Genomic DNA, 43698 nt, shown 5'->3' with positions numbered 1-43698 from the left:
GAGCAGCGGGCGCGGGTGGTGACCGAGGAGACGGAGTTCCTGTCGCCGCAGTCCGCCTTCGAGGTGGTGGAGCGGGTCAAGGACGTGTGGGGGCAGCTGACGGTGGGGCCGTTGCGCCAGGTGTTGGCGCGCACGGCCGCGCAGGTGGATCCGGACGCGGTGAGCGCGCACGCCGAGGATGAGCGGGCGAGGCGGGGGTTGACTCGCCGGTTGGGGTCCCATGGTACGGATCACTGGCGGGGCGACTTCCGGGTCGAGGACGCTCGCAGGGCGTGGGAGGCGGTGACGGTCCGCGCCCGCCAGCTGGTGCGCGAGGGCAAGGCCGACACTTTGGCGATGGCCCGCTCCGACGCGGCGATGCGGCTCATCCTTGAGCACAGTGATGTCAAGGTCGTCGTCCACGCCACCCGCGCCGCCGCCGACCCGGCAACCCAGAGCAGCGCAGGCACCGGCACACCATGCGCGAACACCACTACACGCAGCGCACAGACCACGGGGGCCACGACCACCCCGGCCTCACGACCGGAGAAGTCGCAGGCTGCGCCGGCTGGCCCGGCCTCCGCGTCGCCGGTTGGTAGGTCAGCCGCGGAGGATCTGGTCGAGGTGGGTGGGTTGGGTGCGCCCGGGACGACGTTCGTGCCTGCGGACTGGCTCGACGACGCCGGCACCTCCGCCCCTGAGCGCGAGCTGGCCTGCGACAGCGACACCGGAGCCCTCGTCCACGGAGATGTGCCCCCGTCCTTGGCCCGCGGCCAAGCCCAAGCCCGACGGGCCCACCGTTCCCGCGAACGAGCCCGAGAGAGAGCCCAAGAGCCTGGCGAGGGAGCAGTGACAGGTCAGGGCGGCGAGGAGGTCGTGGACTTCAGCGAGTCCTACCGGGTGCCCGACCCCATGGCCCGACTGATCCGGTTGCGTGACGGGTCCTGCCGCTTCCCCGGCTGCTCCACCCCGGCCCGTCAGTGCGACCTCGACCACGTCCGTCCCTGGCCGGGCGGGCCCACGTCCCCCATCAACCTGATGTGTCTGTGCCGGCGTCACCACCGCATCAAGCAACGCCACGGCTGGACCGCGCGGCTTCACCCTGACGGCACCGTCACCTGGACCGACCCCACCGGGCGCCGCACCACCACCTGGCCCGTGGACCACCTGCACCTCCTCACCGCCGGCCACACCTCCCGCGACCACGGCACCGCGTCGCGCCCCAGTCCGAGCGAGATCCCCACGACGTTCGAGGAAGAGCTCATCGAGCTCCTCGGCGGGCCCGACCACGCCCGACCCCGCGCCTACCCGGTCTGGTTCGACATCGAGGGCAACACCCACGGCGGCCCACCGCCACACATCGACCTCGACTCCACACTTGAACACGGCCTCGGGCCCTGGAGCGAGATCCTCGTCGACATCCCGCCGCCCCCACCACGACCACCGGATCCCATTCCCTTCTGACCGACTTCCGCGGGCGTTGTCGATTCGACTGTGGTTCGCTCGTCAGGTGCATGAGGTCGCGCTCGCGGCCTCGCGCCCCAAGGCCACAAGGAGAACCCATGACCGCTCAGACCAAGGAGTACGTCATCCTCGCCCTCGTCGACGAGGAGCGTGCGTCATGACCGCGCGCTACCTCATCCTCCTGCCGGGCAACGAGGACGCGTGGGAGGCGCTCACCCAAGAGCAACGCGATGCGGTGTACGCCCGCCACGATGAGTTCGGGGCCGGGCTACGGGCCAACGGCCACAAGGTCCTCGGTGGGGCCGAACTCACCCATTCGCGTGAGGCCAAGGTGGTTCGCGCGGACGCCCACGGGAAGGTCATGGTCAGTGATGGTCCGTTCGCCGAGATCGTCGAACAGCTGACGGGCTACTACGACGTGGAGACCGACGACCTCGACGACCTCCTCCGGCTGGTGGCTCTCGTCGCCGGACCGGACCACGCCGCGGCGGGCATGGGCGCCGTCGAGGTGCGGCGTGTTCCCACAGCTGAGGAGCGTGTGTCATGACCCGCTACTTCCTCAGCTTGGCCTACCCCGCCGAGGTGTGGGCAGACGCGTCCGAGAGCGACCGGGCCACCATGCACCAGGCACACCTGGACTTCGACGCGGCGGCGCGACAGCGGACCACCATCGTGGCCGGAGAGGCACTGGCGAGCACGGACACGGCCACGACGGTGCGGCACGTGGGCGGGCGGGCCCAGCTCACCGCAGGTCCCTTCGCCGAGTCGGCCGAGGTGGTCGGCGGCTTCTACCTCATCGACGCCGACAACCTCGACGTCGTCGTGGAGCTGTGCGACCTCCTCCCGCACTCCTACGCCATCGAGATCCGCCCGGTCGTCCGGGTCGAGGGCTTCGACCACACGTGACAGCCCTCGAGCGCGTCGTGCGCGAGGAGTGGGGCCGACTCGTCGCCCTGCTCCTCGCGCAGTTCCGTCGTCTGGACCTCGTCGAGGACGCGCTCGCCGACGCCGTTGCAACCGCCCACACCCGCTGGCCGCAGGACGGCGAGCCCGACAACCCGAGTGCCTGGCTCGTCACGGCCGCACGTCGCCGGATCCTCGACCGGCTGCGTGCCGAGGCGATGGCCGCGCGCAAGGAACCCCTGCTCACCGTCGAGGCCGAGCACCGAACCCGGGAGGGTGTCATGGCAGACGCCGGTGAGGTGGTCGACGACGACCTGCTGCGACTGGTCCTCATGTGCGCCCACCCCGCGTTGCCGCCTGAGGGTGCGAGCGCCCTCTCGCTCCGCCTCGTCATGGGCATCTCGACAGCCGACGTCGCGAGACTCTTCCTCGTGCCCGAGACGACGATGGCGGCCCGCATCACTCGCGCCAAGAAGAAGATCGTCACCGCCGGCATCCCGTTCACCATCCCCGGACGGGAAGCGATCGGCGAGCGGCTCGACGTCGTCGGGCACACGGCATACCTCGCCTTCACGGCCGGCTACGCGCCGGGAAGCGGACCGGACCTCCTGCGCGCCGAGCTCGCTGGAGAGGCGATCCGGCTGGCGCGCGTGGCCGATGCGCTGCACCCGACACCGGCGCTCGGCAACCTCATCGCCCTCATGACCCTGCAGCACTCACGGCGCGACGCGCGGGTCGCGGCCGACGGGACGCTCGTCCTCCTGCCCGACCAGGACCGCAGCCTCTGGCACCACGACGAGATCGCCGAGGCACTGGCGTTCCTCGAAGCGACCCGGCCCGGGACGAGCGCGCTCGCACAGAGCTATCGGCTGCAGGCGCAGATCGCCGCCGAGCACGCCACCTCACCCTCGCCCGACGCGACGCGGTGGGACCGCATTGCCAGCCTGTATGCCGTGCTCGAGCAGGTCTCTCCCTCACCTGCCGTGCGGGTGGCGAGAGCCGTCGCAGTGGCCGAGGCGGACGGGCCGCGAGCGGGCCTGGCGCTGCTCGAGGACCTGGACCTGCCGGGGCACCGCCTGCCCGCGGTGCGCGGTGAGCTCCTTGCCCGCGTAGGGGACGTGGCGTCGTCACGCGAGCACTTCGCGTCGGCCATCGCGTTGTGCGACAACGAGGTCGAGCGGGCCCACCTGTCCTCGCGGCTCAGCGCGCTGGCATAGCCCGCTGATCGTTACCGGCCGGTCGTTGGGCGCTCTGTTGCCACCACGGCGGCGCGTGGAAGGATCGGGGGAGATCCTGCTCGCCGCTGACAAGGAGACCCCATGCCCATCGCCACCCCCGAGATCTACGCCGACATGCTCGACCGGGCCAAGAACGGCTCGTTCGCCTACCCGGCGATCAACATCACCTCCAGCCAGACGATCACTGCGGCGATCCGCGGGTTCGCCGAGGCCGGTAGCGACGGCATCATCCAGGTCTCCACCGGTGGTGGGGAGTACGCCTCGGGTTCGACGGTCAAGGACATGGTGACCGGTTCGCTCGCGCTCGCCGCCTACGCGCAGGAGGTCGCGAAGAACTACCCGGTCAACATTGCGCTGCACACCGACCACTGCCCCAAGGACAAGCTCGACGGCTTCGTGCGCCCCCTCATCGCGGCGAGCACCCAGCGGGTCAAGGCGGGCGGTCTGCCGATCTTCCAGTCGCACATGTGGGACGGCTCGGCCGTGCCGCTCGACGAGAACCTCAAGATCGCCGAGGAGCTGCTCGCACTCTGCCACGCCGCCAACATCATCCTCGAGATCGAGGTGGGCGTCGTCGGTGGCGAGGAGGACGGCGTCGCCAACGAGATCAACGACAAGCTCTACTCGACGCCCGAGGACGCCATCGCCACAGCACGTGCCCTCGGCCTCGGCGAGAACGGCTACTACATGACCGCGCTGACCTTCGGCAACGTGCACGGTGTCTACAAGCCCGGCAACGTCAAGCTCAAGCCCGAGGTGCTGAAGGCGGCACAGGACGCCGTCCACAAGGAGCTCAAGACCGCCGACGAGAAGCCGTTCCACCTCGTCTTCCACGGTGGCTCCGGCTCGAGCGCCGACGAGATCGCGGCCGCCTGCGACTACGGCGTGGTCAAGATGAACGTCGACACCGACACCCAGTACGCCTTCTCGCGTCCCGTGGCCGAGTGGATGTTCAAGAACTACGACGGCGTCCTCAAGATCGACGGCGAGGTCGGCAACAAGAAGCAGTACGACCCGCGTGCCTGGGGCAAGGCGGCCGAGGCCGGGATGGCAGCGCGAGTCGTCGAGGCGTGCCAGAACCTGCGTTCTGCCGGAACGCACCAGGCCTGAGAGGGGGAGCGCATGACTGAGAACCTGCTCGGCATTCCCGAGACGCTCCTGCCCGAGGACCCTGCCGCACGGCTGCTCGACCAGGGTGTGGCCCCCGACCAGGTGGCCGCGGCCAACCCCACCTCGTCGCTGGCCTGGGCAACGCTGGCCGAGGACGCCCTCGCCGACGACCGCACGGTCGAGGGCTACGCCTATGCCCGCACCGGCTACCACCGCGCCCTGGACTCCCTGCGCAGGAACGGCTGGCGCGGTCAGGGGCCCGTCCCGTGGGAGCACGAGCCCAACCGCGGCTTCCTGCGGGCGCTCGCCGCGCTGTCCAGGGCGGCTGGCCTCATCGGCGAGAGCGACGAGGAGCGGCGCTGCGCCGACTTCCTGCGGGACTCCTCGGCCACGGGGGCCCGCGAGCTCGGACTGTAGGCCGCTGCGCCCGGGCGGGCGGCCGGCATACCGGAGGACACGCGAGAGAGGCTCGGACCGGTGGTCCGAGCCTCTCTTTCCCCTGCCAGGGAGCGCCGCGCCGTAGCGCGCGCCCGACCAGCTGTGTCCCCTGCCACCTCTGACCGAACGTTCGCACCATCATGCCCCGCCGCATCCCCGATCTGCGACACTTAGATGCCAATGGCAGGAACCTGCCGCGTGGATTGTCGGAGGAGGAGAACATGCCCCTGACCTCGGCAGATGGTGCACCAGCCGATCGGGTGCTCCAGGAGTACCTGGACCGCGAGGACGCGCGCATCGAGGAGCGGACTCGCGACCTCACGACGATCCGCGCCCTCCTCGACCGACTCCTGGACACCGACCGGAGCCGTCCCACCCCGGGGGTCGACCCGATCAGCGACGAGGTGGCGCCCGTCGTGGTGCGGCGCCTCCTCGAGGAGTCCACCGGCATCCTGCGCAACGTCGCCATGGTCGTCGACTCGGGCCCGGCGTTGGACGACACGACCATGCGCGACAACCAGGAGTGGATCAGCCGGGGCAACGCTCAGCGCACGATCTATCCCGCTGCCGCCCTGGATACCCCGCGGGGGGTGCAGTGGCTCCGGTCCTGGGCCGCAGTGGGGGAGGAGCAACGACTCCTGCCGGAGGTCGGTTCGGAGTTCGCGGTCTTCGGTGACGTCGGCGCCGTGGGGCTGGCGCGCTGGGGCGACGTCGGCTCCGGCTACGTCCTCATCCGCGGCCCCTTGCTCATCTCCACCCTGACGGCGTACTTCGACCTGGCGTGGGAGCATGCCCACGCGGTCCCCTTCGCTGCGAGCCAACCCGGTGACGAGCGACTTTTGGAGCTCCTCGGGATGGGTCTCAAGGACGAGGCGATCGCCCGGTTCCTCGGGCTGGGGCTGCGCACCGTGAGGCGCCGGATCGCTGCTCTCATGTCCCTGCACGGGGTCGACACCCGCTTCCAGCTGGGTGCTGCGCTCGCGTCCACGCGCCACGGGCCATCGGTGCGCACACGGCATACCCGATAGTCTGTTTCGCACCGGGAGCCCGTCGCGAACGCCTCGCGCCGGGCCCCTCGCATGTCACGCACGCGCGGTCCTCCCGCGCAGGGAAGGACAGATCAGATGCCGGCAATCGTGCTCGTCGGAGCCCAGTGGGGCGACGAAGGCAAGGGCAAGGCCACCGACCTCATGGGCGAGGACGTCGACTACGTCGTCAAGTTCAACGGTGGCAACAACGCTGGGCACACGGTTGTGATCGAGACCGACGGCAAGCGTGAGAAGTACGCCCTGCACCTGCTGCCCTCCGGCATCCTCACCCCGACCGTCACGCCGATCATCGGCAACGGTGTCGTCGTCGACCTCGAGGTGCTCTTCGAGGAGCTCGACGGCCTCAACGAGCGCGGCGTCGACACGAGCAAGCTGCTCGTCAGCGCCAATGCGCACGTGATCGCCCCCTACAACCGCACCCTCGACAAGGTGACCGAGCGCTTCCTCGGCGCGCGCAAGATCGGCACGACCGGGCGGGGGATCGGCCCGACCTACGCCGACAAGATGAACCGCGTCGGCATCCGCATCCAGGACATCTTCGACGAGGGCATCCTGCGCCAGAAGGTCGAGGCTGCGCTCTCCTTCAAGAACCAGGTGCTCGTCAAGATCTACAACACCCGTGCCGCTGAGGCCGACCGCGTGGTCGAGGAGCTGCTCTCGTATGCCGACCGGTTGCGTCCCATGGTCGCCGACACCGCGCTCGTGCTCGAGCAGGCGCTGAACGACGGCAAGAACGTGCTGCTCGAGGCGGGCCAGGCGACGCTGCTCGACGTCGACCACGGGACCTACCCGTTCGTCACGTCGTCGTCCGCGACGGCTGGTGGCGGCTGCACCGGGTCCGGCATCCCACCGACCCGGGTGTCGCGCGTCATCGCGATCCTCAAGGCCTACACGACGCGCGTCGGTGAGGGACCCTTCCCGACCGAGCTCGACGACGACAACGGCGAGTTCCTGCGCAAGACCGGTGCCGAGTACGGCACGACGACCGGTCGTCCACGTCGCTGTGGCTGGCTCGACGTCGTCATCGGCCGCTATGCCACGCGCATCAACGGCGTCACCGACTTCGTCATCACCAAGCTCGACGTCCTCACCGGGCTGCCCAAGGTCCCGATCTGCGTGGCCTACGACGTGGACGGTGTGCGCCACGACGAGATGCCGGTGGGGCAGACCGACTTCCACCACGCGAAGCCGATCTACGAGGAGCTCGACGGCTGGTGGGAGGACATCTCCGGCTGCCGCACCTTCGAGGAGCTGCCGGCGAACGCCCAGGCCTACGTGCTGCGGGTCGAGGAGCTCATCGGGGCCCGGGTCTCGGCGATCGGTGTCGGCCCCGGCCGCCACGAGATCATCGAGCGCCACGCCCTCCTCGACTGACTGACCCCTGCTTGGACCTCAACTTCCCCGCCTCCAGTGGCTTTCTCTCACCTCGCGTGACGGCCGCTGTCACGCGAGGTGAGAGAAACCCACTTCAGGCGGGAAGGGTGTGACTGGGGCTCGGGCCCGGGCCGAGTTGGTCAGGTGGGGCGCAGGACCGACATGCGGTGGGCTGCGCGGGTGAGCACGACGTAGAGCACGCGCACGCCACCGGGCGACTCCTCAACGATCGCGTCGGGGTCCAGCACCACGGTCGCGTCCCACTCCAGGCCCTTGGTCGAGAGCGGGTCGATGACCTGCACCCGGCCGTCGCCAGCGCCGTCAAGGTGCACCAGCCCATCGGCCCACCGACGCGGCGTGATGACCGCGATGGAACCTTCAACCTCGTCGAGGAGCTCGTGGACCGCGTCCTCCACGGAGGCCACCGGCGGCGTCTCCACGTCGCGGTCGACGGGGTCGACCCCGGTCTCGCGCACCGCCTCCGGGATGTCCGCGTCGGGCACCAGCGGCAGGATGACGTCGCGCGCGTAGTCGAAGATCTCGCGGGCGTTGCGGTAGTTGGTGTCCATGTGGAAGCCGCGCAGCTGCTGCGACCCGTAGGCCTCGAGACGTGCCGCCCGCGCCTCCTCGAGGTCGCCCCACGAGGCCTGGGCGGCGTCGCCCACCACGGTCCACGACGCGTTGCGGCCGCGACGGGCGAGCGTGCGCCACTGCATGGGTGAGAGGTCCTGGGCCTCGTCGACGAGGACGTGGGCGCTGCTCGACGGCCTCTCGATGCGTCCGTGGAGGAGCCGGGCCCGGGCATCGGTGGGGGTGACGACGCTCGTGCTCGATGGGTCATGCACGCGGCGGTCGACGCCCGCCCTGACGTCCAGCACGCCGTAGGACGACAGGTCGTCGAACTCCTCGATGTCGTAGAAGCCACGTTCCTCGGCCTCGGGCTCCTGCACCTGGCCGAGCTTGGCGGAGAGGTCGTCGATGAGGGCGACGTCCGAGACCGACCACGAGCCGAGCTCGAGCGCCTCACGCATGGAGTGCGACAGGGCCGCAGCCTCCTCGTGGTCGAGGACGCCTCGAGCGAGCGCATAGGTGCGGTCCGTGTCGGCGAGCGTGAGCAGGACCTCGCGCGGGTCGACCTGGGGCCACCACGACCGGAGGAACTCGTCGATGTCACGTGAGGAGTCGAAGGCGTCGAAGAACTCGTCGCGATCGCCCTGCCGCACCGACCGCCAGGCCTCCTGGGCCAGCTGCTCGCGAGCCTGCTTCGTGGCCACGTTGTGCTGGCTCGAGCGCAGCACCTGACGGCGAATGCGTTGCAGGACAGCCTCGTCCAGACGGACGGCATGTCCGTTGATGAAGACGCGCAGCTGGGACGGAGCCCCCTGGGGCGGGCGCGAGGCGGCCCGAGAGAGCAGCCGGCGGATGCGCAGCGAACCCTTGACGGCGGCGACCTCGGGCTGGTCGAGGCGGGTCGCGGTCACGCCGTCGACGAGGTCGCCGAGCGCACGCAGTGCGACGGTGTCCTCGCCGAGTGAGGGCAGCACGCGCTCGATGTAGGCGGTGTAGGCGGCGGACGGGCCGACCACGAGGATGCCGCCGGACTCGAAGCGACGACGCTCCGAGTAGAGGAGGTAGGCCGCGCGGTGCAGCGCCACGACGGTCTTGCCCGTGCCCGGACCACCGGTGATCTCGGTGACGCCGCGTGAGGGCGCCCGGATGGCCTCGTCCTGGTGGCGCTGGATGGTCGCGACGATGTCGCGCATCTGGCGGCCGCGGCTGCGGGTGAGGGCGGCGATGAGGGCGCCGTCGCCGAGGACGACGAGGTCGTCGGGCGCCTCGGGCACCATGAGGTCGTCCTCGGCACCGATGACGGTGGCCCCGCTGCAGCGCAGGACGCGTCGGCGGAGCACGCCCATGGGGTCCACGGGGGTGGCGCGGTAGAACGCCGCGGCGGCGGGCGCACGCCAGTCGATCACCAGCGGCTCGTAGTCGTCGTCGCGCACCCCGAGCCGACCGATGTGCCTGACGTCCCGCTCGGCCGCCGGGGTGTCCATGTCGCCGAGGTCGAGCCGTCCGAAGACGAGTCCTTCGTACTGCTTCTCGATCGCGGCACGGCGCTTGGCCGCGGCATACACGAGGGCGTCGCGCTCGAAGAGGCCGGTCATCTCCTCGTCGCGGACGTCGCCGGTGCGCATCGTGCGGCCCCGGGCCATGCCGTCGGCCTCGACGGCGTTGGCCCGCAGGGCTGCCTTCTCGAGCTCGGCGTAGACGCGGTCGACGTGAGCCTGTTCGAGCTCGATCTCACGGGCGACATCAGCCGAGGTGTCAGCGGCACCGGGGCGCGTGGTCGTCACGGGCGAGGCCCTCCCTGCAGAGCTACGAGTGTGCGGTGCGTCGAGCGCACGGAAGGGACGAGTCTACGCGTGCGCGCGAGGTGCTGGGTGCGCCTCGGGACATCCCAAGAGGTCGCTGCGGGAGGGCCCTCGGCGAGGCCGGGTCAGAGGAAACCGCGTTGCACCGCCGCGGTTCCGGCCTGGAACCGCGTCGTGGCCCCGAGCTCCTCCATGATCGAGCGGATCCTGCGCTCGACGGTGCGCTGCGAGACGGTCAGCTGGCGGGCGATCGTCACGTCGCTCGCCCCGGCGGCCAGCAGCGCGATGATCTGGCCGTCCCGGTCGGTGAGCCGCTTGAGGGAGGGCCCGCGCGGCGTGCGCGGCAGCGGCGTGGCAAGGGCGGCGAGACCCAGGCACATGTCCATGAGCGCACTGGCGAGCTGGCGCTGCTGGACGAACAGCGAGCCTCCGCCGCCGGGTTCGAGATGGCTGATGTCGATCACGGCGACCGTGCGGTCCACCGCCAGCACCGAGAAGGCGAGGTGCGGGGTGAGGCGCACATCGATGCCGTTGGCGCGCATCGTCTGCAACGCGCCGAAGGCCCCCTCCACCTCGAGGATCGACTGCTCGAACACGACGCACCGGTCCAGGTCGGCGTTGGTGGTGGTCGGCCGCGCCGCGATGATCGACTCTGCGTGCCGGAGGGTGGTCTGGTCCATGCGGGGGCTGCGCGCGCACAGGCGCACGATGCGGCTCTCGGCCCGTGCGGCTGCCCGGAAGAACGCGGACTCGATGTCGTCGACGGTGTCGAGCAGGGAGACGTCGGGGCTCGCCCGGGTTCCGCCTCGACCGCTGCGCGCCTCGTAGTACATGTGCGCCAGGCCCTCGGCCGCCGAACGGCTGGAGCGTGCCTGCCGCTCGAGCTCGGCCGCATAGGCAGGGATCGTCTGGTCGGGCGGGTAGACCTCGATGACGTCACGCCGGGCGGCGCCGACCATGCCGCGCTCCTGCAGGCCGGTCAGCGCACTGTCGACCTCGTCCTCGGTGAACCCCTCCTGCACGAGCGAGGAGCGCCGGGGCGCAGGCAGGCGCAGGAGCAGGAGGTAGACGCGCGTCATGAGCTCGTCACCCATCGTGGGGCTGTCCCGCTCGGCCATGGCACCACCCTATGGCGGGAAGGCGACATTGTCAGAAACCCGCCGCCGTTGAGTTTGAATCAAGGGTCTCCGGCATGTCATGGTTGGTCACGTCGACCTCGTCGACGTTCGCGCAGAGCCTCCGGTTTCCCCCAATCGTGAGATGCCGCGCGGACGGGCGCGGCGCACCCGGGGGTACCCCCCTGCTCCCCGGGCGCGCCGCGCTCACACCTTTCCGGGCGCCTACCGGTCGCGTATGCCGGGTCGCGGACCGCCGTCTGCACGCACCTCGTGCGCCCCTAGGCTTGCCCTCCATGAAGGTCCTCGTCGTCGGCTCCGGTGCCCGTGAGCACGCCATCGTCCGCAGCCTCGTGGAGGACCAGGTCGTCGACGCGGTCATCGCCGCTCCCGGCAACCCGGGGATCGACGCGCTCGCGCTGTGCGAGCCCCTCCCCGACCTCACCGACGCGGCGGCCGTCCTCGCGATCGCCCAGCGTCATGCCGTCGAGCTCGTCATCATCGGGCCCGAGGCCCCGCTCGTCGCCGGGGTGGCAGACGTGCTCCGCGACGCCGGCTTCGACGTCTTCGGGCCGTCGGCGGACGCGGCCCGCCTCGAGGGCAGCAAGGCGTTCGCCAAGGACATCATGTCGGCCGCTGACGTCCCGACGGGCCTCGCCCACGTGTGCACGACGATCGAGCAGGTGGCCGATGCCATGGACGCGCTCGGTGCACCCCACGTCATCAAGGAGGACGGGCTCGCGGCGGGCAAGGGTGTCGTCGTCACCGAGGACCGCGAGGAGGCACTGGCCCACGCGCAGGCGTGCCTCGCCAAGGAGGGCGGCAGCGTCGTCGTCGAGGAGTTCCTTGACGGCCCGGAGGTCTCGCTCTTCGTCCTCAGCGACGGTGTCACCGCGCTGCCGCTGTCGCCGGCCCAGGACTTCAAGCGGGTCGGGGACGACGACGCCGGCCCCAACACCGGTGGCATGGGCGCCTACAGCCCGTTGGGATGGGCCCCGCAGGGGCTCACCGACGACCTCGTCGCCCGGGTGGCGCAGCCGACGATCGACGAGATGCGCCGGATCGGCACGCCATTCGTCGGCGTGCTCTTCATCGGACTGGCCATGACGTCGCGCGGCCCCCGCGTCATCGAGTTCAACGTCCGCTTCGGCGACCCCGAGACCCAGGTCGTCCTGGCCCGGCTCCTCACCCCACTGGGTGGACTGCTCAAGTCGGCAGCGACCGGACGGCTCGACGACTACCAGAACCTGCGGTGGTCGCCGGAGCACGCCGTGACCGTGGTCGTCGCCTCCCACAACTACCCGGGGACGCCGCGCACGGGCGACTCCATCGCGGGGCTGGGTGACGTCGAAGGCGTGCCGACGGCATACGTGCTCCACGCCGGGACGGCGCTGGACGGTGACGGAGCCCTGGTGTCCGCCGGTGGACGGGTGCTCTCAGTCGTGGCGACCGGCCCCGACCTCGTGCAGGCGCGCGAACGGGCCTATGCCGCGGTCGCCCTCGTGCAGCTCGAGGGCTCGCACCACCGCAGCGACATCGCCCTCAGGGCGTCGCGTGACGAGATCGCCGTCGGCTGACCCGGCTCAGGCGAGCTGCGGCACGACAGTCGCGGCGAACTCCTCGATGTGTTCGAGGTCGCTGAGGTCGAGCACCTGCAGGTAGAAGCGCGTCGTGCCCACCTCGGCGAAACGGCCGATCTTGTCGACGACCTCGTCGCTGGAGCCGGCGAGACCGTTGGCGCGCAGCTCGTCGACGTCTCGCGAGATGGCCGCGGCACGTCGCCGGAGGGTGGCGTCGTCGTTGCCCAGGCAGAGGACGTTGGCCACGGACAACACCAGCTCATCGGGGTCACGTCGATGGTCCTCGCACGCGGCGCGGACGCGCGCGAAAAGCTCGCTGCTCTCGGCGACGCCCTGGAAGGCCGAGTTGAACTCGTTGGCATAGCGGGCGGCGAGCGCCGGCGTGCGTCGCTTGCCCGCGCCGCCGATGATGACGGGAATGCCACCGCGGTCGTCGGGCTGGCCGAGCCCGGGCGCACCGACGATCGGGTAGTGCGAGCCGTCGTGGTCGAAGGTCTCGCTCCTGTCCGTCGTCCACAGTCCGGTGATCACCGCGAGCTGCTCCTCGAGCCGGTCGAAGCGCTCCCGGACGTCGGGGAAGGGGATCCCGTATGCCGTGTGCTCGGCCTCGAACCACCCGGCACCGAGTCCCATCTCGACCCGGCCCCCGGACATCTGGTCGACGTTGGCGACCTGGACGGCGAGCGGGCCGGGCAGCCGGAAGGTCGCGGCCGTGACGAGGGTCCCGAGGCGGACGCGCTGCGTGTCGCGAGCCAGCCCGGCGAGCGTCGTCCACGCGTCGGTGGGGCCCGGCGCGCCGTCTCCGCCCATGTGCAGGTAGTGGTCGGACCGGAAGAACGCGTCGTAGCCCGCGTCCTCGGTCGTGCGGGCCACGGCGAGGAGGTCGTCGTAGGTCGCGCCCTGCTGGGGTTCGGTGAAGATCCGGAAGTCCATCCGCCCACCCTAGGCTCGACGCATGGCCGACCTCACCCCCACGCTGGGCATCACCGTCGACTGCACATACGCCCGCGAGCTGGCCGAGTTCTGGTGCGACGCCCTGGGCTACGTCAGGGCTCCGCCACCGGCCGGATGGGCGGACTGGGAGAGCTTCCTGCGTGACCACGACGTCCCGCAGGAGGAGTGGGATGACGGTGCGGCCATCCGGCCCGCATCCGGCGACGGACCCTCCATCAGCTTCCTCAAGGTGCCGGAGGGCAAGACGGTCAAGAACCGGGTTCACCTCGACGTCAAGGTGAGCGGCGGCCGTGACGTCGAGCAGCTCCTGCGGGAGACCCGCATCCGCGAGGCCGAGGCCCGCCTGGTCGCACGCGGCGCCCGGCGTCAGGGTGAGCACTGGGTCAACGGCAGGCTCGACCACCTCGTCATGCAGGACCCGGAGGGCAACGAGTTCTGCATCGTCTGACCCGGTCCCGTCGGGGCACAAGGACGACGGTCAGTCGTCGACACCGCGGGCGGTGAGGGCCTCGCCGAGACGGTCCGCGTGCCGCAGCGAACGAACAATGAGCGGCACCGCGAACGCTCGTGGGCTGGCCCGCAGGCCACGCGCGTGCTGGGCCTCGCGCACCTCCTGCGCCAGCCCGATCACCACGTGCACCGAGCGGATGCCCAGGGCGAGCATGAGGCCGACGCGCTCGGGGTCGACACCGAGACGTCGCAGCCACCCACAGGCACGGACGACGACGTCGACCATGGCCGTCGTCCGGGTCGTGAGGGTCACCAGCCCCGCGAGCAGCACCATCGACACGAACGACCCCACCACGCCGATGCCGGTCTGCCACGACGCGAAGATCCACTGGAAGGCCAACAGCGGCACGGCGACCCACGCCAGCCCGAGCAGCTGGCGGACGAGGGTGCGCAGCGGCAGGCGCGCCACGGCATACCCGGCAAGGACGAGCGCGAAGGCGAGCGCAACCTGCCACGGTGACCGCCACAGGGCCAGCGCCACGCCGGCGGCGAGCAGGACGAGCAGCTTGGTCCCGGCGCCGGTGCGGTGCACGACGGAGCTGCCGGGCAGGTAGAGCGGGACGGCCTGGGCTGCCATCAGGCCGTGGCGAGCGCGCGGTAGGCGACAACGGCGCCCGCAGGCGCTCCGTCGTGGACGATGCGTCCCTCGTTGAAGACGAGCACGCGGTCGAAGCCGTCGAGCAGGTCGAGGTGGTGGGTGACGAGCACGACCTGCTGCGCGAGACCGTCGACGACGCTGCGGACCATGGCGGCGTTGCGCAGGTCGAGCAGGGTCGTCGGCTCGTCGAGGACGAGGAGGTCCGGCTCGGTGACGAGGACGCTCGCCAGCGCGAGTAGCTGCTTCTGGCCACCGGAGAGCAGGTGGGCGGGGTGGTCGGCATGACCGGACAGCCCGTATGCCGTGAGCGCACCCTGCGTGCGCGCCCGCACCTCGTCCTTGGTGAGACCTCGACGACGCAGCCCGAACGCGACGTCCTCGGCGACGGTCGGCATGACGATCTGCGCGTCCGGGTCGGTGAAGCAGAAGCCCACCCGGCGCCGGACCTCGCGACCGTCGCGCACCGTGTCGCGGCCGTCGACGGTCACGGTCCCCGAGTCGGGGTGGACGAGCCCGTTGAGAAGGCGCACGAAGGTCGACTTGCCCGAGCCGTTGGCTCCCACGATGCCGATGCGGGGCTCGGTGAGCGTGACGTCGAGGTCGGTCAGCACCGTCCGACGCGCCGAGCCGTCGCCGAAGGAGTGGCTGACGTGGCTGACGCGGATCTCGGGCAAGGACAGTGACGGCTCAGGCGGAGACGCGCTCGGCCGGGGTGGGCTGCTGCCGGCGGGCCGGGATGAGCCCGGGGTAGGCAGCGTGGACGCCAACGGCGATGAAGGCGGTGAGGACGGCCTTGACGACGTCGCCGGGCATGAAGACCGCGGCCAGCGTGGTCGCCTTGACCAGGGAGACGCGGAGGACCAGCGCCATGCCGACGATGCCGATCGCGTTGAGGGCGATGACGCCACCGAGGACGTTGGCCATGATGCCGAGCCCCAGCCGGTAGGGGCGGCCGATCCGCTCGGTGAGCAGGCCCACGAGGAAGGCCGCGACCGGGAAGCCGAAGATGTAACCGGCGCTGGGGGCGGCGAAGACGCCGAGGCCCCCACGTCCACCGGAGAGCAGCGGCAGGCCGATGGCGAGGAGGGCGAGCAGGAGCAACGCCGACAGCGCGCCACGCTTCGACCCGAGGATGGCCCCCGCGAGCATGACGCCCATCGACTGGGCCGTGATCGGCACGCTTCCGCCGAACGGGGCGATGGCCGGGATGAGACCGAGCGCAGCGATCACACCGGTGAAGGTGGCGATGAGGGAGAGGTCCCGGGACGTGAGCATGGGCCGTACTGTGCCACTCCCGGGTGTCGGCGCGGGCCCTGGACCGCCTCGTGGACCGCGCCGACGGGATGGCCGCGGGACCGGGCTGCGAGAATCAGCACCATGACGACGCCTGCCCTGTCACCGCTGGAGATCCTTGGCTTCACGCACCTCTACTCGGGCAAGGTGCGGGACCTCTACGCCCCGGACGGTCGCGACGACCAGCTGCTGCTCGTGGCCTCGGACCGCATCTCGGCGTTCGACTTCATCCTCGACCCACCGATCCCCGACAAGGGGGCGGTGCTGACCCAGCTGTCCCTGTGGTGGTTCGACCAGCTCGTCGACCTCGTGCCCAACCACGTCGTGTCCACCGACGTGCCCGAGATGGTGGCCGGGCGGGCGGTCCTCGTGCAGAAGCTCGACATGGTGCCGGTCGAGTGCGTGGCGCGTGCCTACCTCACGGGTGGCGGGCTGCGGGAGTACGTCGCGGACGGCACTGTGAGCGGACTGCCCCTGCCCGCCGGGCTGCGCGACGGCGACCGGTTCGACGAGGTGCTGTTCACCCCGTCCACCAAGGCGCCCATGGGGCAGCACGACGAGCCGATGTCGTACGAGGCCGTCGTCGCCCAGGTGGGCGCCGAGCACGCAGAGGCGCTGCGTGACCTGACGACGCGCATCCTGGCCCGGGGCAACGAGATCGCGGGGGAGCGAGGCATCCTCATCGCCGACACCAAGGTGGAGTTCGGGGTGGATGCGTCCGGCGCCCTCGTGCTCGCCGACGAGGTGCTCACGCCCGACTCCTCACGCTTCTGGCCGGCCGACCAGTGGGAGCCGGGACACACCCAGCCCAGCTTCGACAAGGAGTTCGTGCGGGAGTGGCTGCTCTCGCCCGCCAGTGGTTGGGACAAGTCCTCGGGTGAGGCGCCACCCGCGCTCCCCGCGGAGGTGGTCGAGCGGACACGCGCGAAGTACGTCGAGGCCTACGAGCGGCTCACCGGACTGACCTTCCGGTCGTGAGTGGGATCTTCGGCGAGCCGGGCACGCTGGTCGGGCACCGCGGGCTCGGCGCCGGTGTCGTCGACGGCCTGACGCAGAACACGATGGAGTCGTTCCTCAGGGGGATCGAGCTCGGTCTCGAGTGGATCGAGGTCGACGTGCGCAGGGCGCGGGACGACGAGCTCTTCGTCATCCACAACACGGTGCTGCCCGATGGGTCCCAGGTGTCCGCGCGGTCGGCGAGCGACCTCGACGCGGTGGGCGCCCTGCGTCTGGACGCGCTGCTCGAGGCGGTCCCCGAGGCCGTGGGGGTGGTCTTCGACGTCAAGTCCTCCGTGGCGGACGCCGGGCGTCCCGCGGCGATGACGACGGCCGGGATCCTGGGTCGGTGGTGTGCGGCGCGGCTCGGGACACGGCCTGCCCTGACCCAGTCCTTCGACCCGGCCGCGCTGGGGCAGGTGCGGGCGGGAGACCCCCGCATGGCGCTCGGCTGGCTGACGTGGCTGAACTTCCCCATCGGTATCGCCGTCGCCGCGGCGGCGCACCTCGACGTGCAGCTGCTGGCACTGCATGCCGGGTCACTGGACCCGCAGGTCCAGCGCCGGTTCGGTGAGGACGCGAGCGTCGACGAGGTCACGGGGGCTGTGCACGGCGCAGGACGGGAGCTCATGGTGTGGTGCCCCGCACCGGATGTCCTCGATGCCCTGCGCAACGGCGGTGTCGACGCCCTCGTGGTCGACGACGTGCCGCGCGTTCTCACCACGCACCGCTGACCGGTCGTGCCGATCCGGCTGTGGGGCTCCGTCGCGCAGCCCAGTAGCCTGTGACTCGGCCCCGCCGCACCTCCCTGGAGACGTTTTAGTGATGGTTTCGACGCATGAGCTCGCCCTGACGACCGTCGAGGGTGGCTCTGCGCTCTCCCCCTTCCGGGCCCGAGCGCTGCTGGCGCGACTGCAGGCCGTCGATCCCGCCGTCACCGCCGTCAGCGCGCGCTTCGTGCACTGGGTCGCGAGTGAGCAGCCACTCACTGTCGACGCCGCGGCGCGGCTGACCGAACTCCTGACCTACGGCGATCCGTATGCCGGTGACGCACCCTCCACGGATCCGAGCGCCCTCGTCGTGGTCGGCCCCCGCCTCGGCACGATCTCGCCGTGGGCGAGCAAGGCCACCGACATCGTCCACAACTGCGGCATCGACATCCGCCGGGTCGAGCGGGTCACCGAGTTCGTGCTCGAAGGAGTCGACCACACAGGTACGGCGACCGATGCTGACAGATGGGGCGCCGTCGCAGCGGTCCTGCACGACCGCATGACCGAGACCGCCCTGCCCACCCACGAGGCCTTCGCCGCCCTCTTCGAGGAGCGCGAGGCCGAGCCGATGGAGCACGTCGATGTCCTCGGCGGTGGGCGAGAGGCGCTGGAAGGTGCCAACACGGCATACGGGCTCGCCCTGTCCGACGACGAGATCGACTACCTGGCCGAGTCGTTCACGGGACTGCGGCGCAACCCGACCGACGTCGAGCTGATGATGTTCGCGCAGGCCAACTCCGAGCACTGCCGCCACAAGATCTTCAACGCCGACTTCATCGTCGACGGTGAGCCGCAGGTCAAGAGCCTGTTCGGGATGATCCGGCACACCGAGAAGGTCGCCGGCGCCGGCACGGTCGTCGCCTACAAGGACAACGCCTCCGTCATGGAGGGCCGCCGGATCGAGCGCTGGCTGCCCCAGCGTGGTGACGGGCCGACACCCTATGCCGCTCGCGAGGAGGACGTCCACGTCCTCATGAAGGTCGAGACCCACAACCACCCGACTGCGATCTCGCCGTTCCCCGGCGCCGCGACCGGTGCCGGCGGCGAGATCCGTGACGAGGGCGCGACCGGCCGAGGGTCGGCGCCCAAGGCTGGGCTCACCGGGTTCGTCGTCTCGAACCTCAACCTGCCCGGCACCGACGAGCCGTGGGAGCGCGAGGTCTATGGCGCGCCCGAGCACATCGCCACCCCGCTCGAGATCATGGTCGACGGCCCGATCGGGGCTGCGGCCTTCAACAACGAGTTCGGCCGTCCGGGCCTCGGTGGGTTCTTCCGCGTCTACGAGCAGACCGTCGACGGGGTGCGCCGCGGCTACCACAAGCCGATCATGAGCGCCGGTGGCCTCGGCTCGATCAGCGCCGACCAGACCGAGAAGATCCTCTTCCCCGCCGGCTCGCTGCTCGTGCAGATCGGCGGGCCCGGCATGCGCATCGGCATGGGTGGTGGCGCCGCGTCGTCGATGGCGTCGGGCACCAACGCCGCCGACCTCGACTTCAACTCCGTGCAGCGCGGCAACCCCGAGATGGAGCGGCGCGCTCAGGAGGTCATCAACTCCTGCTGGTCCCTGGGCGCCGACAACCCCGTGCTCGCGATCCACGACGTCGGCGCGGGTGGGCTGTCCAACGCCTTCCCCGAACTGGTCAACGACGCCGGCCTGGGTGCCCGCTTCGACCTCTCGGCCGTCCAACTCGAGGAGTCCGGGCTCGCCCCCAAGGAGATCTGGGTCAACGAGAGCCAGGAGCGCTACGTCCTGGCCATCGCGCCCGAGTCGCTGGAGCTGCTCGAGTCCTTTGCCGAGCGCGAACGGTGCCCGATGGCGGTCATCGGCGTCGCGGCCGACGACGCCCAGCTGCTCGTGGCCGGTGAGTCCGACGACGACGTGCCCATCGACATGCCCATGGAGGTCCTGCTCGGCAAGCCCCCGCGCATGACCCGCGACGCGACCCGGGTGTCGTGGACCGGGGACCCGCTCCAGGTGAGCGACGTCGACGTGCGCGACGCGGCATACGCCCTCCTTCGTCACCCCTCGGTCGCGAGCAAGCGCTTCCTCATCACCATCGGCGACCGCACCGTCGGCGGGTTCACGCATCGCGACCAGCTCGTTGGTCCGTGGCAGGTGCCCGTCGCCGACGTGGCGGTCACCTTGGCCGACCATGTCGGCTTCGCGGGTGAGGCCATGGCCTCGGGGGAGCGTATGCCGCTCGCCTCCGTCAACGCTCCCGCCTCCGGTCGCATGGCGGTCGGCGAGGCGTTGACGAACCTTCTCGCTGCTCCCTTGCCGTCACTGTCGGCCGTCAAGCTGTCCTGCAACTGGATGGCCGCGGCGGGCGAGGACGGCGAGGACGCCGCCCTGTTCGACACGGTCGAGGCCGTGGCGATGGAGCTGTGCCCTGCCCTGGGGATCTCTGTGCCGGTCGGCAAGGACTCGATGTCGATGCGCACCAGGTGGACCGATCCCGAGTCCGGCCAGTCGCGTCAGGTCACGTCACCGGTGTCGCTCGTGGTCTCGGCCTTCGCTGCGCTGCCCGACGTCCGCGGGACCCTCACGCCGCAGCTGCAGCCCGACTCGGCGCTGGTGTTGGTGGACCTTGGCGCTGGCGCCAACCGCTTGGGCGGCTCGATGCTCGCGCAGGTGTCGGGCGTCTTCGGCGGCGACGTTCCTGACCTGGACGACCCGTCGCGGCTGGTGGCCCTGGCCAACGCCGTGAGCGAGCTGCGCTCTCGTGGGCTGGTCTCGGCCTACCACGACCGTTCCGACGGTGGGCTGTGGGCGACCGTGTGCGAGATGGCGTTCGCCGGTGGGCTCGGCGTCGAGATCGCGGTGGACTCCGTGGCTGCGCTCTTCACCGAGGAGCTGGGTGCAGTGCTCGGCGTGCGCTCCGACTCGGTGGGCGAGGTCCGCGAGGTGCTGGTCAACGCGGGCGTCGGCGAGTTCGCCTCGATCATCGGCGGCACGCACCCCGAGCGCCGGGTCATCGTCGCGGTCGACGGCGCGGTGCCGCTCGACGAGTCCACCGTGGACCTGGCTCAGGCGTGGGACGAGGTGTCGTGGCGCATCTCGTCGCTGCGGGACAACCCCGAGTGCGCCGACGAGGAGCACGCCCGGTTCGGCGCCGATGACGACCCCGGGCTGCACGTGTCGACCTCGTTCGACCCGAACGACGACATCACGGCGCCCTACCTCACCGTGGGGGCGCGGCCCCGGGTCGCCGTCCTGCGGGAGCAGGGCGTGAACTCCCACGTCGAGACGGCCTACGCGTTCCACCGTGCCGGGTTCGAGACGCTCGACGTCCACATGACCGACCTCCAAACCGGGCGCGCCTCGCTCTCCGACGTCGTCGGACTGGTGGCGTGCGGTGGCTTCTCCTACGGCGACACCCTCGGTGCCGGGGAGGGCTGGGCGCGTTCGGTGCTCTTCAACTCCCGGCTGACGCAGGAGTTCTCACGGTTCTTCTCCCGCGGCGACACGTTCGGGCTCGGCATCTGCAACGGCGCCCAGATGTTCGCCGCCCTGGCCGACCTCATCCCGGGGGCGGAGGCGTGGCCGCGCTTCACCCGCAACCGGTCCGAGCAGTACGAGGCCCGCCTCTCGCTCGTCGAGGTCCTCGAGTCGCCGTCGATCTTCACGACCGGCATGGCCGGGTCGCGCATCCCGATCGCCGTCGCCCACGGTGAGGGGTTCGCCAACTTCTCCGCGCGCGGCGACGAGGCCTCCGTCCAGCGAGTGGCGCGCTTCGTCGACAACGATGGTGGAGTCGCGACGGCATACCCCTCGAACCCCAACGGTTCCCCCGACGGACTCACGTCGGTGACGACGACCGATGGCCGGTTCACCGCGATGATGCCTCACCCCGAGCGAGTGCAGCGCAACGCGCAGATGTCGTGGACGAGCGGCCGGGTCGAGGACGTCTCGCCCTGGATGCGGATGTTCCGCAACGCCCGCGTCCACGTCGGCTGACCCTGGCTGGGGCTCCCGGGGTCGGTGGAGCCCAGGAACGCTGGAGGTCAGGAGCGTGCGGCGGCGATGAGGCGGGTGAGGCCGTCGCGGAGGGACTCGAGCTCCGTCACCTCCATGCCAAGCCGCGCGAGGATTGCCGGTGGGACCTTCTCGGCCCGGGCACGCAGGCGAGCACCGCGAGGAGTGAGGGAGACCGCGAGCGCGCGCTCGTCCTTCGGGTCGCGTGCGCGCGTGATCAGGCCGCCGACCTCGAGGCGCTTGAGCAGCGGGGACATGGTGCCCGGGTCAAGGCTCACCCGGCGTCCGAGCTCGCTCACCGTGAGTGGTGTCTCCTCCCAGAGGGCCAGCATGACGAGGTACTGCGGGTGGGTCAGGCCCATGGGTTCGAGCAGCGGCTTGTAGAGCGCGATGACGTTGCGTGAGGCGACGGCGAGGGCATAACAGACCTGTTGGTCGAGGGCGAGCAGGTTGGTGCCCTGGGGTGCCGGACGGGGTTGGGTGGTCGTCACGCGGCCCAGTCTACGTCGGTTCGATGATATTCTTGGCGCACAAACAATTGGTGCGTGAAGGAAGAGTGGCACATGAGCAAGCCGGAGAACGAAGGGCTGTCGTTGGGCTACCGCTTGGGGTACCGGCTCCAGATGGCGATGTGGGAGGTGTTCGGGCCGGCCCAGCTCGGCGCGGGCGACGATCCGCAGATGCGGCTGCGACGGCGACGAGACGCCAAGGTCGAGGCGGCACGCGTCGCCCGTCTGGCTCGCGAGGCCGACGCCGCCTGATCCTGCGCGGAAAGCCGGTACCTGAGCGCCGCGGCCCCCTAGCCTGTGCTTGGGACAGCGTTGTCGTCGCGGGGAGGGTGGCCAGTGCGGGTTCGGTCGATGTCAGCTGAGCGGTTCGTCGGGACCAGTGCCAGGCTCCTGGCCGGTGCATCGGTGTTGACCGTCATCGGAGTTGGGCTCGTCATCCGCTCCGTGTGGCAGCAAGCGGGTCAGTCCTACAGTCAGGACGGCATTCAGACCGATGTGGGCGCCCCTTTCGGGGCTCGCCTCGCCATGGCGATGTTCGACTTCACCTACCGCGCGCTGAGCACTCAGCTGTTGCTGGCCTCGGCCCTGGTGGCTGCCGCCGTGGTGCTCCTGCACCGGATTCCCTCTTGGGACCGCGTCAGAAGCCTCCGTTGGGAGGTGTTCGGCGCTCTGCTCCTGGTCATGGTCCCCGTCCTGGTCCTGGTCGCGGCCGCCCTCTATCTCCTGACCTCCCCGAGTGCCACCGAGGGCGTCGGAGCATTCTTGGATGCCAGGCAGCTGGCCGACTCATCGCTCGCCTTCCTGTCGACCCTGGGTGCCTCGCTGCTGGTCCTGGTTGCCGCGACACTCGCGTGGCTGCGCCTCGGGCCTCTCGTCGACGACATCGGCGACGACTCCGAGGAGGAGCGCGATGACGGCCTCGACGGCCTCGACGACCTCCACGGGACGGACGAGGCGGGTGAGCAGTGGGCGGTTGACCGACCTCGCCCTCCGACGAGCTTCACCCGTGATGCACGGACCCAACCGGCCAGCGGGGGCGGCGAGGACTACCGCGATGACTGGTCGCCGGAGGACTTCAGGCCGCCGAGCTGACCGGGGTCCAGCAGGACCGGAGCCGGTCAGGTGGGTGGGACCGGGGACGCCGAGGTGTCGTCGCCATCCGCGCTGAACGGTGCGGCGCCGGCGCTGCGTGACAGCACCTCGGCCGGCGGCACCACGCCGGTGGGCAGGGGCACCCGGGCCGTCGCGCGACGCATCTCGAACAGAGGCAGGGGGCTGCGCGACGCCATGAGCACGACGTTGCCGAACCCCTTGTTCTTGAGGACCTGCTGCAGCCCGACGTAGGCCGTCTGGGAGCCCGGACCCAGCGCGGCCCGGGCACCGGAGGCGACGCGGCCGGCATACCGAAGTCCGGGACGGTCGCCGAGGTTCGCGAGGAAGAGACCGCCAGGCGCCAGGACGCGTGCCACCTCGCTCAGCCACTCGACCGTGGTGAGGGAGGCGGGGACCCGGCCGTCGACGTAGGCGTCGAGGATCACGAGGTCCGCACTGGCGTCGGCCAGTGACGCGAAGCCGGCCTCTCCCGTCTGGGGGCGGACCCGGATCCGGTGACCGCGTGGCAGCGGCAGCTCGCGCCGCACCGCCTCGGTGAGCGCGACGTCGGGCTCCAGGACGATCTGCGGCGACCCCGGCCGGGTGGCGTGCACCCACCGCGCCAACGTCAGCCCGGCCCCGCCGACGTGCGTCACCCGCACCGGCCCAGGCCGTGCGAAGAAGGCGTCGATGCACAGGGCCAGGTGCTGGACGTACTCGAAGACGAGGTTCTCCGGGTCGGCAATCGACACCGCGGACTGGGCGAAGTCCCCGATCCGGATCCACGTGACGTCGCCGTCCTGCTCGAACTCGGCTTCATCGCTCACGGCCAAAGCCAAGCACCCCCCACGCCACAGTGGCGCAGGGGGTGCTGGGTTGTGCGTTGTGGCCGACTACTTGCTGATCGTCACCGGGACGTAGGCCGTGGTGCCGGTCGGCGCCGCCGTGATCGTCAGCATGACGGGGACGTCACGGTGACCGTTGCCCTTGGTCCACGGCAGGAGCTGCTGCTTGGTGAGCGAGAAGCTGGCGTCGAGGACACCGTCACGTGAGGGCGACGGCGGGGCCGGCACCCGGACCGTGGTGATCGGGACATCCTGGATCGTCACACCGTTGATCGCGACCTTGGCCGAGGTGTTGGCGACGGCCGAGGCGCCGGCGAGGTCGAAGCCCTCGAGGCGCAGGGTGAACTTCTGGGAAGCGTTCTTGTCGCCCGTGACCTTGGCGGCAAGGACGCCGACACCGTGCTGGACGAGGGGCGGTGAGAGCGGGCTGTTGGCGCCGATCCAGTCGACGAAGGCGTTCTGGTCGACCAGGCCGGAGTCGCGGTAGTTCGTGCCCTCGAGGAAGGTGCCGAAGTTGTCCGGCGCGACGCCCACGTTCGTGATGAGGAACGACGAGGAGGCGATCGTGTAGGTCCCCGCCGGGTCGATCGGCTTGCCGTCGAGGAAGATGCCGGTGATCCGGTCACCCTTGGGGCGGTTCGGGTCGTAGGTGTAGCTGACGTTCTTGGACACGCCCAGTGCCAGGTAGGGCCGCGAGAGGCCGTCCGGCTGCCACTGCTCCTCGAGGATCTGCTTGAACTGGGCACCGGTGTAGTCGGCAGCCTTGAGGTTGTTGCCGAAGGGCAGCACGGTGGCGGCCTGGGCGAACGTCACCGTGCCGTCGGTGCCGTAGAGCAGGTCGGTGCGCACACCACCGGGGTTCATGACCCCGATGTCGACGCCGAGGTCGCGGCCTGGGGCGTTGAGGGACTCGACGTACTGCTGGGCGATGAGGTTCGACAGGGCCGACTCCCGCTTGCGGTCGTCCGCGCCGTCACGGGTGATGCTGCTCGTGATCTTGCCGACCGGCTGGGCCGCGATGGGTGCGGCGTAGGCGATGGCGTCGTCGATGATCTTGGCCGCGGTCTGGTAGGTCGGGTTCGCGAGGCAGGCGGCTGACGGAGCGATGGCCGGGATGTTGGCCGCGTTGTAGGCCGTGACCTTCTTGGCAGCCGGGTCGTAGCCGAGCTGGATCTTGCCGACGGCGGCTGCGTAGTTTCCGGTCTGGAGGACGGGGCGCGTCTGACCGGCGGACTCACCGGGGATCTGGACGTCGTAGACGTAGGCCTGGTGCGTGTGACCCTGCAGGATCGCGGCGACCTTGGCGGAGGTGTCGTTGACGAGGTGCGCGAAGACGGGCACGGCCAGCTGGTCGGCGAGCGTTCCGTTGGTCGACGAGAAGGGCCCACCTTCGTGGTACTCGGCGATGAGGACGTCGGCCTCTCCGTTGGCGGCGTTGCCGTCGGTGAGCTGGGTGGCGACGCGGTTGACGCCCTCGACCGGGTCGATGAAGTCGAGGTTCGCGACGCCTTCACCTGCGACGAGGTTGGGGGTGTCCTTGGTGACGCCGCCGATGACGGCAACGCGCAGGCCGCCGACGGTGTAGGACTCGTACTGCTTGAGCGCGGGTGTCTGGGTCCCCTTGAGGAAGACGTTGGCGCCGACGTACTGGAAGTCCGCGTGGGGCTCGATGCGGTCGGTGAGGTCGGCATAGCCCTGGTCGAACTCGTGGTTGCCCACCGAGGACGCGTTCACCCCGATGGCGTTGAGGTAGTCGATCGTGGGCTCGTCGTTCTGGACGGCCGACGTGAACGGCGATGCTCCGACGAGGTCACCAGCGCCGAGCGTGAGGGTGTTCGCAGCGCCGAGGTTCTCGCGCTGGGTGAGCAGCGTGCAGGCGAAGTTCTTGCCCAGCGTGCCCTTGCCGTCGGTGTCGATCCGACCGTGGAAGTCGTTGAGGTTGAGGATGTTGATCGGGGTGGTGCCCGCGGGGAGCGGGGCGCCGTTCATGTTCGTCGCTGCCGACGCCGTGGGGCCGGTCAGTGCTGCCGAGCCGACCAGGACCAATCCGGTCGCGGCCGCGGCGATGGTTCTGCCGTGCTTCATGTGTCCTCCGGGAGACCGTCAGGTGCGGGCAGGGGTCCCGGCACGTGGACCATGTTCCCCCAGAAATCTGCTGGCGTCACTGGGGTCTGCACAACTATTTGTGAATGTGCTGCGAACGGTCGGATCCGGGAGCGTCCTCCGCCCACCTACGATGACCGGTATGCCGCCCCGCCGCCGAGTTCGTGTCGCTGACGGTCGCGCGGCACTCGCCTCCTGGGCGTCGGCCCAGCGAGGCGGCGCGGGCACCGATCGGGCCACGACGGCGCTCGCCGTGCGCTTCACCCTGGAGGAGCTCGAGACCCGGGCGCCCGGGCGGAGCGTTGAGGTGCGGGTCCCTCCCTTCGGGGCGGTGCAGTGCATCGAGGGACTGCAGCACCGTCGGGGCACTCCGCCCAACGTCATCGAGACCGACGCCGCGACCTGGCTGGCGCTCGCCGTCGGTCGCGTCGACCCGGCCGGGGCCGCCGGCCAGGGGGCACTTCGGGTGAGCGGCACGCGAGCCGACCTCACGGCATACCTCCCGCTGTTCCCGGACCTCGACGAAAGCTGAGCGGACCATGGCACCACTGCGCCACGGAATCTCGATCCTGCCCGACCTCCCCTGGCGCGAGGCGGGCCCGCGGTGGTGCGCGGCGGAGGAGATGGGCTTCGCGCACGCGTGGGTCTACGACCACCTCGTGTGGGGTGGGCTGCCGGACTCGACCTGGTTCCCCGCGGTGCCGACCCTGGCGGCAGCGGCGGGCGTGACCTCGACGATCGGGCTGGGCACGTTCGTCACGTCGCCGAACTTCCGCCACCCCTACGTGTTCGCGCGTGACGTGCTGGCGCTCGACGACCTGTCTGGCGGGCGGTTCCTGTGCGGGCTCGGGACGGGCGGCGACCTCGACTCGGCCGTGCTCGGGGAGTCGCATCCGCTCAAGGCTCGCGTCGACCGGTTCCACGAGTACGTCCCCCTGCTCGACCGGCTCCTGCGCGAGGACCACGTCGAGCACGACGGCGACCGGTATGCCGTCCGCGACGCCCGCACGCTCCCGGGTCCCGTGCGTGACCGGGTGCCTTTCGTCGTGGCCGCCAACGGCCCGCGCTCGCTGCGGCTGGCCGCGCGCTACGGGCAGGGCTGGGTGACCACCGGACCGCGGGACGCCGAGACGGTCGCTGCATGGTGGGCCGGAGTGGCCGAGCTGGTGGAGCGGTTCACGGCGATCGAGGGTTCGTCGGGGCTCGACCGCTACCTGTCCCTCGACGGCTCGCCGCAGTTCTCACTGGAGTCGGTGGGCGTCTACCAAGAGGTCACCGGTCGCGCGGCCGAGCTCGGTTTCACCGACACCATCACCCACTGGCCGCGTCCGGAGTCCCCGTATGCCGGTTCGCTGGCGGCGCTCGAGGCCGTCGCCTCCGGTGTGGTGGGGGCTTCGGCCGGCAAGTAGCGTGGACTGGGTGAACAGTCAGGTCCGTCGCCCCAACCACCTCCGCGTCCTCATCATCGGTGCGGTCGTGGGCTTCGCCATCGGCGGCTTCTTCGGGGTCTACCGCGGGATCGAGGCGCAGTCCGACCGCGTCGCCCAGGGGTCGTACTCGACCTCGAGCGCCGTGGGCTACCTCGGGTTGCTCGGCGCGCTGGTCTTCGGACTGCTCGCGGCCGGTGTCTCGGTGCTGTTCGAGGTCCTGTCAGAGCGCCGCAACCGCTGAGCCTGCCGGCGGTGCGCCCAGGGCGCGCGCCAGCAGCTCGCGCCGGCTGTGGTCGCCCGTCTTGGCGAACACCGACTTGAGGTGGTCCTGGACGGTGTGCGGTGAGAGCCGGAGTGCCTCGGCGGTCCTGGTCGTGTCCGCACCGGTCGCGATGATGCTCAGGATGTCCCCTTCGCGGGCCGACAAGCCGTGGGCGCGCGCGAACACGTCCAGCCGGTCGCGTGCGCTCGTGTGCTCGATCGTGACGGCGATCGCGTGACCCGACTCCAGTCGCGTGGCGCGCAGGGTGGCCCACGCCCCGCCGGGGAGAGGCATGCGTGCCATCGCGTCGTTGTCGTCGATGCCCTCCTCCCTGGCGAGCAGCTGTGCGGCCACGTTGAACGCGCACGCAGGGACCGGCCGCGAACCGTCCGGCTGCGGCAGGAGGAGCTGGAGCCAGGACTCTGAGCCCTGCGCCCTGTCGAGGATGGAGAGATCCTCTCCGAGGATCAGCACCGTCGGACCGCTCGCGGGCGCTGCCTCCGGACCAGTGGGGTGGAAGCTTCGGGCTCGCACCCGTCGCACCGCGCTGGTGAGCTGCGGCGCGAGGCCTGCGAGCACGGCTGGTGCGTCGGCTCCGAACGGGTGCGTGGACCAGAGGTCGAGGAAGCCCCAGCACCCATGGCGGTCGCGGAGCGGGACCGAGGCCACGTCCACCACCCCGTAGGGGGCTTGAGCCTCACGCCAGAGGCGACTCTCCGCGGCTCGCGACCCCAGGGTGGCGGGATGGTCCAGGGTCGTCCACCGGTTGAGGGACGTGAGATATCTCAGCCGGATCGTCGCCGGGATCTTCGAGGGGTCGGGGATCTCTGCGAGCGGGTCGACACCCACCGACGTGGTCGGGTCCGTGAGCACCCATGCATACCAGTCGAAGTCGATGACACGGCGCAGTCTCGAGAGAAGCTCGGTCCGCAGCACGCGAGAGTCCTCGGCGTCGCGAGCCAACCGCTCGACCGCGGACGGCTGGAGCTCACGCAGACCGGGCCTTGCCACCTCGTCAGCGTAGGGGCCTCGGCAGGCAAAGACCCCAGGTTCGTGGGATACCCGGGGGTCGGGAGGCGCCGGACAGTGGAGAGATGCACACCCTTCACATCGAGCACGCCATCACCGCCTTTCCCACATGGAAGGCGGCCTTCGACAGGTTCGCGGACATGCGCGCCCACGCCGGCGTGCGAGGCCAGCGGATCGCCCAACCGGTCGACGATGACCACTACGTCGTCATCGACCTCGACTTCGAGACGGAGTCCGCAGCAGTGTCGTTCCGCGAGTTCCTCCAGACGAAGGTGTGGGCGGTACCCGAGAGCAGCCCGGGCCTTGCCGGGGTCCCCGTGGCCCGCATCCTCGTGCTCGATGGCGTGGAGGGCGGTCCCTGAGCACTACGGTGTGGTGCATGGAGATCACCTCGTCCCGGCCCCTCGCATGAGCTCCGGGATCCGCACCGCTCTTGGAGTCCTTCTGGTCCTGGCCGGAGTCGTCTGGACCTTGCAGGGGCTCAACGTCCTCGGCGGGAGCGCAATGTCCGGGGTGACCCTGTGGGCGGTCGTCGGCCCGATCGTGGCGGTCCTCGGAGTGGTCCTCGCCGTGTCCGCGCGCCGAGGTGACCATCGACGGGACCGCTGACACGGGACCGACGCGGCGGATGCGGCCGACGAGCTCGGGCGAGGGCGACGAGCTCAGGCGAAGCTGAACAACGCGACGGGCGGCGTGGTCGGCTTCTCGGAGCCACTCGCAGGTTCGAGCGTGATCCCGGCAGCCGTCGCGGTCGTGGCATCGCCGTGGAGCAGCACCGCCACGGTCGAACCCGCGGTCGGGATCATCCCGGCGCTCACCATGCCCTGCCCGGGCATGTCGAGCCACAGCTGGTAGGCCTTGCCCGAGGGGGCCGGCGGCATGGCGTCGGCCACGAACACGGCCTGCTTCTTGGACGGGCTGCGGACGATCGCGACCTCCGAGGACCCCATGGGCTGCTCGAGCCGCTGGGCGTCGTCGGAGCGGAGCACCTGTTCGGTGGCGGTGAGGGTGGGCGTGCCGTCGTCCCACGGGTGCCAGGCGACTCCGCCGACGGTGACGATCGCGGCGGCCGCAGCAGCGGCGAGCCAGGGGCGCAGCCGTCGCTGGCGACGGGCAGCGAGCTCGTCGGTGACGGGGGCGTCCTGCTCCACGGGAGCGGCAGAGTCGGGGCGGGCAGCGTCGTGCTCCACCGGGAAGGAGGCGTCGGGCTCGGGGTCCGGGTCGGTCGGCGGCTGCGGTGCGAGCTCGGCCTCCGGTTCATGGGACGCCCCGGTGAGGGGGGAGAGCTGGCGGGTCTGGGTGATGGCCGACAGCACCGAGGCACGCAGTGCTGGTGGGGGAGACAGCTCGACGTTGGTGGCCAGCATGCCCGCGGCAGCGCGCAGCTCGGCGACCTCGGCGCGGCAGTCCGCGCACTGGTCGAGGTGGAGCTCGAAGGAAGCTCGCTCCTCGTCGGTCACGGCGTTGACGGCATAGGCGCCGGCCAGCGCGTGGGTGTCTGGGTTCATGCCGTCACCTCCAAAGTGTCTCGAAGTCTGATGAGTCCGTCCCGGATCCGCGTCTTCGCGGTCCCGAGCGGGATGCCCAGGAGGGCTGCCACCTCGGTGTGGGTGTGCCCTCCGAGGTAGGCCAGCTCGACTGCCCCCCGTTGGGTCTCGGTGAGCGAGGCCAGGGCGCGTCGTACTCGTTGCTGGTCGAGGCGGACCTCGACCTTCTCCAGGGTCGTGTCGTGCTCGCGTTCGACGGTCGTGGTCTCGTAGGTGAGGTCGCGCGCCTTGCTGGCCTCGGCCGAGCGAACCCGGTCGACCGCCTTGCGGTGTGCGATCGTCAGCATCCAGGACAGTGGCGACCCCCGCGAGGGGTCGAAGCGGGTGCAGTGGCGCCAGATGTCGAGGTAGGCCTCCTGGGTGACCTCTTCGCTCTGGGCCCGGTCACGCACGACGCGTACGACGAGTCCGTGGACCCGTGCCGCCGTGGCGTCGTAGAGCTCGGCGAAGGCCGACTCGTCACCGCGTGCTGCTCGGGTCAGCAGGCTCCCGAGATCCGGCCCCATGGCAGCAGTCGGCGAGGAACTGTCCCCGGATCCGACTGCTGCCATGAAGACCATGATTGCCTACTGCCTCTCGGAAGTGCGTACTGCCTGGTTCAGGTGACCGGAATCAGGACGCGGGAAGCAGGACGCCGTCGATGATGTAGACGGTGGCGTTCGCGGTCTGGACGTTGCCACAGATGACGCTGGCGTCGCCGACCTTGAAGTCCTCGCCGCTGCCCTCGACGGTGATCGTGCCGCCACCGAGGGTCTTGTGCTCACCGGCGAGCTTGTCGGGAGCGATGCGGCCGGCAACGACGTGGTTGGTGAGCACCTTGGTGAGCAGACCCTTGGGGTCGGCCATGGCGGCGTCCATCGTCTTCTTGGGCAGTGCCGCGAACGCGTCGTTGACGGGCGCGAACACGGTGAGCTCGGGCGCGCTGTTGAGCGTGTCCACGAGACCGGCCGACTTGACGGCGGTGACCAGGGTCGACAGCAGCGGGTTGGCGCTCGCGGCGGTGGCGACCGGGGCGGTGGCCATGCCGTCGAAGGAGCCGGCGCCGCTGGAGGGAACCTTGCTGCAGGCGGCGCCGAACGGCTTGGCCATCATGTCGGAGGCCGAGGCGGACGGGGAGTCCGAGGCCGACGGGGACTCGGAGGCGGCCGGTGCCGAGGTGGTCGGAGCCATCGAGCTGGAGTCCGAGGCGGTGTCGTCGGAGCTGCCACAGGCGGCGAGTCCGAGCGGCAGGGTCAGAGCGAGGGCGATGGCCGCGGTGCGGTGGGTGAGCTTCATGGTGTGTCTCCTTGAGAGGGTTGGCGTACACCACCTATTCGCCACGGCACCCGGTCCGGATTGGCTGCTCCCCAACCTTTTTCGACAACTTCCACAGCAGGTATGCCGCCCGCTCTGCCCTTTCCGGCTGGTCACAGAAACGGAGTGTTCAGCCCGGAACGGTTCCGGGCTAAACACTCCGTTTTCGTGATGCGCCGGAAAAGGGGAGGCGTCAGGAGACGGTGACGGGGATGCTGTGCCAGCCGGTCGCGCCTCGGGGGAACGGTGAGGCGCGCTTCTCGGTCTGCACGGCGCCGGTGAGGTCGGTCGCGCGCACCGTGAGCTGGTGCTGACCCTTGGTGGCGTCCCAGGGGAAGAACCACTGGCGCCAGTAGGCGATGTTGGCGTCCGGCCCGAGCGTGGCCTCCTGCCACGGGCCCTCGTCGACGCGGACCTCGACCTTCTTGATGCCGCGTCCCTGGGCCCAGGCCACCCCGCCGATGACGTTCTTGCCGGTCGTGAGCTGGGCGAGGCCGCGGGGGGTGTCGATGCGGGACTGGGTGAGGATGCTGCCGTCGGTGGCCCAGTCGCGCTCGGTCCAGTAGGCCTTCTTGGCGTCGTAGGTCGTCGCGGTGAGGCGGGCGAGCCACTTGGTCGACCCCACGAAGCCGTAGAGACCCGGCGTCACGAGGCGCACGGGGTAGCCGTGCTTGCGGGGGAGGGCCTCGCCGTTCATGCCGATGGCCAGCAGGGCATCGCGGTCGTCCAGGAGCGCCTGCACCGGCGTGGAGATGGTCATCCCGTCGGTGGAGGTGCTGAGGATTTGGTCGGCGCTCGAGCGGACTCCGGCTCGCGACAGGACCTCTCGCACGGGGACGCCGAGCCAGCGGGCGCCACCGATGTAGCCGCCGCCGACCTCGTTGCTCACGCAGCACATCGTGATGTCCTTCTCGACGAGAGGCATCGCGGTGAGCTCGGCGTAGGTGAGCGTGAAGGGCTTGTCGACCTCCCCGTCGATGCTCAGCTCCCAGGAGTCGGCGTCGACGCGGGGGATGACGAGCGCGGTGTCGATCCGGTAGAAGTCGCGGTTGGCCGTGCGCCACGGCGCGATGCCCGGCACGCGCGCCTCGAGGCCCGCCGGCAGGGGTGGCAGGGTCTCCTTGGCGGCAGGGAGGGCGACAGTCGACGGGGCGATGGCGTCAGCAGTGAGCTTCTGGCCCAGAGCGCCCACGGCAGCAGCTCCGACCGTGGCCGCACCTGCTCCGAGGAGGAAGCTGCGCCGGCCCGTTGGGCTTGCCTCGCCGGTCGCTCGCGAGTTGTGGTCAGTGGGGTTCTCGTGGTCGGCGACCTTCTCGTCGCGCTCGACCAGACCGAGCAGCCAGCCCAGCACCAACACGCCCACGAGCCCGGTGACCAGCCCCGGGACGACGTCGAGCTGGCCTGCGGCCGGGCGCAGCACCGCAGCGGCGGCTGCAGCGGCCGCCAGGGCCACGATGACCAGTCGCCCGGCGGTCGGGTGGCGCCGGGACACCACCCCGGCCAGGGCCGCGAGCAGCAGGGTGACGATCGCGACGCTGCCGATGAGGACGGGCTTGTCGTTGGTCCCCATCGTGCGGACCGCCCACTCCTTGACCGGTGTGGGCGTGGCGTCGATGACCTGCGAGCCGACGGCGAGCACGGGAGAGGCCTCGGGCGCGACGAACGCGGCGACGAGGTGGCCCACGGCGGCACCGCTGACGGCAGCGAGAACGCCGCTGACGGCATACGGCCAGACTGTCCGGGACGAGCGAGCGGAAGCATCCATGGCAAGCCATTCGGAGCGGGGTGGTGGAACGGATGGGGTCGCCGGACGGTTGCGGCAGCGGCCCCCGGACTCGTGGGACACTTTGAGTGTGGCACGTGGAGATGGACGACTCACGCACGACCTCCTGCCCGGTGAGAAGGGCCCCCAGGACGCCTGTGGCGTCTTCGGTGTCTGGGCTCCCGGCGAGGACGTCGCCAAGCTGACCTACTACGGGCTCTATGCGCTGCAGCACCGCGGCCAGGAGTCGGCCGGCATCGCGGCCAGCAACGGCCGGCGCCTGCTTGTCTACAAGGACATGGGCCTGGTGTCCCAGGTCTTCGACGAGCGGTCCCTCGCCTCACTCACCGGCCACCTCGCGATCGGGCACTGCCGCTACTCGACGACCGGCGCCTCCACCTGGGAGAACGCCCAGCCCACGCTCGGCGGCCACGACGGCGGCACGCTCGCCCTGGCCCACAACGGCAACCTCATCAACTCGGCCGAGCTGCGCGACCTCGTCGAGGGAGCCACCGAGGGACCGCACCGCGGCGAGATCGGGCGCGGCAACACCACCGACACCGCCCTCGTCACGGCACTGCTCACCGCCGACCCCGACCGCACGGTCGAGGACGCGGCGCTCGAGGTGCTCCCCAGGCTGCGCGGCGCCTTCTGCTTCGTCTTCATGAACGAGCACACCCTGTATGCCGCCCGCGACCCTCAGGGGATCCGTCCCCTCGTGCTCGGTCGTCTCGAGCGTGGCTGGGTCGTCGCCTCCGAGACGGCGGCCCTGGACATCGTTGGGGCGTCGTTCATCCGCGAGGTCGAGCCGGGCGAGCTCATCGCCATCGACGAGGACGGGCTGCGGACGCAGCGTTTCGCCGAGACCGACCGTAAGGGCTGCGTCTTCGAGTACGTCTACCTGGCCCGGCCCGACACGACGATCAACGGCCAGGTCGTCCACGAGGCACGGGTCGAGATGGGCCGGGCCCTGGCCCGCGAGCACCCGGTCGAGGCCGACCTCGTCATGCCGACGCCCGAGTCGGGCACGCCCGCCGCGATCGGCTACGCCCAGGAGTCGGGCATCCCCTACGGCCAGGGGCTGGTCAAGAACGCCTATGTCGGCCGCACGTTCATCGCGCCGTCGCAGACGATCCGCCAGCTCGGCATCCGGCTCAAGCTCAACCCCCTCAAAGAGGTCATCAAGGGCAAGCGCCTCATCGTCGTCGACGACTCCATCGTGCGCGGCAACACCCAGCGGGCCCTGGTGCGCATGCTGCGCGAGGCGGGGGCCGCCGAGGTCCACGTGCGCATCTCGTCACCGCCGGTGCGGTGGCCCTGCTTCTACGGCATCGACTTCGCCACGCGCGCCGAGCTCATCGCGACCGGCATCGGCGTCGAGGAGGTCTGCAACTCCATCGGTGCCGACTCCCTGGGCTACATCTCCGAGGAGGGGATGATCGCGGCCACCAACCAGGACCGCGAGCGCCTGTGCACCGCCTGCTTCAGTGGTGAGTACCCCTTGGAGCTGCCGTCGTCCGACCGCCTCGGCAAGGGGCTGCTCGAGCTCGAGTTCCCTGTCGACGCGGGCGAGACCGATGCGACCGAGGCCGGCACACTCGACGTCGAGCGCGTCTCGGTCACGGCTTCGGGTGGCGCAGCCGAGGCCGTCCGGCGCCCCTGACCCTGACCTCCACCCACACCGAGAACGAGGCGGAACTGACGTGAGCGAACCGATCACCTATGCCGGCGCCGGCGTGGACGTCGAGGCGGGCGACAGGGCCGTCGAGCTGATGAAGGCCGACGTGCGCCGGGCGACCCGCCCCGAGGTGCTCGGTGGGCTCGGTGGCTTCGCGGGCATGTTCGACGCCAGTGCCCTCGCCCGCATGGACCGCCCCGTCCTCGCGACGAGCACCGACGGTGTCGGCACCAAGGTCGCCATCGCCCAGGCTCTCGACATTCACGACACCATCGGCTTCGACCTCGTCGGCATGGTCGTCGACGACATCGTCGTCTGCGGCGCGGAGCCGCTGTTCATGACCGACTACATCGCCACGGGCAAGGTCGTCCCCGAGCGCATCGCGGCCATCGTCGGAGGCATCGCCCGCGCCTGCGAGCAGGCCGGCGTCGCCCTCGTCGGCGGCGAGACCGCTGAGCACCCCGGACTGCTCGAGCCCGACGAGTACGACGTCGCCGGTGCCGCGACCGGGGTCGTGGAGCATGCCGCGGTGCTGGGTCCGCAGCGCGTGCGTCCCGGCGACGTGGTGCTGGGCCTGGCCAGCTCGGGGCTGCACTCCAACGGCTACTCGCTGGTGCGCAAGGTCGTCGAGCACGCCGGGTGGGCGCTCGACCGCCACGTCGACGAGTTCGGCCGCACCCTGGGTGAGGAGCTGCTCGAGCCCACCCGCGTCTACTGCCGCGACCTCGTCGACCTCATCCGCACCGAGGGCCTCGACATCCAGGCCCTCTCGCACGTCACCGGCGGCGGGCTCGCTGCCAACCTCGCCCGGGTCCTGCCCGGCGACGTCTTCGCCCGGGTCGACCGTGGCACGTGGACCCCGCCGCCGGTGTTCTCGACGGTGCAGAGCCTGGGGCGGGTGCCGCAGGCCGACATCGAGCGCACCCTCAACATGGGGGTGGGCTTCGTCGCGATGCTGCCCGCCGACCAGGTCGACCTGGCGGTCTCGACCCTTGCGGAGCGCGGCATCGGCGCCTGGCCCATGGGTGAGGTCACGACGCTCGAGGACGCGCCCGTCGTCGACGGCGTCGAGGTCGTGCGCGGTGCCAAGGGTGTCGACGGCGGCTCGGTGCAGGTCGTTGGCCAGCACCCGGGCGACGCTGCGCAGGCCACACCGACCCGACGGGTCATGCCCATGCGAGACCGCGTCGATCTCGAGGCCGCGCAGGAGCCGGTGCGCCGCGACTGACCCCGGCGCCCCGAGCCACACCTTTTCCGGCGGATCACGAAACTGCAGTGTTCAGCCGGGAACGGTTGGCGGCGCAACACTGCGGTTCCCGGCCGAAGCCGGTGGAGCCAGGCGGGTTCAGACGACGGTGACCTGAGGGGCGAACATCTCCATGGCCCCGAGCGCCTGCTCGTGCATGGCCGGGGTGGAGCCCGCGCAGGCGCCCGCGACGACCCGGACCGTGGCACCGGCGTCCCCTGCAGGGATCGCGGTGGCGATGACGCAGCAGTCGGTGGCGACGCCCGCGAGCGCAAGCCTGGGCTGGTCGCCGACGACCGCGCGCAGCTGGGGTCCCCACTTGCCGAAGGTGGGTTCGGTGACCACATGCTCGGTGAGGCCGACGAGCTCGGGCACGACGGCATACAGGGGGTCCTCGTCGGGCACGAGGGCGAACGGCCAGTCGTCGTAGTAGCTGGCCCACGAACCGCCGATGCCCAGGTCCGCGACGAAGCGGGTCACGACGACACGACCCTCGTATGCCGTGGCGAGACGAGCGATGCGCGGCACCGTCGCTGCCCACATCGGCGAGCCCCAAGGGCTCGTCGCGGGGTCGGCGAAGATCGCCTGGGGGTCGATGATGACGAGCCACTCGTCGGGCAGCGGCTCGACGGCGTCGATGTCGGCGGGCGACGGGCTCACGCGCGGTCCTCCTGCCGGCGCACCGTCCCGCGGCGGGCGACGTAGGTGACGGCGAAGGACAGGACGAGGGCCAGCAGGACGCCGAGGTTGGCGTAGGCGAAGGTTCCCTCCCAGTACGATCCGGCGGGGTCGTCGACAAAGGTGCCCAGGCCGAGCGGGTCGAGCAGGAAGCCCTGCCAGTTGTTCCAGGTGGCGTCGTCGGTGAAGTTGTTGACGACCAGGCCCCAGCCCAGGATCGAGGTCACGACCATCGTCCCGATGGACACCCAGTCGAAGGCGCCATAGCGTCCCGAGGAGTCGAAGAGGGCGTCGTCGTCGTAGTCGCGCCGGCGCAGCGCGATGTCGGCGATCATGATGCCCGCCCACGAGGCCAGCGGCACGCCGAGCGTGATGAGGAAGGACTGGAAGGGGTTGATGAAGCTCTGGGCGACGAAGACGACGTAGAAGGTGCCGAGGGTGAGGATCACGCCGTCGACGAGGGCCGCCAGTGGCCGAGGGATCCGCACACCGAGCGAGAGCAGGGTGAGGCCGGAGGAGTAGATGCCGAGGACCGCGCCCGAGACCAGCGAGAGGATCGCGGCCAGCAGGAACGGCACCAGAACCCACGTCGGGAGCAGGGTGGCGAGCGTGCCGATGGGGTCGGCTCCGATGCCCTCGAGCACCTTGGCGTCCGAACCGGCGAGGGCGAGGCCGTAGCAGACCAGCACCACCGGGGCGAGGGCGCCGCCGAAGGTGTTCCAGCCGACGATGGCCGTGCCGCTGGCGTCGCGACGCTGGTAGCGAGACCAGTCGGCAGCGATGTTGATCCAGCCGAGCCCGAAGCCGGTCATGACCAGGACGAGAGCGCCGATAATGGCCCCCGCGCCCCCGGACGGCATCGACGACACCGTCGACCAGTCGACGTGGTTGACCGTCATGAGGACGTAGAGGACGGTGATGATGCCGGTCACCCAGGTGAGCACCGACTGCATCCGCATGATGATGTGGTAGCCCGCGACTGCGGCGGCCACGATCATCGCGGCGACGACGACGGCGGCCACGACCTTGGTGGCGGTCCCCCCGCCCCAGCCGAGGCGCTCGAAGATCGTGGCGGTCGCGAGGACGGCCAGGATCGCGAGGAAGGTCTCCCAGCCGATCGAGACCAGCCACGAGATGACACCCGGCAGCTTCTGCCCCTTGACGCCGAACGCCGCCCGCGACAGCACCATCGTCGGGGCCGACCCGCGCTTGCCGGCGATCGCGATGATGCCGCACAGCGCGAACGACACGACGATGCCGACGACGGTCACGAGCACGGCCTGCCAGAAGGAGATGCCGAAGCCGAGGACGAAGGCGGCGTAGGAGATGCCGAACACCGACACGTTGGCGGCGAACCAGGGCCAGAAGAGGTCTCGTGGCGCGGCGGTGCGTTCCGCCTCGTCGATGATCTCGATGCCGGTGGTCTCGACGCCGAGGCGCTGGGCAGCGTCGGCGGTGCGCACGTCAGTCATGCCCGGAAGCATGGCAGATCACGAGCGGCGGATGACGCAGGCCGCACGCGGACGTGCCGGTGCAACGCGTGGTGCAGGAAGGCGTCAGCGACGCCCGCTGGCCCACTTGTCGTAGTCGTCGTCCTCGTCCGTGCCCGACTCGGCGACCCGAGTCGACGGCAGAGACGTGGATGAGCTCCCGTGGAGTTCTCGCTCAAGCGAGCTCAGGTCAGTGTCCGGGCTGTAGTACTTCAGCTCCCGGGCCACCTTGGTCTGCTTGGCTTTTGCTCGGCCGCGCCCCATGGCGAGACCCCCTTGTGCGTCTGCCGGGCGACATACCCGAAGGGACGGCCCCGAAGGGGTCATCCCAAGTCGAGCTGTGGTCCCGGGAATCGTGTGTATGTCGTGGGGACAACGCTACATCAGGCCGGAGTGTTTCCGCTCCGCGGGTCGGCGTACTGAGACGGTGTCGTGGGCGACCCCGCGGGGCGGGTGGCCTGAGCTCGGCACCGAACCCCGAAAACGCGTCCCGAGCAAGGGATCAGACCTCTTGCTCGGGACGCGTTTCGCGGGCCACCCGTCACAGGGGAGGCGGGTGGGTCAGCGCTGGGGCAGCCACATCGTCGGCGAACCGGCGGCCATGCGCTTCTCGGCGATGTGGTCGGCTGCGGCGGCGGGTGAGGTGCCGTGCTCATCGGCCGTGCGCAGCACCTCGAGCGTGTGCTCGAAGATGGCCGTCGCACCCCGCTTGGCCCGGTCGAAGTCGAAGCCGAGGAGCTCGTCGCTCACCTGGATGACGCCGCCCGCGTTGACGAGGAAGTCGGGGCAGTAGGTGATGCCGCGCGAGACCAGCCGGTCCGCGGTGCCGCCCTCTCCCTCGGTCACGAGCTGGTTGTTGGCGCCGCCGCAGACGATGCGGGCCTTGAGGGCGTCAACGGTGTCGTCGCCGAGCGCACCGCCGAGCGCGCACGGCGCATAGACGTCGAGGTCGCCGCGCACGAGGGCCGCAACATCGTCGACGGACTCGATGCCCGGGTGGGTGGCGGTGAGCGCCGAGACCGCATCGGCGTTGACGTCGGTGACCACCACGTGCGCGCCGTCGTCGACGAGGTGTCCGGCCAGGATGCGTCCGACCTTGCCGACGCCCGCGATGCCGACCCGGCGCCCCCGCAGGGTCGGCTCGCCCCACACGTGCTGGGCGGCGGCCCGCATGCCCTGGAAGACACCGAACGCGGTGAGGATCGAGGAGTCGCCGCATCCACCCTTGTCGAGGGAGCGACCCGTGGCCCACGCTGTCGTCTCGGCGACGACGTCCATGTCGGGGCTGTAGGTGCCCACGTCGCAGGCCGTCACGTAGCGACCGCCGAGGCTCTCGACGAAGCGGCCGAAGGCGCGCAGCAGCTCGGGCGACTTCACCGAGCCCGGGTCACCGATGATGACCGCCTTGCCGCCGCCGTGCGGGATGCCCGCCATCGCGTTCTTGTAGGACATGCCGCGCGAGAGGCGCAGGACGTCGGCGAGCGCCTCGTCCTCGCTGTCATAGGGGTAGAAGCGCGTCCCACCGAGCCCCGGCCCGAGGGCCGTGTTGTGCAGGGCGATGATCGCTCGCAGGCCGGACGCGTGGTCGGAGCAGAAGACGACCTGCTCGTGCCCGGAGGTGTCGGTGGGGTCGAGCGGCGGGGCCGAAGGGGCTGCAGGGGTGGAGGTGGACGACGCGGTCACGGTGGTGACTCCTTTGTCAGTACTGGGCCGCGCGGTGGCGCAGCGGTGTCGTGCGTGGGTCTCACGCACATCCAGCCTAGGCCCGTCGCCGAAGGCGGGAACGACCCGGCTCAGCCGCTGACGCCGGTGCTCTCGTGGGGCTCGCCCACGGGCTTGGACTCGGGCGACCCTCGCTCGCGCAGATAGATGGAGAGCACCACCATGCTCGCGACGGCGAGGAACTCCGACTGCCAGTTCTGGAACGTGCGGCTCCAGAAGTCGGGGGCCGCCAGGTAGCCGCCCAGGGTCAGCGGCTCCTTGAGCTCGCGGAGCAGCTCGACGTTGTTGGCCGCGTGGCCCGCGACGAGCTGGGCCGACCAGGACCCGAGGAAGATCAGGCCCATCACGAGGCCCAGCGAGTGCGAGTAGAGGCTGCGGCGCCAGCCGTCCATCGTGACCCAGCGGGGCGAGTCGGGCAGGGCAAAGCGACCAACCTTCTGCTCCTCGTCGGTGCCGCGCCCGGCCTGGTCCAGCGGCTTGGACTCCGGCGACCCCTTCTGCAGGAACCAGACGCTGAGCAGGATGTAGAGGAGGAACTGGAGGTACTCCGACTGCCAGTTCTCGGCGACGTCGACCGCGAAGCTCGAGGAGGTGAGGTACTCGCCCATCCCGATGAGCGCGAGGCCGTGGTCGCGGGCGTCGCCGTTCTCCTTGGCCAGCCCCGAGACCGCCTGGCCGACGAGGGCGAGGAGGAGCAGCCCGCCGAAGGCCAGGGACAGCCCGTGGTTGCGCAGGACCTTCTTCATCGTCCGAGCACCCCCAGGGTGATGCACCACGCGAGCCCTCCGGCGATGAAGAGGAGCCATCCGAGAAACGACCAGCGCATGTCAGTCACCGACCTTCGATGGTGCAGTCGTAGGCGAGGTCCTTGCCGCGCGACTGGCAGCCGGCAGCGCTGACGAGCCAGCCCTTGTCGAACCGGGAGAGGAAGAGCGTCTCGCTGCCCCACTGCACGATGGCCTCGCGACCGTAGGCCTGCACCACTGGCTCTGGTCCCGAGGTCAGGTCGCTCTTCGGCCTGACCTCGGCCACGGCGTCGGCGCACTGCTCGCCGTCGGAGCTGACGGTCTCGAGCGTGGCCGGCGCCAGGAGCTCACAGGCACGGTCGGGACTCGAGCTCAGCGCACCGAAGAAGGCGGTGGCTGCGTCACCGACGGCTCCGTCCTGCGACGAGCCCCGACCGGCGCAGCCGGTGAGTCCGGCAACGACGAGAAGTGCCACGGACAGAGCCGAGATGCGGTACGGCATACGACGTTTGCGCAGGTGGGAAGGCACGTCGCAACTATGGCACGCAGATGGGAGAGGATGGCCGCATGCGCATCGGCTACAAGGCTTCGGCCGAACAGTTCGCCCCCACCGAGCTCGCGGGCTACGCCGTGCTCGCCGAGGAGCTGGGGCTGGACTCCGTGACGATCTCGGACCACTTCCAGCCCTGGCGGCTGGAGGGTGGACACGCTCCCAACTCGATGGCGTGGCTCTCGTGGGTCGCGGCGCGCACCGAGCGGGTGCTGCTCGGCACGTCGGTCATGACGCCGACCTACCGCTACAACCCGGCGGTCGTCGCGCAGACGTTCGCCACCCTCGGGTGCCTGGCACCGGGTCGGATCATGCTCGGCGTCGGGACCGGGGAGGCTCTCAACGAGGTGGCCGTCGGCTCGGTCCCCGAGAGTGGCTGGCCCGAGTTCAAGGAGCGCTATGCGCGCCTGCGTGAGTCGGTGCGGCTGATGCGTGCGCTGTGGACGCAGGAGTCCGTGACGTTCGAGGGCGACTACTACCGCACCGAGGACGCGCGGATCTTCGACCGCCCGGACGAGCCGATCCCGGTCTACGTTGCCGCCGGTGGTCCGCTCGTGGCAAGGTATGCCGGCCGCTCGGGTGACGGTTTCATCTGCACCTCCGGCAAGGGCCGCGAGCTGTATGCCGACAAGCTCCTTCCCGCGGTGGCCGAGGGTCTCGAGAAGGGCGGTCGCGCACCTGCGGACGTGGACCGGATGATCGAGATCAAGGTGTCGTGGGACCCCGACGCCGACCGCGCGCTGGAGAACACGCGCTTCTGGGCGCCGCTGTCGCTGACGGCCGAGCAGAAGCACTCGATCTCCACCCCCGCCGAGATGGAGAAGGCCGCCGACGAGCTGCCCATCGAGCAGGTCGCCAAGCGCTGGATCGTCGCGTCGCGCCCGGAGGACGTCGTCGACGCGGTGCGTGAGTACACCGACCTCGGCTTCGACCACCTCGTCTTCCACGGCCCGGGTCACGACCAGGAGCGGTTCCTGCGCACGTTCACCGAGCAGGTCGTGCCCGGCCTGCGCGAGCTGGTGCCCGCAGAGCTGGCCGCTGCTGGTCCGGACACGCCCAAGGACAGCGCCTGATGGATGCCATGCCGATCTCGTGGGCCGATGCCGACGTCGCCTCGCTCCTCCTGCGTCTGGCGCTCGGCCCGATGCTCGTGCTCCACGGGCTCAACAAGGTGCGGGGTGGGCTGGACGGCACGGAGCGGTGGTTCGAGTCGCTCGGGCTGCGGCCCGGTTGGCTGCACGCCCGCGTCGCCGCCTCCACCGAGATCGGCGCCGGCCTCCTCGTGACGCTCGGGCTGCTCAACGGGCTCGCCGCGATGGCCTTCGTCGGCCTCATGACGGTGGCGGCGCTCACCGACCACCGGGGCAAGGGCTACTTCATCTTCAAGGGTGGTGCCGAGTACGTCGTGCTCGTGGGCATCGTGGCTGTGGCGCTCGCGGTCCTCGGCCCCGGTCGCTGGTCCCTGGACAAGGCCTTCGGCCTCGACCTGTTCGGTGTGGTCTGGGGCATCATCGCCCTCGTGGGTGGCCTGTTGGCCGCGGCTGGTCTGCTCATCACGTCCTATCGCCCCAACGCAAGGAAGGCACAGTCATGAGCGACGGCATCGCGGTGTCGGTCGAAGGTGCTGTCGGGCGGATCACGTTCGCGCAGCCGGCTCGGCTCAACTCCCTCGACCCGGAGATGATCGACACCCTGGGTGCCGAGGTCTCCCGTCTCGACTCCGACCCCGCCGTGCGGGTCATCGTGCTCTCGGGTGAGGGGCGCGCCTTCTCGGCCGGCGCCAACATCTCGGCCCACGCTGACATCGGCGACCTCGACGCGACGCTGTTCGGGCTGGGGTCGGCGGTGCGTGCCATCGTCGAGGCCCGGACCCCCGTGCTGTCCCTCGTCCCCGGCGTTGCGGCGGGGGCCGGGCTGTCGATCGCCCTCGCCGCCGACTATGTGCTGGTGGCCGACGACGCCACTCTCCTGCTCGCATTCGGTGGCCTGGGGCTCAT

45 protein-coding genes (1 of these 45 cut by a window edge) are annotated in these 43698 nt (G+C 70.6%); 25 read left to right on the top strand and 20 right to left on the bottom strand.

Features of this window, described 5'->3' with window-relative positions:
- The 8 genes from ASG74_RS15505 to ASG74_RS15470 form a co-directional block, all read left to right on the top strand.
- Nucleotides 1–1443 (top strand): HNH endonuclease signature motif containing protein (locus ASG74_RS15505; protein WP_082569834.1); only part of this gene is annotated, 1443 nt, incomplete at its 5' end.
- 157 nt (nucleotides 1444–1600) lie between these two features.
- Nucleotides 1601–1990: a YciI family protein gene (locus tag ASG74_RS15500; RefSeq protein WP_056145682.1), complete on the top strand. Its 390-nt coding sequence runs from the start codon at nucleotides 1601–1603 to the stop codon at nucleotides 1988–1990.
- The gene (locus ASG74_RS15495; protein ID WP_056145680.1) at nucleotides 1987–2349 is read left to right on the top strand and encodes a YciI family protein; all 363 of its coding nucleotides are present in this window, start codon (nucleotides 1987–1989) and stop codon (nucleotides 2347–2349) included. The genes ASG74_RS15500 and ASG74_RS15495 overlap by 4 nt, the downstream gene beginning before the upstream one ends.
- On the top strand, nucleotides 2346–3563 hold the full coding sequence (locus ASG74_RS15490) for an RNA polymerase sigma factor (protein WP_056145677.1): 1218 nt from the start codon (nucleotides 2346–2348) through the stop codon (nucleotides 3561–3563). Before ASG74_RS15495 ends, ASG74_RS15490 begins: the two co-directional genes overlap by 4 nt.
- Before the next feature lie 102 nt (nucleotides 3564–3665).
- Nucleotides 3666–4694 carry a class II fructose-bisphosphate aldolase gene (fbaA, locus tag ASG74_RS15485; protein ID WP_056145674.1) on the top strand — a complete coding sequence of 343 codons (1029 nt, stop codon included), beginning with the start codon at nucleotides 3666–3668 and terminating at the stop codon, nucleotides 4692–4694.
- Between the two features lie 12 nt (nucleotides 4695–4706).
- Nucleotides 4707–5111, top strand: coding sequence for a DUF3151 domain-containing protein (locus ASG74_RS15480; RefSeq protein WP_056145670.1), 405 nt, complete (start codon nucleotides 4707–4709; stop codon nucleotides 5109–5111).
- Nucleotides 5112–5353: 242 nt separating this feature from the next.
- A complete protein-coding gene (locus ASG74_RS15475; RefSeq protein WP_056145666.1) occupies nucleotides 5354–6160 on the top strand; it encodes a hypothetical protein in 807 nt (268 codons plus the stop codon).
- Nucleotides 6161–6256: 96 nt separating this feature from the next.
- The gene (locus ASG74_RS15470) at nucleotides 6257–7555 is read left to right on the top strand and encodes an adenylosuccinate synthase (RefSeq protein ID WP_056145663.1); all 1299 of its coding nucleotides are present in this window, start codon (nucleotides 6257–6259) and stop codon (nucleotides 7553–7555) included.
- Between the two features lie 140 nt (nucleotides 7556–7695).
- Here ASG74_RS15470 and ASG74_RS15465 read toward each other — a convergent pair whose 3' ends face one another.
- Together ASG74_RS15465 and ASG74_RS15460 are read right to left on the bottom strand one after the other, a co-directional pair.
- Nucleotides 7696–9909 carry a HelD family protein gene (locus ASG74_RS15465; RefSeq protein ID WP_056145660.1) on the bottom strand — a complete coding sequence of 738 codons (2214 nt, stop codon included), beginning with the start codon at nucleotides 9907–9909 and terminating at the stop codon, nucleotides 7696–7698.
- A gap of 143 nt (nucleotides 9910–10052) precedes the next feature.
- Complete coding sequence (locus tag ASG74_RS15460) at nucleotides 10053–11045, bottom strand: helix-turn-helix transcriptional regulator (RefSeq protein ID WP_056145657.1); 993 nt, start codon at nucleotides 11043–11045, stop codon at nucleotides 10053–10055.
- A gap of 293 nt (nucleotides 11046–11338) precedes the next feature.
- Here ASG74_RS15460 and purD point away from each other — a divergent pair, with 293 nt between their 5' ends.
- Nucleotides 11339–12619, top strand: coding sequence for a phosphoribosylamine--glycine ligase (gene purD / locus ASG74_RS15455; protein ID WP_056145654.1), 1281 nt, complete (start codon nucleotides 11339–11341; stop codon nucleotides 12617–12619).
- A gap of 6 nt (nucleotides 12620–12625) precedes the next feature.
- On the opposite strand, the gene ASG74_RS15450 is transcribed toward purD, so the two are convergent.
- Complete coding sequence (locus ASG74_RS15450; protein ID WP_056145650.1) at nucleotides 12626–13555, bottom strand: LLM class F420-dependent oxidoreductase; 930 nt, start codon at nucleotides 13553–13555, stop codon at nucleotides 12626–12628.
- Nucleotides 13556–13577: 22 nt separating this feature from the next.
- On the opposite strand from ASG74_RS15450, the gene ASG74_RS15445 reads away from it, so the two are divergent.
- Nucleotides 13578–14024 carry a VOC family protein gene (locus ASG74_RS15445; protein WP_056145647.1) on the top strand — a complete coding sequence of 149 codons (447 nt, stop codon included), beginning with the start codon at nucleotides 13578–13580 and terminating at the stop codon, nucleotides 14022–14024.
- 30 nt (nucleotides 14025–14054) lie between these two features.
- Here the strand turns inward: ASG74_RS15445 and ASG74_RS15440 are convergent, their stop codons facing one another.
- From ASG74_RS15440 to ASG74_RS15430, 3 genes are read right to left on the bottom strand one after another with little or no spacing between them, the layout of a single operon-like run.
- Nucleotides 14055–14663, bottom strand: a complete 609-nt coding sequence (locus ASG74_RS15440; RefSeq protein WP_056145644.1) for an energy-coupling factor transporter transmembrane component T family protein — start codon at nucleotides 14661–14663, stop codon at nucleotides 14055–14057.
- Complete coding sequence (locus ASG74_RS15435) at nucleotides 14663–15358, bottom strand: energy-coupling factor ABC transporter ATP-binding protein (RefSeq protein ID WP_056145641.1); 696 nt, start codon at nucleotides 15356–15358, stop codon at nucleotides 14663–14665. The genes ASG74_RS15440 and ASG74_RS15435 overlap by 1 nt, the downstream gene beginning before the upstream one ends.
- A 13-nt stretch (nucleotides 15359–15371) precedes the next feature.
- Nucleotides 15372–15959 carry a biotin transporter BioY gene (locus ASG74_RS15430; RefSeq protein ID WP_056145639.1) on the bottom strand — a complete coding sequence of 196 codons (588 nt, stop codon included), beginning with the start codon at nucleotides 15957–15959 and terminating at the stop codon, nucleotides 15372–15374.
- A 102-nt stretch (nucleotides 15960–16061) separates the two neighbouring features.
- Between ASG74_RS15430 and ASG74_RS15425 the strand changes: the two genes are divergently transcribed.
- The 3 genes from ASG74_RS15425 to purL all read left to right on the top strand — a co-directional run bounded on the left by ASG74_RS15425 (nucleotide 16062) and on the right by purL (nucleotide 21701).
- The gene (locus ASG74_RS15425; protein WP_056145637.1) at nucleotides 16062–16955 is read left to right on the top strand and encodes a phosphoribosylaminoimidazolesuccinocarboxamide synthase; all 894 of its coding nucleotides are present in this window, start codon (nucleotides 16062–16064) and stop codon (nucleotides 16953–16955) included.
- On the top strand, nucleotides 16952–17707 hold the full coding sequence (locus tag ASG74_RS15420) for a glycerophosphodiester phosphodiesterase (protein WP_056145633.1): 756 nt from the start codon (nucleotides 16952–16954) through the stop codon (nucleotides 17705–17707). The genes ASG74_RS15425 and ASG74_RS15420 overlap by 4 nt, the downstream gene beginning before the upstream one ends.
- A gap of 91 nt (nucleotides 17708–17798) precedes the next feature.
- A complete protein-coding gene (purL, locus tag ASG74_RS15415) occupies nucleotides 17799–21701 on the top strand; it encodes a phosphoribosylformylglycinamidine synthase (RefSeq protein WP_056145631.1) in 3903 nt (1300 codons plus the stop codon).
- 47 nt (nucleotides 21702–21748) lie between these two features.
- Here the strand turns inward: purL and ASG74_RS15410 are convergent, their stop codons facing one another.
- Nucleotides 21749–22210: a MarR family winged helix-turn-helix transcriptional regulator gene (locus tag ASG74_RS15410; protein ID WP_056145628.1), complete on the bottom strand. Its 462-nt coding sequence runs from the start codon at nucleotides 22208–22210 to the stop codon at nucleotides 21749–21751.
- A 72-nt stretch (nucleotides 22211–22282) separates the two neighbouring features.
- Here ASG74_RS15410 and ASG74_RS15405 point away from each other — a divergent pair, with 72 nt between their 5' ends.
- Together ASG74_RS15405 and ASG74_RS17295 are read left to right on the top strand one after the other, a co-directional pair.
- Nucleotides 22283–22480, top strand: a complete 198-nt coding sequence (locus ASG74_RS15405; RefSeq protein ID WP_056145626.1) for a hypothetical protein — start codon at nucleotides 22283–22285, stop codon at nucleotides 22478–22480.
- 99 nt (nucleotides 22481–22579) lie between these two features.
- Entirely contained in the window at nucleotides 22580–23320 is a 741-nt protein-coding gene (locus ASG74_RS17295) for a hypothetical protein (RefSeq protein WP_056145623.1), read from the top strand.
- A gap of 26 nt (nucleotides 23321–23346) precedes the next feature.
- Here ASG74_RS17295 and ASG74_RS15395 read toward each other — a convergent pair whose 3' ends face one another.
- Entirely contained in the window at nucleotides 23347–24147 is an 801-nt protein-coding gene (locus ASG74_RS15395; RefSeq protein ID WP_082569827.1) for a spermidine synthase, read from the bottom strand.
- Between the two features lie 66 nt (nucleotides 24148–24213).
- On the bottom strand, nucleotides 24214–26250 hold the full coding sequence (locus ASG74_RS15390) for a bifunctional metallophosphatase/5'-nucleotidase (protein WP_056145617.1): 2037 nt from the start codon (nucleotides 26248–26250) through the stop codon (nucleotides 24214–24216).
- Nucleotides 26251–26410: 160 nt separating this feature from the next.
- On the opposite strand from ASG74_RS15390, the gene ASG74_RS15385 reads away from it, so the two are divergent.
- The 3 genes from ASG74_RS15385 to ASG74_RS15375 are packed head-to-tail and all read left to right on the top strand — an operon-like array spanning nucleotide 26411 to nucleotide 27939.
- Nucleotides 26411–26800, top strand: coding sequence for a sterol carrier family protein (locus tag ASG74_RS15385; protein ID WP_056145614.1), 390 nt, complete (start codon nucleotides 26411–26413; stop codon nucleotides 26798–26800).
- 16 nt (nucleotides 26801–26816) lie between these two features.
- Entirely contained in the window at nucleotides 26817–27677 is an 861-nt protein-coding gene (locus ASG74_RS15380; RefSeq protein ID WP_056145717.1) for an LLM class flavin-dependent oxidoreductase, read from the top strand.
- A 10-nt stretch (nucleotides 27678–27687) separates the two neighbouring features.
- Nucleotides 27688–27939, top strand: coding sequence for a hypothetical protein (locus ASG74_RS15375; RefSeq protein ID WP_156465439.1), 252 nt, complete (start codon nucleotides 27688–27690; stop codon nucleotides 27937–27939).
- On the opposite strand, the gene ASG74_RS15370 is transcribed toward ASG74_RS15375, so the two are convergent.
- Entirely contained in the window at nucleotides 27919–28971 is a 1053-nt protein-coding gene (locus tag ASG74_RS15370; protein WP_056145609.1) for a helix-turn-helix transcriptional regulator, read from the bottom strand. The two genes, ASG74_RS15375 and ASG74_RS15370, sit on opposite strands and share 21 nt — an antisense overlap.
- 83 nt (nucleotides 28972–29054) lie before the next feature.
- On the opposite strand from ASG74_RS15370, the gene ASG74_RS15365 reads away from it, so the two are divergent.
- Nucleotides 29055–29351, top strand: a complete 297-nt coding sequence (locus tag ASG74_RS15365; protein ID WP_056145607.1) for a hypothetical protein — start codon at nucleotides 29055–29057, stop codon at nucleotides 29349–29351.
- A gap of 46 nt (nucleotides 29352–29397) precedes the next feature.
- The gene (locus tag ASG74_RS15360; protein ID WP_056145603.1) at nucleotides 29398–29598 is read left to right on the top strand and encodes a hypothetical protein; all 201 of its coding nucleotides are present in this window, start codon (nucleotides 29398–29400) and stop codon (nucleotides 29596–29598) included.
- A gap of 53 nt (nucleotides 29599–29651) precedes the next feature.
- Here ASG74_RS15360 and ASG74_RS15355 read toward each other — a convergent pair whose 3' ends face one another.
- The 4 genes from ASG74_RS15355 to ASG74_RS15340 all read right to left on the bottom strand — a co-directional run bounded on the left by ASG74_RS15355 (nucleotide 29652) and on the right by ASG74_RS15340 (nucleotide 33594).
- A complete protein-coding gene (locus tag ASG74_RS15355; RefSeq protein WP_056145600.1) occupies nucleotides 29652–30497 on the bottom strand; it encodes an anti-sigma factor in 846 nt (281 codons plus the stop codon).
- Nucleotides 30494–31042: an ECF RNA polymerase sigma factor SigK gene (gene sigK / locus ASG74_RS15350; protein ID WP_082569826.1), complete on the bottom strand. Its 549-nt coding sequence runs from the start codon at nucleotides 31040–31042 to the stop codon at nucleotides 30494–30496. The genes ASG74_RS15355 and sigK overlap by 4 nt, the downstream gene beginning before the upstream one ends.
- A gap of 106 nt (nucleotides 31043–31148) precedes the next feature.
- On the bottom strand, nucleotides 31149–31811 hold the full coding sequence (locus ASG74_RS15345) for a fasciclin domain-containing protein (protein WP_056145595.1): 663 nt from the start codon (nucleotides 31809–31811) through the stop codon (nucleotides 31149–31151).
- A gap of 211 nt (nucleotides 31812–32022) precedes the next feature.
- Complete coding sequence (locus ASG74_RS15340) at nucleotides 32023–33594, bottom strand: molybdopterin-dependent oxidoreductase (RefSeq protein ID WP_056145592.1); 1572 nt, start codon at nucleotides 33592–33594, stop codon at nucleotides 32023–32025.
- Nucleotides 33595–33682: 88 nt separating this feature from the next.
- Here ASG74_RS15340 and purF point away from each other — a divergent pair, with 88 nt between their 5' ends.
- Together purF and purM are read left to right on the top strand one after the other, a co-directional pair.
- The gene (purF, locus tag ASG74_RS15335) at nucleotides 33683–35254 is read left to right on the top strand and encodes an amidophosphoribosyltransferase (RefSeq protein WP_056145588.1); all 1572 of its coding nucleotides are present in this window, start codon (nucleotides 33683–33685) and stop codon (nucleotides 35252–35254) included.
- A gap of 40 nt (nucleotides 35255–35294) precedes the next feature.
- On the top strand, nucleotides 35295–36497 hold the full coding sequence (purM, locus tag ASG74_RS15330) for a phosphoribosylformylglycinamidine cyclo-ligase (RefSeq protein ID WP_056145586.1): 1203 nt from the start codon (nucleotides 35295–35297) through the stop codon (nucleotides 36495–36497).
- Between the two features lie 117 nt (nucleotides 36498–36614).
- Here purM and ASG74_RS15325 read toward each other — a convergent pair whose 3' ends face one another.
- The 6 genes from ASG74_RS15325 to ASG74_RS15300 all read right to left on the bottom strand — a co-directional run bounded on the left by ASG74_RS15325 (nucleotide 36615) and on the right by ASG74_RS15300 (nucleotide 41680).
- Nucleotides 36615–37175, bottom strand: coding sequence for a cysteine hydrolase family protein (locus ASG74_RS15325; RefSeq protein ID WP_268766038.1), 561 nt, complete (start codon nucleotides 37173–37175; stop codon nucleotides 36615–36617).
- Nucleotides 37172–38665: a purine-cytosine permease family protein gene (locus ASG74_RS15320; RefSeq protein WP_056145712.1), complete on the bottom strand. Its 1494-nt coding sequence runs from the start codon at nucleotides 38663–38665 to the stop codon at nucleotides 37172–37174. The genes ASG74_RS15325 and ASG74_RS15320 overlap by 4 nt, the downstream gene beginning before the upstream one ends.
- An 84-nt stretch (nucleotides 38666–38749) precedes the next feature.
- Entirely contained in the window at nucleotides 38750–38947 is a 198-nt protein-coding gene (locus ASG74_RS15315; RefSeq protein WP_056145583.1) for a DUF3073 domain-containing protein, read from the bottom strand.
- A 297-nt stretch (nucleotides 38948–39244) separates the two neighbouring features.
- A complete protein-coding gene (locus tag ASG74_RS15310) occupies nucleotides 39245–40366 on the bottom strand; it encodes a Glu/Leu/Phe/Val family dehydrogenase (protein WP_056145581.1) in 1122 nt (373 codons plus the stop codon).
- A 110-nt stretch (nucleotides 40367–40476) separates the two neighbouring features.
- Entirely contained in the window at nucleotides 40477–41151 is a 675-nt protein-coding gene (locus tag ASG74_RS15305; RefSeq protein WP_056145580.1) for a DUF6766 family protein, read from the bottom strand.
- Between the two features lie 85 nt (nucleotides 41152–41236).
- The gene (locus ASG74_RS15300; protein ID WP_156465438.1) at nucleotides 41237–41680 is read right to left on the bottom strand and encodes a hypothetical protein; all 444 of its coding nucleotides are present in this window, start codon (nucleotides 41678–41680) and stop codon (nucleotides 41237–41239) included.
- A gap of 38 nt (nucleotides 41681–41718) precedes the next feature.
- Here ASG74_RS15300 and fgd point away from each other — a divergent pair, with 38 nt between their 5' ends.
- The 3 genes in view from fgd to ASG74_RS15285 are tightly spaced (each overlapping or abutting the next) and all read left to right on the top strand, a layout consistent with a single transcriptional unit that may run on beyond the window.
- The gene (gene fgd / locus ASG74_RS15295) at nucleotides 41719–42774 is read left to right on the top strand and encodes a glucose-6-phosphate dehydrogenase (coenzyme-F420) (protein WP_056145575.1); all 1056 of its coding nucleotides are present in this window, start codon (nucleotides 41719–41721) and stop codon (nucleotides 42772–42774) included.
- On the top strand, nucleotides 42774–43295 hold the full coding sequence (locus tag ASG74_RS15290; RefSeq protein ID WP_056145572.1) for a DoxX family protein: 522 nt from the start codon (nucleotides 42774–42776) through the stop codon (nucleotides 43293–43295). Before fgd ends, ASG74_RS15290 begins: the two co-directional genes overlap by 1 nt.
- Nucleotides 43292–43698, top strand: the 5' portion of a protein-coding gene (locus ASG74_RS15285) for an enoyl-CoA hydratase/isomerase family protein (protein WP_056145571.1). Its footprint extends 358 nt past the window's final position; the window shows 407 of its 765 coding nt (coding positions 1–407); its start codon is at nucleotides 43292–43294; the stop codon falls past the right edge of the window. The genes ASG74_RS15290 and ASG74_RS15285 overlap by 4 nt, the downstream gene beginning before the upstream one ends.

This window comes from Knoellia sp. Soil729 (assembly GCF_001427985.1).
Taxonomy (GTDB): Bacteria; Actinomycetota; Actinomycetes; order Actinomycetales; family Dermatophilaceae; genus Knoellia.
The sequence above is the reverse complement of the archived record's forward strand: the minus strand, read 5'-3'. Positions and strand labels throughout refer to the sequence as shown.

Bases quoted from the DNA above. Each gene is read 5' to 3' on its own strand.
- purL (WP_056145631.1), top strand. From the start codon at position 17,799: ATGGTTTCGACGCATGAGCTCGCCCTGACGACCGTCGAGGGTGGCTCT.
- ASG74_RS15405 (WP_056145626.1), top strand. From the start codon at position 22,283: ATGAGCAAGCCGGAGAACGAAGGGCTGTCGTTGGGCTACCGCTTGGGG.
- ASG74_RS15480 (WP_056145670.1), top strand. From the start codon at position 4,707: ATGACTGAGAACCTGCTCGGCATTCCCGAGACGCTCCTGCCCGAGGAC.
- ASG74_RS15290 (WP_056145572.1), top strand. From the start codon at position 42,774: ATGGATGCCATGCCGATCTCGTGGGCCGATGCCGACGTCGCCTCGCTC.
- ASG74_RS15500 (WP_056145682.1), top strand. From the start codon at position 1,601: ATGACCGCGCGCTACCTCATCCTCCTGCCGGGCAACGAGGACGCGTGG.
- ASG74_RS15365 (WP_056145607.1), top strand. From the start codon at position 29,055: ATGCACACCCTTCACATCGAGCACGCCATCACCGCCTTTCCCACATGG.
- fgd (WP_056145575.1), top strand. From the start codon at position 41,719: ATGCGCATCGGCTACAAGGCTTCGGCCGAACAGTTCGCCCCCACCGAG.
- ASG74_RS15360 (WP_056145603.1), top strand. From the start codon at position 29,398: ATGAGCTCCGGGATCCGCACCGCTCTTGGAGTCCTTCTGGTCCTGGCC.
- ASG74_RS15315 (WP_056145583.1), bottom strand. From the start codon at position 38,947: ATGGGGCGCGGCCGAGCAAAAGCCAAGCAGACCAAGGTGGCCCGGGAG.
- ASG74_RS15475 (WP_056145666.1), top strand. From the start codon at position 5,354: ATGCCCCTGACCTCGGCAGATGGTGCACCAGCCGATCGGGTGCTCCAG.
- fbaA (WP_056145674.1), top strand. From the start codon at position 3,666: ATGCCCATCGCCACCCCCGAGATCTACGCCGACATGCTCGACCGGGCC.
- ASG74_RS15355 (WP_056145600.1), bottom strand. From the start codon at position 30,497: ATGAACCCAGACACCCACGCGCTGGCCGGCGCCTATGCCGTCAACGCC.
- ASG74_RS15345 (WP_056145595.1), bottom strand. From the start codon at position 31,811: ATGAAGCTCACCCACCGCACCGCGGCCATCGCCCTCGCTCTGACCCTG.
- ASG74_RS15460 (WP_056145657.1), bottom strand. From the start codon at position 11,045: ATGGCCGAGCGGGACAGCCCCACGATGGGTGACGAGCTCATGACGCGC.
- ASG74_RS15320 (WP_056145712.1), bottom strand. From the start codon at position 38,665: ATGACTGACGTGCGCACCGCCGACGCTGCCCAGCGCCTCGGCGTCGAG.
- ASG74_RS15425 (WP_056145637.1), top strand. From the start codon at position 16,062: ATGACGACGCCTGCCCTGTCACCGCTGGAGATCCTTGGCTTCACGCAC.
- ASG74_RS15445 (WP_056145647.1), top strand. From the start codon at position 13,578: ATGGCCGACCTCACCCCCACGCTGGGCATCACCGTCGACTGCACATAC.
- ASG74_RS15450 (WP_056145650.1), bottom strand. From the start codon at position 13,555: ATGGACTTCCGGATCTTCACCGAACCCCAGCAGGGCGCGACCTACGAC.
- ASG74_RS15305 (WP_056145580.1), bottom strand. From the start codon at position 41,151: ATGAAGAAGGTCCTGCGCAACCACGGGCTGTCCCTGGCCTTCGGCGGG.
- ASG74_RS15340 (WP_056145592.1), bottom strand. From the start codon at position 33,594: ATGGATGCTTCCGCTCGCTCGTCCCGGACAGTCTGGCCGTATGCCGTC.
- ASG74_RS15495 (WP_056145680.1), top strand. From the start codon at position 1,987: ATGACCCGCTACTTCCTCAGCTTGGCCTACCCCGCCGAGGTGTGGGCA.
- ASG74_RS15390 (WP_056145617.1), bottom strand. From the start codon at position 26,250: ATGAAGCACGGCAGAACCATCGCCGCGGCCGCGACCGGATTGGTCCTG.
- sigK (WP_082569826.1), bottom strand. From the start codon at position 31,042: ATGGGGCCGGATCTCGGGAGCCTGCTGACCCGAGCAGCACGCGGTGAC.
- purD (WP_056145654.1), top strand. From the start codon at position 11,339: ATGAAGGTCCTCGTCGTCGGCTCCGGTGCCCGTGAGCACGCCATCGTC.
- ASG74_RS15440 (WP_056145644.1), bottom strand. From the start codon at position 14,663: ATGGCAGCCCAGGCCGTCCCGCTCTACCTGCCCGGCAGCTCCGTCGTG.
- ASG74_RS15430 (WP_056145639.1), bottom strand. From the start codon at position 15,959: ATGCTCACGTCCCGGGACCTCTCCCTCATCGCCACCTTCACCGGTGTG.
- ASG74_RS17295 (WP_056145623.1), top strand. From the start codon at position 22,580: ATGTCAGCTGAGCGGTTCGTCGGGACCAGTGCCAGGCTCCTGGCCGGT.
- ASG74_RS15385 (WP_056145614.1), top strand. From the start codon at position 26,411: ATGCCGCCCCGCCGCCGAGTTCGTGTCGCTGACGGTCGCGCGGCACTC.
- ASG74_RS15470 (WP_056145663.1), top strand. From the start codon at position 6,257: ATGCCGGCAATCGTGCTCGTCGGAGCCCAGTGGGGCGACGAAGGCAAG.